This window comes from Streptomyces sp. DSM 42067 (assembly GCF_055792885.1).
Genome location: NZ_CM147706.1, coordinates 671,340 through 727,404 on the forward strand (window position 1 = coordinate 671,340; position 56,065 = coordinate 727,404).

General features: G+C 70.7%; 51 protein-coding genes (1 of these 51 running past the window's edge). 25 read left to right on the forward strand and 26 right to left on the reverse strand.

Annotated elements, in window-relative coordinates; all coding sequences use genetic code 11:
- Positions 1-9: 9 nt before the first annotated feature.
- A complete protein-coding gene (locus tag ACSMXV_RS03400) occupies positions 10-417 on the reverse strand; it encodes a hypothetical protein (RefSeq protein ID WP_181862846.1) in 408 nt (135 codons plus the stop codon).
- Positions 418-647: 230 nt separating this feature from the next.
- Between ACSMXV_RS03400 and ACSMXV_RS03405 the strand changes: the two genes are divergently transcribed.
- Both ACSMXV_RS03405 and ACSMXV_RS03410 read left to right on the forward strand, forming a co-directional pair.
- Positions 648-1,463, forward strand: a complete 816-nt coding sequence (locus ACSMXV_RS03405) for a PP2C family protein-serine/threonine phosphatase (RefSeq protein ID WP_473176206.1) — start codon at positions 648-650, stop codon at positions 1,461-1,463.
- Between the two features lie 4 nt (positions 1,464-1,467).
- On the forward strand, positions 1,468-2,478 hold the full coding sequence (locus ACSMXV_RS03410) for an MASE1 domain-containing protein (RefSeq protein ID WP_473176207.1): 1,011 nt from the start codon (positions 1,468-1,470) through the stop codon (positions 2,476-2,478).
- A gap of 39 nt (positions 2,479-2,517) precedes the next feature.
- Here ACSMXV_RS03410 and ACSMXV_RS03415 read toward each other — a convergent pair whose 3' ends face one another.
- Positions 2,518-3,159, reverse strand: a complete 642-nt coding sequence (locus ACSMXV_RS03415; protein ID WP_473176208.1) for an HAD family acid phosphatase — start codon at positions 3,157-3,159, stop codon at positions 2,518-2,520.
- A gap of 252 nt (positions 3,160-3,411) precedes the next feature.
- Complete coding sequence (locus ACSMXV_RS03420) at positions 3,412-3,855, reverse strand: cupin domain-containing protein (RefSeq protein ID WP_473176209.1); 444 nt, start codon at positions 3,853-3,855, stop codon at positions 3,412-3,414.
- A 275-nt stretch (positions 3,856-4,130) separates the two neighbouring features.
- Here ACSMXV_RS03420 and ACSMXV_RS03425 point away from each other — a divergent pair, with 275 nt between their 5' ends.
- The 7 genes from ACSMXV_RS03425 to ACSMXV_RS03455 all read left to right on the forward strand — a co-directional run bounded on the left by ACSMXV_RS03425 (position 4,131) and on the right by ACSMXV_RS03455 (position 13,196).
- On the forward strand, positions 4,131-5,351 hold the full coding sequence (locus tag ACSMXV_RS03425) for a D-alanyl-D-alanine carboxypeptidase family protein (protein WP_473176210.1): 1,221 nt from the start codon (positions 4,131-4,133) through the stop codon (positions 5,349-5,351).
- Between the two features lie 120 nt (positions 5,352-5,471).
- Positions 5,472-6,803 (forward strand): substrate-binding domain-containing protein, encoded by a 1,332-nt coding sequence (locus ACSMXV_RS03430; RefSeq protein ID WP_473176211.1) that lies wholly within the window; start codon positions 5,472-5,474, stop codon positions 6,801-6,803.
- A 92-nt stretch (positions 6,804-6,895) separates the two neighbouring features.
- Positions 6,896-8,230, forward strand: coding sequence for an ABC transporter substrate-binding protein (locus ACSMXV_RS03435; protein ID WP_473176212.1), 1,335 nt, complete (start codon positions 6,896-6,898; stop codon positions 8,228-8,230).
- Positions 8,231-8,303: 73 nt separating this feature from the next.
- Positions 8,304-9,293, forward strand: a complete 990-nt coding sequence (locus tag ACSMXV_RS03440; RefSeq protein ID WP_473176213.1) for a carbohydrate ABC transporter permease — start codon at positions 8,304-8,306, stop codon at positions 9,291-9,293.
- Entirely contained in the window at positions 9,290-10,153 is an 864-nt protein-coding gene (locus ACSMXV_RS03445; protein WP_473176214.1) for a carbohydrate ABC transporter permease, read from the forward strand. The genes ACSMXV_RS03440 and ACSMXV_RS03445 overlap by 4 nt, the downstream gene beginning before the upstream one ends.
- Before the next feature lie 116 nt (positions 10,154-10,269).
- A complete protein-coding gene (locus tag ACSMXV_RS03450) occupies positions 10,270-11,307 on the forward strand; it encodes a hydroxyacid dehydrogenase (protein WP_473176215.1) in 1,038 nt (345 codons plus the stop codon).
- On the forward strand, positions 11,304-13,196 hold the full coding sequence (locus tag ACSMXV_RS03455) for a DUF2264 domain-containing protein (protein ID WP_473176216.1): 1,893 nt from the start codon (positions 11,304-11,306) through the stop codon (positions 13,194-13,196). Before ACSMXV_RS03450 ends, ACSMXV_RS03455 begins: the two co-directional genes overlap by 4 nt.
- Before the next feature lie 318 nt (positions 13,197-13,514).
- Here ACSMXV_RS03455 and ACSMXV_RS03460 read toward each other — a convergent pair whose 3' ends face one another.
- Both ACSMXV_RS03460 and ACSMXV_RS03465 read right to left on the reverse strand, forming a co-directional pair.
- The gene (locus tag ACSMXV_RS03460) at positions 13,515-13,883 is read right to left on the reverse strand and encodes a hypothetical protein (RefSeq protein WP_473176217.1); all 369 of its coding nucleotides are present in this window, start codon (positions 13,881-13,883) and stop codon (positions 13,515-13,517) included.
- Positions 13,880-14,710 (reverse strand): L-histidine N(alpha)-methyltransferase, encoded by an 831-nt coding sequence (locus ACSMXV_RS03465; protein ID WP_473176218.1) that lies wholly within the window; start codon positions 14,708-14,710, stop codon positions 13,880-13,882. Before ACSMXV_RS03465 ends, ACSMXV_RS03460 begins: the two co-directional genes overlap by 4 nt.
- Before the next feature lie 136 nt (positions 14,711-14,846).
- On the opposite strand from ACSMXV_RS03465, the gene pdxR reads away from it, so the two are divergent.
- Positions 14,847-16,361 carry a MocR-like pyridoxine biosynthesis transcription factor PdxR gene (gene pdxR / locus ACSMXV_RS03470; protein WP_473176219.1) on the forward strand — a complete coding sequence of 505 codons (1,515 nt, stop codon included), beginning with the start codon at positions 14,847-14,849 and terminating at the stop codon, positions 16,359-16,361.
- A gap of 100 nt (positions 16,362-16,461) precedes the next feature.
- Here pdxR and ACSMXV_RS03475 read toward each other — a convergent pair whose 3' ends face one another.
- Positions 16,462-16,944 carry a nucleoside deaminase gene (locus ACSMXV_RS03475; protein WP_473176220.1) on the reverse strand — a complete coding sequence of 161 codons (483 nt, stop codon included), beginning with the start codon at positions 16,942-16,944 and terminating at the stop codon, positions 16,462-16,464.
- A gap of 187 nt (positions 16,945-17,131) precedes the next feature.
- Between ACSMXV_RS03475 and ACSMXV_RS03480 the strand changes: the two genes are divergently transcribed.
- The 3 genes from ACSMXV_RS03480 (at position 17,132) to ACSMXV_RS03490 (ending at position 18,165) form a co-directional block, all read left to right on the forward strand.
- Positions 17,132-17,287, forward strand: a complete 156-nt coding sequence (locus ACSMXV_RS03480) for a hypothetical protein (protein WP_473176221.1) — start codon at positions 17,132-17,134, stop codon at positions 17,285-17,287.
- Between the two features lie 222 nt (positions 17,288-17,509).
- Positions 17,510-17,779 carry a hypothetical protein gene (locus ACSMXV_RS03485; protein WP_181862832.1) on the forward strand — a complete coding sequence of 90 codons (270 nt, stop codon included), beginning with the start codon at positions 17,510-17,512 and terminating at the stop codon, positions 17,777-17,779.
- Positions 17,776-18,165 (forward strand): hypothetical protein, encoded by a 390-nt coding sequence (locus ACSMXV_RS03490; protein WP_473176222.1) that lies wholly within the window; start codon positions 17,776-17,778, stop codon positions 18,163-18,165. The genes ACSMXV_RS03485 and ACSMXV_RS03490 overlap by 4 nt, the downstream gene beginning before the upstream one ends.
- A gap of 45 nt (positions 18,166-18,210) precedes the next feature.
- Here ACSMXV_RS03490 and opcA read toward each other — a convergent pair whose 3' ends face one another.
- From opcA to ACSMXV_RS03510, 4 genes are all read right to left on the reverse strand, one after another.
- Positions 18,211-19,170: a glucose-6-phosphate dehydrogenase assembly protein OpcA gene (opcA, locus tag ACSMXV_RS03495; RefSeq protein ID WP_181656977.1), complete on the reverse strand. Its 960-nt coding sequence runs from the start codon at positions 19,168-19,170 to the stop codon at positions 18,211-18,213.
- Entirely contained in the window at positions 19,167-20,702 is a 1,536-nt protein-coding gene (gene zwf / locus ACSMXV_RS03500) for a glucose-6-phosphate dehydrogenase (protein WP_473176223.1), read from the reverse strand. Before zwf ends, opcA begins: the two co-directional genes overlap by 4 nt.
- Positions 20,703-21,273: 571 nt before the next feature.
- Entirely contained in the window at positions 21,274-21,915 is a 642-nt protein-coding gene (locus tag ACSMXV_RS03505) for a bifunctional 4-hydroxy-2-oxoglutarate aldolase/2-dehydro-3-deoxy-phosphogluconate aldolase (RefSeq protein WP_473179225.1), read from the reverse strand.
- Positions 21,916-22,054: 139 nt separating this feature from the next.
- Positions 22,055-22,456 (reverse strand): hypothetical protein, encoded by a 402-nt coding sequence (locus ACSMXV_RS03510; protein WP_473176224.1) that lies wholly within the window; start codon positions 22,454-22,456, stop codon positions 22,055-22,057.
- A gap of 324 nt (positions 22,457-22,780) precedes the next feature.
- Between ACSMXV_RS03510 and ACSMXV_RS03515 the strand changes: the two genes are divergently transcribed.
- The 3 genes from ACSMXV_RS03515 (at position 22,781) to ACSMXV_RS03525 (ending at position 25,468) form a co-directional block, all read left to right on the forward strand.
- Entirely contained in the window at positions 22,781-23,155 is a 375-nt protein-coding gene (locus ACSMXV_RS03515; protein WP_473176225.1) for a hypothetical protein, read from the forward strand.
- A 181-nt stretch (positions 23,156-23,336) separates the two neighbouring features.
- Positions 23,337-23,927, forward strand: a complete 591-nt coding sequence (locus tag ACSMXV_RS03520; RefSeq protein WP_473176226.1) for a carbonic anhydrase — start codon at positions 23,337-23,339, stop codon at positions 23,925-23,927.
- A gap of 8 nt (positions 23,928-23,935) precedes the next feature.
- Positions 23,936-25,468 (forward strand): SulP family inorganic anion transporter, encoded by a 1,533-nt coding sequence (locus tag ACSMXV_RS03525; RefSeq protein WP_473176227.1) that lies wholly within the window; start codon positions 23,936-23,938, stop codon positions 25,466-25,468.
- A 117-nt stretch (positions 25,469-25,585) separates the two neighbouring features.
- Here the strand turns inward: ACSMXV_RS03525 and ACSMXV_RS03530 are convergent, their stop codons facing one another.
- A complete protein-coding gene (locus tag ACSMXV_RS03530) occupies positions 25,586-27,004 on the reverse strand; it encodes a PepSY-associated TM helix domain-containing protein (protein ID WP_473176228.1) in 1,419 nt (472 codons plus the stop codon).
- 255 nt (positions 27,005-27,259) lie between these two features.
- Here ACSMXV_RS03530 and ACSMXV_RS03535 point away from each other — a divergent pair, with 255 nt between their 5' ends.
- A complete protein-coding gene (locus tag ACSMXV_RS03535; RefSeq protein WP_473176229.1) occupies positions 27,260-28,225 on the forward strand; it encodes an acetylxylan esterase in 966 nt (321 codons plus the stop codon).
- Positions 28,226-28,502: 277 nt separating this feature from the next.
- Positions 28,503-28,919: an SseB family protein gene (locus ACSMXV_RS03540; protein ID WP_473176230.1), complete on the forward strand. Its 417-nt coding sequence runs from the start codon at positions 28,503-28,505 to the stop codon at positions 28,917-28,919.
- A gap of 126 nt (positions 28,920-29,045) precedes the next feature.
- Here the strand turns inward: ACSMXV_RS03540 and ACSMXV_RS03545 are convergent, their stop codons facing one another.
- The 5 genes from ACSMXV_RS03545 to ACSMXV_RS03565 form a co-directional block, all read right to left on the reverse strand.
- Positions 29,046-30,260 carry a S1 family peptidase gene (locus ACSMXV_RS03545; RefSeq protein WP_473176231.1) on the reverse strand — a complete coding sequence of 405 codons (1,215 nt, stop codon included), beginning with the start codon at positions 30,258-30,260 and terminating at the stop codon, positions 29,046-29,048.
- Positions 30,261-30,417: 157 nt separating this feature from the next.
- On the reverse strand, positions 30,418-31,845 hold the full coding sequence (locus tag ACSMXV_RS03550; RefSeq protein ID WP_473176232.1) for an Nramp family divalent metal transporter: 1,428 nt from the start codon (positions 31,843-31,845) through the stop codon (positions 30,418-30,420).
- A 49-nt stretch (positions 31,846-31,894) separates the two neighbouring features.
- Positions 31,895-32,854 carry a phosphoglycerate dehydrogenase gene (locus ACSMXV_RS03555; protein WP_473176233.1) on the reverse strand — a complete coding sequence of 320 codons (960 nt, stop codon included), beginning with the start codon at positions 32,852-32,854 and terminating at the stop codon, positions 31,895-31,897.
- 286 nt (positions 32,855-33,140) lie between these two features.
- On the reverse strand, positions 33,141-33,920 hold the full coding sequence (locus tag ACSMXV_RS03560; protein WP_473176234.1) for an HpcH/HpaI aldolase family protein: 780 nt from the start codon (positions 33,918-33,920) through the stop codon (positions 33,141-33,143).
- Between the two features lie 62 nt (positions 33,921-33,982).
- Positions 33,983-34,963, reverse strand: a complete 981-nt coding sequence (locus ACSMXV_RS03565; RefSeq protein WP_473176235.1) for an aldo/keto reductase — start codon at positions 34,961-34,963, stop codon at positions 33,983-33,985.
- Between the two features lie 251 nt (positions 34,964-35,214).
- On the opposite strand from ACSMXV_RS03565, the gene pdxA reads away from it, so the two are divergent.
- Together pdxA and ACSMXV_RS03575 are read left to right on the forward strand one after the other, a co-directional pair.
- A complete protein-coding gene (gene pdxA / locus ACSMXV_RS03570) occupies positions 35,215-37,491 on the forward strand; it encodes a 4-hydroxythreonine-4-phosphate dehydrogenase PdxA (RefSeq protein ID WP_473176236.1) in 2,277 nt (758 codons plus the stop codon).
- 47 nt (positions 37,492-37,538) lie between these two features.
- Positions 37,539-38,324, forward strand: a complete 786-nt coding sequence (locus tag ACSMXV_RS03575) for a DeoR/GlpR family DNA-binding transcription regulator (RefSeq protein ID WP_473176237.1) — start codon at positions 37,539-37,541, stop codon at positions 38,322-38,324.
- 126 nt (positions 38,325-38,450) lie between these two features.
- On the opposite strand, the gene ACSMXV_RS03580 is transcribed toward ACSMXV_RS03575, so the two are convergent.
- Genes ACSMXV_RS03580 through ACSMXV_RS03595 form a run of 4 tightly spaced genes read right to left on the reverse strand, consistent with a single transcriptional unit; the run spans position 38,451 to position 42,924 of the window.
- Positions 38,451-39,653, reverse strand: a complete 1,203-nt coding sequence (locus tag ACSMXV_RS03580; RefSeq protein WP_473176238.1) for a Gfo/Idh/MocA family protein — start codon at positions 39,651-39,653, stop codon at positions 38,451-38,453.
- Between the two features lie 14 nt (positions 39,654-39,667).
- Positions 39,668-41,011: an ABC transporter substrate-binding protein gene (locus ACSMXV_RS03585; protein ID WP_473176239.1), complete on the reverse strand. Its 1,344-nt coding sequence runs from the start codon at positions 41,009-41,011 to the stop codon at positions 39,668-39,670.
- Positions 41,012-41,022: 11 nt separating this feature from the next.
- On the reverse strand, positions 41,023-41,952 hold the full coding sequence (locus ACSMXV_RS03590; RefSeq protein ID WP_473176240.1) for a carbohydrate ABC transporter permease: 930 nt from the start codon (positions 41,950-41,952) through the stop codon (positions 41,023-41,025).
- Between the two features lie 18 nt (positions 41,953-41,970).
- A complete protein-coding gene (locus ACSMXV_RS03595) occupies positions 41,971-42,924 on the reverse strand; it encodes a carbohydrate ABC transporter permease (RefSeq protein WP_473176241.1) in 954 nt (317 codons plus the stop codon).
- 164 nt (positions 42,925-43,088) lie between these two features.
- Here ACSMXV_RS03595 and ACSMXV_RS03600 point away from each other — a divergent pair, with 164 nt between their 5' ends.
- Together ACSMXV_RS03600 and rho are read left to right on the forward strand one after the other, a co-directional pair.
- On the forward strand, positions 43,089-44,246 hold the full coding sequence (locus tag ACSMXV_RS03600) for an ROK family protein (protein WP_473176242.1): 1,158 nt from the start codon (positions 43,089-43,091) through the stop codon (positions 44,244-44,246).
- Positions 44,247-44,955: 709 nt separating this feature from the next.
- The gene (rho, locus tag ACSMXV_RS03605; protein ID WP_473176243.1) at positions 44,956-46,137 is read left to right on the forward strand and encodes a transcription termination factor Rho; all 1,182 of its coding nucleotides are present in this window, start codon (positions 44,956-44,958) and stop codon (positions 46,135-46,137) included.
- A 33-nt stretch (positions 46,138-46,170) separates the two neighbouring features.
- On the opposite strand, the gene ACSMXV_RS03610 is transcribed toward rho, so the two are convergent.
- The 6 genes from ACSMXV_RS03610 to iolC form a co-directional block, all read right to left on the reverse strand.
- Positions 46,171-46,929 carry a GntR family transcriptional regulator gene (locus ACSMXV_RS03610; RefSeq protein WP_473176244.1) on the reverse strand — a complete coding sequence of 253 codons (759 nt, stop codon included), beginning with the start codon at positions 46,927-46,929 and terminating at the stop codon, positions 46,171-46,173.
- A 119-nt stretch (positions 46,930-47,048) separates the two neighbouring features.
- Positions 47,049-48,542 (reverse strand): CoA-acylating methylmalonate-semialdehyde dehydrogenase, encoded by a 1,494-nt coding sequence (locus ACSMXV_RS03615; protein WP_473176245.1) that lies wholly within the window; start codon positions 48,540-48,542, stop codon positions 47,049-47,051.
- Positions 48,543-48,765: 223 nt separating this feature from the next.
- A complete protein-coding gene (gene iolD, locus ACSMXV_RS03620) occupies positions 48,766-50,652 on the reverse strand; it encodes a 3D-(3,5/4)-trihydroxycyclohexane-1,2-dione acylhydrolase (decyclizing) (protein ID WP_473176246.1) in 1,887 nt (628 codons plus the stop codon).
- Positions 50,653-50,659: 7 nt separating this feature from the next.
- Positions 50,660-51,595 (reverse strand): 5-deoxy-glucuronate isomerase, encoded by a 936-nt coding sequence (gene iolB / locus ACSMXV_RS03625; RefSeq protein WP_473176247.1) that lies wholly within the window; start codon positions 51,593-51,595, stop codon positions 50,660-50,662.
- Between the two features lie 93 nt (positions 51,596-51,688).
- Positions 51,689-52,567, reverse strand: coding sequence for a Cgl0159 family (beta/alpha)8-fold protein (locus ACSMXV_RS03630; protein WP_473176248.1), 879 nt, complete (start codon positions 52,565-52,567; stop codon positions 51,689-51,691).
- A gap of 30 nt (positions 52,568-52,597) precedes the next feature.
- Entirely contained in the window at positions 52,598-53,554 is a 957-nt protein-coding gene (iolC, locus tag ACSMXV_RS03635; RefSeq protein ID WP_473176249.1) for a 5-dehydro-2-deoxygluconokinase, read from the reverse strand.
- 294 nt (positions 53,555-53,848) lie between these two features.
- Between iolC and ACSMXV_RS03640 the strand changes: the two genes are divergently transcribed.
- The 3 genes in view from ACSMXV_RS03640 to ACSMXV_RS03650 are tightly spaced (at most 9 nt apart) and all read left to right on the forward strand, a layout consistent with a single transcriptional unit that may run on beyond the window.
- The gene (locus tag ACSMXV_RS03640; RefSeq protein ID WP_473176250.1) at positions 53,849-54,868 is read left to right on the forward strand and encodes a sugar ABC transporter substrate-binding protein; all 1,020 of its coding nucleotides are present in this window, start codon (positions 53,849-53,851) and stop codon (positions 54,866-54,868) included.
- Between the two features lie 5 nt (positions 54,869-54,873).
- On the forward strand, positions 54,874-55,947 hold the full coding sequence (locus ACSMXV_RS03645; protein WP_473176251.1) for an ABC transporter permease: 1,074 nt from the start codon (positions 54,874-54,876) through the stop codon (positions 55,945-55,947).
- Between the two features lie 9 nt (positions 55,948-55,956).
- On the forward strand, positions 55,957-56,065 hold the 5' portion of the coding sequence (locus tag ACSMXV_RS03650; protein WP_473176252.1) for an ATP-binding cassette domain-containing protein. 821 nt of this gene lie beyond the right edge of the window; the window shows 109 of its 930 coding nt (coding positions 1-109); the start codon lies at positions 55,957-55,959; the stop codon falls past the right edge of the window.

Genomic DNA, 56,065 nt, shown 5'->3' on the forward strand with positions numbered 1-56,065 from the left:
TGCGGCCGGCTACTTCGTCGTCAGCCGCAGTTGGATCTCGGTCTCCTGGTCACCGGAGACCTTGCCGACCACCTCTACGGCGAACACGGCGCCCAGGGTGTCGCGCATACGGTCGACCGCGTGGTAGCCGCCCTGGATGTTCGCGACGACGGGACCGCTCAGCTCCGCGGGTTCGGCCACGGCGCCCAGCTTTCCGGCGGCCCCTGGCTCACACACGTCGAACGTCGCGTTCCAGACGGTCGGGCGGGTGGCGTGGGCCTCGTGCGGCACCTCATTGGGCCGGCGGTCGCATCCGAAGGATGTGCGCAGGGCGGAGAAGACGGTGTGAGCGTCCTGCGCCGAGCATTCGCTGAGCTCCACCGTGACCTCTGGTTCATGTGCCTGGACCTCTGGCTCATGCGCTTGAGTGCTGTTCACTCTCGGTTCGCTCCTCTCCTCACAGGGCGCTGTGCCCCTCTACAGCCTCACCCTTCGGTGCCGCGGCGGCGACCTGGACGAGGGGCATGGCACCGGGGTACCCCTCATGCCTGCCGTCGGAACGCGCGCCGTCTCACCGCATGGTCACCAGAATCAACCAGTAAAAGACTCCCGCAACAGCGGTAACGTGATATATGGCGCAACTCCGACAAACACCGGAGTGTTATGCCATGCCCAGACGCCGTACTGGTCCGCCCACCAGCGCCGAAGAGCGATTGCGCACGCTCGGTGAGCTCACCGGCCAGATACTCGAGCGCATCAAGTTGCAGCAGGCCCGCGTGGAGCTGGCCGCCGCACTTCAGCGCCAATGCCTCCCCACAGAGATACCGCACCTGCCCGGCCTGCGGGTCGCGGGACGGTACGCACCCGCCAGGGACGGTCTGGACATCGGCGGCGACTGGTACGACGTCTTCCGTATGCCGGACGGCTCGGTGGGGGCCGCTATCGGCGACGTACAGGGCCACGATGTCGAGGCCGCGGCCTACATGGGGCAGGTACGCACCTGCCTGCGCGCCGTCGCGGTGGCCACCACCGACCCGGCCGAGGTGCTGCGCCGCACGAACGACCTGCTGGTCTCCATGGGCTCCGAGCTCTTCGTGACCTGCTTGTTCCTGCGCTTCGAGCCGGCGACCGGCGAGCTGACGGCTTCCCGCGCCGGACACATTCCCGCGGTCTGGGCGACGGCCGACGGCCACTGCGAGGTCGTCATGGCCGACGGCGGTCTGCCCCTGGGCATCGCGTCCGACGAGAAGTACCCGTCGACCCACCGCCTGCTGACGGGCAAGGGAGCCTTCGTCCTGCTCACGGACGGCGTGGTGGAAGGCCCGAGCTACGAGATCGAGGACGGCCTCGACCGGGTGGCCGAACTGGTCCGTGCCGCGTGCGGAGCAGACCCCGACACCCTGGCCACCGAAGTGATCAAAGTGGCGGACCTCACCGGCCACAGCGACGACGCCGCCGTGCTCGTACTCACCTACGACAGGTAGCGCCATGACCGCCATGGCGAGCAGCAACGAACGGCTCCGGCACTACGCCGCGCTGGGCCTGCGGATCGCTGCCGTCGCGGCGGTCTACTACGCGGCCGCCAGGATCGGGCTGATGCAGCAGCTGGTCCGTGGGCAGATCACACCGTTCTGGCCGCCGACCGGTATCGCCCTGGTGGGCCTCCTGCTCTGGGGCATACGGATCTGGCCGGGAATCGCAATCGGCGCGTTCCTGGTGAACGTGTCGCTCGGTCCTTCGATTCTTCCGGTGGCCGCGATCGCGGTCGGCAACACACTGGCCCCGGTCTGCGCGTATCTGCTGCTCAGACGGGCCGGCTTCCGCATCGAGATGGACCGGCTGCGGGACGCGCTCGCCCTGGTCTTCCTGGGCGCGCTGGGAGGAATGCTGATCAGTGCGACCCTCGGAACGGGGGTACTGGTGCTCTCCGGCGCCCTGGCGGCCGACGAGTTCTGGCCTGCCTGGTCGGTGTGGTGGACGGGCGATGCGATGGGCGTGCTGGTCATCGCACCGCTCCTGCTGGCCATCCGCACCTACCGGTGGCCACGTGGTGTTCCCGTCCACCGCTGGGCCGAGGCAGTGGCCCTGCTGGCCGGCACCGCCGTCGTCGCCGCGGTGGCCACCCGCAGCACCCTCGGCCTGCTCTTCCTCGTGTTCCCCTGCCTGATCTGGGCGGCGTTCCGCTTCCAGCTGGTCGGCGCCGCTCCCTGCGTACTGATCGTTTCGGTCATCGCGATCGATGCGGGCACGCAAGGGGTCGGCCCGTTCTCCGGGCACGACCTCCTCGCCAAAATGGTCATCCTGCAGGCCCTCAACGGGTCCGTCGCCCTGACAGCCCTGTTGCTCGCGGTCACCATCACCGAGCGGGACCACACCCGCCGGGAGATCGAGCAGGTCTGCCGACGGCTGACCGAGGCGCTGGCGCGGCTGACCCCGGTCGAGAAGGGCGAGGCGTGGCCGCCCACCCGGTCGCGGACGGAGCGCGGCCGGGACGCGTAACCCGTTGCGAGCTGCTCATGCCCGCGGAACCGAGGCGCCTCAGGACAACTGCCCGTCGTAGTCGGGCAGTTTGAAGGTCCGCTCGGCGTGGCCGCCAACGAGGTCGGACTCGCGGTTGCCGACGTTGGCGATGATCGTGTAGCCCTGCGCCTCGATCTCTCCCCGCTTGCTGGTCTTGTAGGCACTGACCTCGTCGAACAGGTCGGGAAGGTCGCGTACGTAAATGCCGGAGACGGGATAGCCCACGGCCTTCAGATTGGCGTCCGTGAGGCTCTTGATGATGCCCGGCCGTGCGGTGACGAAGAAGACGGCGACACCCCGGGCCTTCGCGTACCGGGCCAGCTCCAGGGACGGCTTGACGGCCGGGGTGGGCAGCTCGTACCAGGGGTGGAAGTCCGTCTCCAGCGTCGTGTTGTCGACGTCGAAGACGATGGCGAGCTTCTGCCCGGCGGCGTTCGCGGTGCGCTGCTGGACATAGGGCAGCGCCTGGTCGATCACTGCCCGCACGTCGTTCTGCCAGGTGGCGTAATCGACCTCTGCCTGCAGTGCCGAGGCGGCGGTCGTCGTCGCTGCCGGGGCAGCGGCGGCCGCCGGCACGGTGGCGGCGGCGTTCACCCCCAGGCCCAGCGCCGCAACGACCGAAACCGCGCCGATCCGCTGACGCACACCGCGTCCTGTCATGGTCCGCTGCTCCTTGAAGTGGGGGGTCGGCGAGCGCGACCACTTCGCCCTCGCACGTCGCTGTCATGCTCACGATCGCGAGTGGACGCGAGGCTACCGGCAGGTAACCGACCGGTAGAAGACTCTCGACGAACAACTTCTTGGAGTGGGGGCAGCGGAGTTGGCCTTGAGAGGGCTGGGGCGGCCGGCCAACAGCGGTCGGAGGTCCGGAGATTGGAGAAACCACTCCGGTCAGCGAGAGCAAGCCTCGGCTCAGTCCAGCAGGCGGAAGTCCGCATAGTCGAAGCCGGGCGCGACGACGCAGCTCACCAGCACCGGCTCGTCCCCTGCCGGACGCGCCGACTGCCAGACGCCGCCCGGCACCAGGACCTGCGGGCGCTCCCCCTGCTCAATGCCCGGCCCCGCCCGGACCGTCTCGGGCTCGCTCCCCGGCTCGGTACCGTCCCCACCGAGGAACAGATCCAGCGGCCCGCCGCGGTGCCACAGCCACAACTCGTCCGAGCGGACTGTGTGCCAGCGGGATTCCTCGCCCGGACAGAGCAGGAAGTAGATGGCCGTGGCGGCCGGCCTGGGGCCCGGATAGCCGTCGGGCCGGAACATGTGACGGGCGATCCACGTCTCGGTGAACCATCCGCCTTCCGGGTGCGGCTCCAGGTTCAACTGCTCTGCCAGGGCCGGGCGTTCTCTCTTGGTCACCGGCACAGTCTGCTACGCGGGGCTCTCCGCGCGCCGCAGACGGACCATCATCCCCCCCGGCGGGGTCAGAGGCGAGGCGTTCTGCGGTCCTCCTGCCGATTCGGTACGGCTACCGCGCACAGCTTCCCTCGGGCGCACCCTCCGGCCGGGCTGTGGCGGCCACCCGCCGGCCGCGGCCGGGCAAGGCCGCAACCCCCACCCCGTCCCCCTCCCGGACGCAGCCACCCGGATCAAGCCGATCTGCGAACTTCGCCCCATCTTCCTACGGTGGCTGAATGGCAGTCAGACACTTGCTGCGCTCCTACGTCATCCGCGCCGTGGCCCTGGCCACCGGCGCGCTCGTCCTCCTGCCCGCGCCGGCGGCGGCGCTGTCCGCGGCCGAGCCCGCGCCTCCCCGACCCCGGCCCGCTCCCCCGCGTTCCCTGCTGGACGGACCGGGGACGAAGGTACGGGCCACCCGCAGCACACCGGACCTGCCCGAGGATCTGTCCGCCCTGTCCTGGCTCGTGGCCGATGCGGACACGGGTGAGGTGATCGCCGCTCGCAACGCCCATCGCCGACTGCCGCCCGCCAGCACGCTGAAGACGCTGTTCGCCGTCACCGTCCTCCCACATCTCGACCCGCGCCGACGCCACACGGCCACCGACGAGGAACTCGCCGACGTCGGCGACGGCAGCAGCCTTGTCGGCGTCTCGCCCGGACTGACGTACAGGGTGGCGGACCTGTGGCGAGGAGTGTTCCTGATGTCGGGCAACGACGCCGTGCATGTGCTGGCGGCCATGAACGGCGGGCTGGAGACGACCGTCCGGCAGATGCAGGACAAGGCGCGCGCCCTCGGCGCCCGGGACACCCGCGTGGTGACCCCCGACGGCTATGACGAGCCGGGGCAGGTGTCCTCCGCGTACGACCTTGCCGTCTTCGGGAGGGCAGGGCTGCGGGATCCGGATTTCGTCCGGTACTGCTCGACCGCCGAAGCCGACTTCCCCGGTGACGGGTACTCGTACCCGATCATGAACACCAACCGGCTGCTCACCGGTGCCGACGGTGTGGGCCGGTATCCCGGACTGATCGGCGTCAAGAACGGATACACCAGCAACGCCGGATACACCCTGATCGCGGCGGCCCGCCACGAGGGGCGCACCCTGCTGGTGACGGTCATGAACCCCCAGTCGGACGACGGGCAGGCGGTGTACGAGGAGGCCAGGGAGCTGCTGGACTGGGGGTTCGACGCGGTGGGCGGCGGCGTCAGGCCCGTCGGATCACTGCTGCCTCCGTCGGCGGCGCGCCCGGCCGCCGCCGAGCCGACCGATCAGGCCACGCAGCACCAGAGGGCCGAGAAGCCTGGGGGCGGCCGCCCCGGGGAGACGGCCTGGCCCGTCTTGGCGATCGCCGGCACCGGCTCGGCCGTCCTGGTATCGGGAGCGCTGGCGACCGGTGTCCTCGTGATGGTCCGGCGCCGGAACAAGCAGCAGGCCGGAGGCGGGGAGCCTGCATGACCGGCACACCCACGATGGCCGGCCGCGTCCGTGTGTGGACAACGAGGGGCAACCGATCGTTATGCTGCGCCCCAAAGCGTTCAAACGCACAATGCGCACGGACTCGGCGAGGGGGCCGTCATGCGGGAGCCGGTCGAACTGAGGCGTCAACGGATCCTGGCGGTTGTCCAATCGCGCGGCGCGGTCCGCGTCACCGATCTCGCGGCTGAGCTGAACGTCTCGGTGGTCACGGTCCGCCGGGACGTCGAGGAGCTCGCGCGGGCCGGCAAACTGCGCCGCGGACACGGGGTGGCCCGATCGGCCGTGCCCGTCGAGGAGAGCGCGGCGCCCGACGAACCGCCCGCGGACGGTGACACGGTCGCCCTGGTCGTACCGGAGCGCCATTCGTATCTCTTCGAGACGCTGCACGGCGCGCGGCCGGTCCTCGAGGAGGCCGGGCTGCGTATCGCCCTGCACATCGCGCCGCAGGTGCCCGGGGCGGAACGCCCTCTGGTGGAGCGCGCGCTGGCGGGCGGCGCGCGCGGGCTGCTGATCGCTCCTCGGTGGCGCAGCGCCGCCGCCGAGGAGGCGGACTACGGCTGGCTGTCGGAGCTGGGCGTGCCGACGGTGCTGATGGAGCGGCGGCCGCGGCCCGGCAGTGCGCTCCACGCGCTGGACTCGGTGTGCTCGGACCACTGGTACGGGATCCATCTCGCCGTGGACCACCTCGTCTCGCTCGGTCACCGGCGGATCGTGCTCGCCGCGCGGAACGACAGCCCGACGGCGCGCGCCATCCGCGCGGCCTTCGCCGACATCGCCGCCCGGCGACCGGAGATCGAGGACTGGGCGATCACCCTGAGTTCCCCGGATGCCGTGCCCGAGCTGGGTGGCCCGGGCCCTTACGCGGCCCTCGGGCCGGCGAACTCGTCCAGCAGCAGCATGACTTCGGCCGGCGGGGGCGCGGGTTCGTCCAGCGGCACCGGCGCGTCGGCCGACGGGGCACATACGCAGGGCGCCCCCGCACCGGACGGCGGCCGCACGGTCCCTGCCCACGGCTCCGGCACATCCCCCGGCGAGGCCACCGCTTCCGCAGCCGACAACACGCACGTAGATCTCGCCGGCTTGCTGCGCGAGCGCGGCGCGACCGCCGCCCTGCTGCACGGCGACGTCGACGCTCTGATGCTCGTTCAGCACCTCATGGACAGCGGCGTGAAGGTTCCGCAGGACTGCTCCGTTGTCGCGTACGACGACGTGGTTGCCGCCCTCGGCAGTACGCCGTTGACGGCCGTGGCCCCGCCGAAGGCGGCGATCGGGCGTGCGGCCGCCGAGTTGCTGCTGTACCGGCTGACGCGGCCGCACACGGCGGGACCCGAGCCGGCGCGCAGGATCGAGCTGCTGCCCGAGCTCAAGGTGCGCGGCTCCGCACTGCCGATTCCCGTTACTGCCGATTCCCGTTCTGGACTGAGCGTTTGACCGTTTCAACGATCTTCTGATCGATCTATTGACCCGGACCGTTCATGCGATCAGTATTCCCGTGTCTCGAAGAGGAGCCGCGGGAGGCACTCATGTCCGGTCGACAGAGCCGTCGATCCGTGCTCGCCGCGATCACCGCCCTGCCGCTGACCGGTGCCGTAGGCGCCTGCAGCGCAAGCGACGGAAGCGGTCGATCGCGCAGCACCAGCAGGACCACACGCATCACCTTCTGGTCAGCCCTGCGTGGCAGCCAGGAGGTCGTGGACGCGTTCAACCGTACGCACGACCGCATCCAGGTCGATTTCCAGCAGATCCCCTCGGGCGGCCAGGGCGGCTACGCCAAGCTCAGCAACGCCGCCCGTGCGGGCAACGCCCCGGACGTCGCCACCATCGAGTACCCGCAGGTGCCCGGCTTCGCCATCGACGGCGTCGCCCGGGACATCACCTCGCTGGTCAGCGACCGGCTGCGCGCCAAGCTGCTGCCCCAGGCACTGGGCCTGACGACATTTCAGGGGCGTCAGTACAGCGTCCCGCTGGACGTCGAGCCGATGGTCATGCACTACCGCACCGATCTCTTCGACGAGTACGGCCTCGAGGTCCCCCGCACCTGGGACGAGTTCGCGGAGACGGCGCGCGCGGTGCGGCGCAAGGCGGGCGACCGGCGGCTCGTGCTCTTCCCCACGGACGGTGCGATGCAGTTCGCGGCCTACTCCTGGCAGGCGGGCGCCCAGTGGTTCGACACCCGCGACGGTGCCTGGAACGTCTCGCTCGCCGACGACCCGACCCGGCGCGTCGCGGCGTACTGGCAGCGGCTGGTCGACGACGACATGGTCTTCATGAACGCGGTCGAGAGCCGGCAGAGCGACGCCCAGATCGGGGAAGGGCTGGTGCTGACCCGGCTCAGCGGCGCCTGGGAGGCAGGTGCGCAGATGAACGCCCGCCCGGCCCAGAAGGGCCAGTGGAAGATCGCACCACTCCCCCAGTGGGACCCGGACAGGCCGGTCGTCGGCACTCACGGCGGCTCCACCTTCGCCGTCACCAAGGACAGCAAGCACCCCGAGGCCGCCATGGAGTTCATCGAGTGGCAGGTCTCCCACCCCGACGCGCTCCGTGCCCGTCTGTCCAGCGGCACCAGCAGCCAGTATCCGGCCGCGCCGGATCTCGTCGCCGTCGGCCGGAAGGCCTTCGACCGCTCGTACTACGGCGGTCAGGACATCTACACCCTCTTCGAGGAGCAGGCGGCCGCGATCCGCGACGGCTGGGTCTGGGGCCCTCGGATGACGGCGACCCAGCGGGTCATGCAGGACGGCTTCGCCAGGGCGAGCGGCGGCCAGGGTTCGCTCATCGGCTCCGTACGTGCGGCCCAGGACGGCACCATGCCCGACCTGAAGGCGCTGGGGCTGTCCACCACCGAGCACAGCACGTGAGCCCGGTGAATCCCATGAGCACCGGAGCCCCTCTCCTCTCCCTGCGCCCGCTCGAAAGGCAGGTGACATCCCCATGACCACCACAGCCCCGTCCCACGCCACGGCCGCTTCCCGCGGCGCCGCCCGCTCCGGACGCGCGGTCGCGCATGGCTCCCGCAAGGCCGCCCGCTGCCGTCAACTCGCCGCGGTCGGCGTCCTGATGACGCCGTTCTTCCTCCTCCTGCTGACGGTCTTCCTGATCCCCGTCGGGACCGCCGTATGGCTGAGTTTCTTCAGCGACGACCAGCCTGGGCTCGGCTTCGGCCCCGAGCGCACCGTCTTCGTCGGGCTCCGCAGCTACGCCGCCGTGCTGACCGACCCGACCTTCCTGTCGGGGCTCGGCACGGTCGCCCTGTACTGCCTGATCTACATCCCGCTGATGGTGATCGGCGCCCTCGCGCTGGCCCTGCTGCTCGACTCCGGTGCGGTCCGTCTGAGGTCCTGGGCGCAGCTCGGACTGTTCCTGCCGCACGCCGTGCCGGGGATCATCGCCGCCCTCATCTGGCTGTATCTCTACACCCCCGGCATCAGCCCGGTGATCGAACTGCTGGGCAAGGCCGACATCACGATCGACTTCCTCGGCGTGCACACCGTGCTGCCGTCCATCGTGAACATCGCGCTGTGGAGCAACCTCGGCTACAACATGGTGATCTTCTACGCCGCGTTGCAGGCCGTCCCCCGCGAGGTCATCGAGGCATCGGTGGTCGACGGCGCCGGGCCGGTCCGTACGGCGCTGCTGGTGAAGACGCCGCTGGTGCGCTCGTCGATCGTGATGGTCGCGATGTTCACCCTCATCTGGGCGCTGCAGCTGTTCACCGAGCCGATGCTGCTGAGCCAGTCCTCACCGATGATCAACTCACGGTTCTCGCCGAGCATGTACATCTACGATGCCGCGTTCACCCGCAACAACTACAGCCTGGCCGCGGCCGCCTCCGTCGTACTGCTGATCTGCACGATCGCCCTCTCCTACGGGGTCACCCGCTGGACCAACCGCACCAACTCGACCGGGGAGGACGCCCGATGAGCGCATCCCACACCACCGCGCTGCGTCCCGGCCTGCTGGGCCGCTCCACCGTCAACGTCGTGGTCGCCCTCTCCGTCCTCTACACGCTCCTGCCGGTCCTCTGGCTGGTGCTGGCAGCCGCCAAGAACCGGGACGCGCTCTTCGGCAGCGACCTGCTGTCGCTCGGCGACTTCTCCTTCGTGCAGAATCTGCGCGACCTGTTCGCCATGGACGGCGGTCTGTACGGACGCTGGTACGTCAACAGCCTGCTGTACGCCGTCGTCGGCGCCGCGGTCGGCGCGCTGGTGAGTGTGGCCTGCGGCTACGCCTTCGACAAGTACCGCTTCCGGCACAAGGAGAAGCTGTTCGGGCTGGTCCTCGCCGCGGTGATGGTGCCGCAGACCGTGCTGGCGCTCCCGCTCTATCTGATGGCCTCGGGCGCCGGCCTGGTGAACACCTTCTGGGCGGTCTTCATCCCCGTTCTGTTCAACCCGTTCGGCGTCTACCTCGGGCGGATCTTCAGCCAGGGCTACGTACCGGACGAGGTCCTGGAGGCCGCGCGCGTCGACGGCGCGGGCGAACTGACGACCTACCTGCGGGTCTCACTGCGGATGCTGGGGCCCGGACTGGTCACCGTCTTCCTCTGCCAGCTCACCGCCATCTGGAACAACTTCTTCCTGCCGATGGTGATGCTCTCCGACCAGGAGCTCTATCCGGTGAGCCTGGGCCTCTACCAGTGGAACAGCTCGGCCACCGTCTCGCCCGAGTACTACCCGGTCGTCATCATGGGCTCGCTGCTCGCGATCGTGCCGCTGATCCTCGCCTTCGCCCTGCTGCAGCGGTTCTGGCGGTCGGGGCTCACGGCGGGGTCCGTCAAATAGCCGCACTGGGACCGTGGTTCCACATGCGCCGACCGTCCACAGCACTCCCGCGGTTCCAGGAGACGGCAGTTCCAAGAGACACAGCACTTCCAGGGGAACGGAGTTCCAGGAGACAGATGCCCAACGCAGCAGCCAGCACCCATGCCCGGTCTCGTCCGCGTGCCGCCCTCGCCATGTCGCGGGACGCCGCGGCGGCCGTCCTCGATCCGCCGTCCCTGGCCGCGCTCGGCGAGGTGTGCGACCTCGCTCCGCTGCCCGTACTCGACGACTTCACCACCGAGCGCGCCCGTACCGTCCTCGCGGACGTCGAGCTCCTCGTCACCGGCTGGGGCTGCCCGCGCCTCGACAAGGCCGTACTCGATGCCGCGCCCCGGCTGCGTGCCGTCGTACACACCGCCGGTTCGGTCCGACCGCACATCACCGATGCCTGCTGGGAGCGCGGCATCGAGGTGTCGTCGGCGGCCTCTGCCAACGCTCTCCCGGTGGCCGAGTACACGGTCGCGATGATCCTGCTGGCCGGAAAGCGCGTTCTGGAGCGGGCCCGCGACTTCCGCTCGAACCGGCGGCGCGACAACTGGCTGCACACGCCCGCCAGCGTGGGCAACTACCAGCGCACCGTCGGCATCCTCTCCGCCTCGCTCGTCGGCCGCCGCGTGATCGACCTGCTCCGCCCGTACGATCTGCGGATCCTGCTGCACGACCCGTACGTCCCCGACGACGAGGTGACCGCACTGGGTGCCCGCCCGGTCGGACTGGACGAACTCTTCGCCCAGTCCGACATCCTGAGCGTCCACACCCCGCTGCTGCCCTCCACCCGAGGGCTCGTCAGCCGCGAACTGCTCACGGCCATGCGCCCGGACAGCATGCTCATCAACACCGCGCGCGGCGCCGTCGTGGACCAGGACGCGCTCACGGATCTCCTGCTGGAGGGCAGGATCCGTGCTGTTCTTGACGTCACGGATCCCGAGGTGCTGCCGCCCGGCCATCCGCTGTGGGACTGCGACAACGCCCTCCTCACCCCGCATCTCGCCGGCTCCCAGGGCAACGAGTGGCGGCGGCTCGCCGAGCTGGCCGTCGGCGAGGCGGGCCGCTGGGCCGCGGGCGACGGCTTCGCCCATCCCGTACGACGCGAAAGGCTGGCATTCCTGGCATGAGCTCGCCGCTGCAACTCCCCGAAGACGACCGTGAACTGAGCCCGTACACCGGCTACACCCGGGCCCACTGGGAAGCCGCGGCCGACGGACTGCTGCGCGCCGCATGGCGGTGGGCCACGCCCGGCGGCGCCCTGCTCGACCTGCCGGGGAGGCCGTCACGGTCGGGTGTGCGGTCGGACGGCCTGGAGGGCTACGCCCGCACGTTCCTCGCCGCCGCGTTCCGCGTGGCAGGCGCGGACGGCAAGGACCCGCACGGGTGGCTCGACCGGTACGCGGACGGCATCGCCGCGGGAACGCGCACCCCCGGCCGTGACGACGCCGAGTCCTGGCCGCTCATCCTCGACCACGATGTGCAGGGCCAGCCGATGGTCGAGTCCGCTTCCGTGGCCCTCGGGCTGCGGCTCACCCGGCCGTGGCTGTGGGACCGGCTGGAGCCGGACGTGCAGGACCGGGCCGAGGAGTGGCTGCGCGGCGCGATCCGCCATGTCCCCGCGCCGAACAACTGGTACCTGTTCCCCTTCACCGTGGCCGGTTTCCTGGAGTCGGTCGGGCGCGGCGACGCGGAGACGGCCCGCGCCCACGAGCGGGCCCTGGACCTGATGGAGAGCTGGTACCGCGGCAACGGCTGGTACGCCGACGGCGACGGCCGCGCCTTCGACCACTACAACGGCTGGGCTCTGCACCTCTATCCCGTGCTCCACGCGCACCTGGCGCAGGACACGGATATGTCGGTGCTCTACGGTGCCCGGCTGCGCGAGCACTTGGAGGGTTTCGGGCTGTTCTTCGGCGCCGACGGCGCCCCGCTCCACTACGGACGCTCGCTGTCGTACCGCTTCGCCGCGGGTGCGGCGGTGGGCCTGGGCGCGGTCACGGGCCATACCCCGCTCACACCGGGGGCGTCGCGGCGGCTGCTGAGCGGATCTCTGCGCTACTTCCTCGACCGCGGGGCGGTCGACGAGGACGGCCTGCTCACGCTGGGCTGGCACGGCCCGCACGAGGCGACGCTGCAGACCTATTCGGGCCCCTCGTCGCCGTATTGGGCGTCGAAGGCCTTCGTGTCGCTGCTCGCCCCCGCGGACCATCCGCTGTGGACGGCGACCGAAGAGAGCGCTCCCAGCGAGGACGCCGACCGCGTACTGGCGCTTCCGGCTCCCGGCCTGCTCGTGCAGAGCACCCGCGCGGACGGGATCGTGCGACTGCACAACCACGGCAGCGACCATGTCCGCCCGCACGAGGGTGAGTCGGCTGCCGCGGACGATCCGCACTACGGCCGCCAGGCGTACTCGACACGGACCGGGCCCACGGCGACCGCCAACGTCCACGACAACCACCTCTCCGTGGAGGTCGCCGGGGTCCGCAGCGTGCGCCGCCGCATCCGGCCGCTGGGCGCGGGGCACGGCGACGGCTGGGGCTGGGCGGCCTCCTGGCACCTTCCGGTGTTCGTCTCGGGCCCGCCTATGGTGCCGGGGTTGCGGGTGGAGAGCGTCACGGTGGTGCGGGGACGGTACGAATTGCGGGTGCACCGCGTGATCGGCGCCCCTGCCGGAGCCCACGTCACGCAGACGGGTTGGGCGACCGGGCCCGAGGAGCCCCTCGTGTCCGCGCTCCACCCGCTGTACGGCTGGACCGACCACGACGAGGTCCGCGCGCCGCAGGGCACGGCCTTCACCCGCTGGGCGCACGTTCCGCGCCTCACGGCCGGTGCGGACGGTACGGGGCTGTACGCCGCCCTGGCCACGCTCTCGGCGGAGCCCGATCCGGCGCCGTTGTCCGCCGCCGTGACCGTGGTGGTGGTCGAGTCGGACCGGATCGAGGTGCGGTGGGCGGAGGACGGGTCCCTCACCCGGGTCGGCTTCGATCCGCTGGAGGTCGACCAGAGGGAGGCCTAGTTTTCGGGAGGCCTGGCCTTCGGGTGGCATGGCGGCGCAGCGGCGCGGCAGGCGGGGCGTGGGTCCGGGCAACTCGCCTTGCCCGGGCATGGTTGGGCATACGTGCTACCCGGAGCCGGCGCGGGTTGAGGGGTCGGCGCTGTCGTCGCTCGCGGCTCCCGAGCTGCGGTCGGCTGCGGCCCCGGGGCTGCGGTCGGCTCCGTACCCCGGGCCGCGGTCGGCTCCGAACCCCGGGCCGCGGTCGGCTCCGCCCCCGAGGGCCGCGGTCGGATCCGTACCCCGGGCTGCGGTCGGCTCCGAACCCCGGGCTGCGGTCAGCTACGTCCCCCGGGCCACGGTCGGCTCGTGCCCCGGGGCTGCCGTCGGATGCGACCCGCCGTCGGCCGCAGCCCCCGAGCCGCCGTCGGCTCCGACAGCCGAGGTGCGGTCAGCTCCGACCCCCGAGGCGCCGACGGCCCCAGCCCCCAAGCCGCCGTCAGCCGCAGTCCCCAAGCCGCCGTCGGCCGCGGCCCTGGAGCTGCGATCGGCCGCGGCCCGGAGTTCGTCGCGGACCCGTACGGCGTCCCGGTCCTCGCCGTCCGCGCTGCCGTACAAGCGGGGCCGCGGGTGGGGCCGGCGGCGGTGGCTGGGCTCCAGACCGCAGACGAGGAGCGCCAGCAGGGCCAGGGCGATGAGTGCGGCGGTCATGACGGCCGCCCCGCTCCCGGGTTCACGGCGACGGCCTTGAAGAACGTGTAGAGGAACGTACCCCCGTCGGCCGCGGTCCGGTGCAGGTCGGCGATGCCGCGGTCCCAGTCGGCCCGGTTGGTGAGGCCCGCGGCGAGTGCCTCGTCACGGACGGATTCGACCATCGCGATGAAGGTGTTCCGGGTGAAGCCGTCGACCAGCGTGGGCCAGGTCTCATCGGCGTACATCGTCCGCGGGCCGACGACCACGTCCGTGTAGCCGGCGCCGGTCAGCAGCGGCTGGAGCTGCCGGCCCAGCAGCGCGTTACCGCCTGCGGCGGACTGCAGGCGCACCTGGTGGCCGATCACCGCGTGGGCGTAGGAGCTGTCGGGGTGGAAGAGGGCGGAGCCGTGGTCGCCCTCGATCACGGTGACGGTGCCGCCCGGGCGCAGTACGCGCCGGAGCCCGGCCAGTGCCCGCGCCGGGTCCGGCAGGTGTTCCAGGACGAAGCACACGAAGACGTGGTCGAACTCCGCGTCGGCGAACGGCAGGTCGTGCAGGTCCGCGCGCACCCAGTCCACCCGCGCCCACGGGGCCCGGGCCGCCACGCGAGCGCGCGCCTGTGCGAGCGAGGCGTCGGAGACGTCCACCGCGACGAAGTGCGCGCCTGGGCTGCCCGTCGCCAGGTGCACCGTCTGGGCGCCCGTGCCGCAGCCGACCTCGAGCACCCGGCTGCCCGCCGGATAGGTGGTGCCGGCATGCAGCAACTGCGCCAGCGTGTCCGCCTGGTCGCCCAGGCGGCGCGTCTCGTGCGCCGAGTAACCGTGCACGTAACCGACTGTGGTCATCGTCTGCCCCCGCTTTTCCTCATCGCGGCCGCCGGCAGGCCGTCGCGTTCCCGGCCGTCGCGTGCCCGGCCGTCCAACAGCCCCGGAGTGCTGCGCCGTTGTGTTCATGCCTTCACCCTGCTGCCACAATGGCTCTGTGGACAGGTCCAAAGATGACGCTCCCAACAGGTCCAAAACGCCGGGGTCCGACTTCCTGCAGCTGAACATCGACGACGCTCCGGCGGGCGGGCGCGCCGAGTGGCTGGCCGGGCAGTTGCGGCGCGCCATCGCGGACGGCCGTCTGCCGCTCGGCAGCAGGCTGCCGGCGACCCGGGTTCTGGCCGGTGATCTGCGGGTCTCTCGAGGAGTGGTCACCGAGGCGTACCAGAGGCTGATCGAGGACGGGCACGTCGCCGGTCACGGCCGCAACGGAACGATCGTGGTGGCCGCCCCCGTTGGGACGACGGTCGCCCCGCCGGCCCCGGCCCCCGCAGCTCCCCCGGCACCGGGCACCCCGTTCGCCGCCGCGCCCGGCCCCGACGTGTTCGAGACACTGCGCGCGATGCCCGCCAGGATCGACCTGTCACCCGGTGTCCCGGACCTCACCGCGTTCCCGCGGGCGGCGTGGCTGCGCGCCGAACGCACCGTCCTGAGGGAACTGTCGGCGTCGGACTTCGGATACGGCGACCCTCGCGGCACACCGGCGCTGCGACTCGCCGTCGCCAACTGGCTCGCCCGTAACCGCGGCATCAAGGCCGACCCCGGTGACGTGCTGATCGTCGCCGGCACGGCCCAGGCGTTCGGGCTTGTCGCGCGGGTGCTCGGTCGCGACGGCATCGAGGCCGTGGCGGTGGAGGATCCGGGCTCCCTCGGCGCCCGCCAGCAGCTGGGCAGCGAGGGGCTGCGCACTCCACCGGTACGGGTGGACTCCGCGGGCGTCCGCGTCGACGAACTCCGCGCCACGGGCGTACGCGCCGTTCTGCTGACCCCGGCCCACCAGTTCCCGACCGGGGTGGTGCTCACCGGCGAACGGCGGCGCGAACTGATGGACTGGGCGCGGGCGGGCGGCCTCGTCCTCGAGGACGACTACGACTCCGAGCACCGCTACGACCGTCCTCCGGTCGCCGCACTGCAGCCCATGCTCCCCGAGCACGTCTGCTACGCCGGCAGCGTTTCCAAACTCCTCGCGCCGGCCCTGCGTACGGGATGGGTGGTCGCGCCGGCCCGGTACCGGGAGGCCCTCGTGAGCGCCAAGCGCTTCACGGACCTCGGCAATGCCGCACTGCCGCAGCTGGTCCTGGCGCGGCTGATGGAGTCGGGCGAGCTGGAGAGCCATCTCCGCCTGCTGCGCAAGCGCCACCGCCGGCGCCGCGACGCGATGATCGAGGCGATCGGGAGGCACCTTCCGCGGGCGGTGGTGCACGGCGCCGCGGCGGGCCTGCACCTGACGGTCACGTTCGACGCCGAGTTCGACGACACCGATCTGGCGACGGCGTCGCTCGCGCGGGGCGTGAAGGTGCAACCGCTCTCATGGCACACGCAACTCCCCCATCGACCCGGACTCGTCCTCGGGTATGCCGCCACCACGACGACCCTCATCGGCGAGGGTGTGGCGGCCATCGGAGACGGCCTGCGCAGCGTGGCCCGATCCGGTCCTCGTATGCAGGCATGACCGGCCGGTCACCGGGCACCCGATGACGAGCCCCCGCCGCGTTCCCCCGTCGCGGTGGGGCCTTCCTCCGTCCCGGCCGGCAACCCATCGGCAGACGCCCTCACGAGGTGCCGTGGAAGCGGCGCTGCAGTGCCCGTACCTCCTCCGCGAGGTCCGGAACCGGGCCTTCCACCATCACGCCAGGGGCGATGTCCTGGATCGGCAGCGGCCGCACAGGAGGTGCGGGGACCCCCAATTCGGCGAGCCACGAAACGAGCTGCTCGGACGAACTGACGTACACGATGCGGCCCAGCCCCACCCAGGCATGCGCGGCGGCGCACATCGGGCAGTGCTCTCCGGAGGTGTAGACGGTGGCGGCCGCCCGTTCCTCCGGGGTCATGTGCGTCGCCGCCCAACGAGCGAGCTCGAACTCGGGATGCCGCGTGCGGTCGCCCGACGCCACCCGGTTGTGGTCCTCGCCGAGCACGGTCCCGTCCCCGCCGACCAGCACGGAACCGAAGGGTTCGTCACCCTCCTCCAGCGCCTCGGCCGCCAGCTCCACACAGCGGCGCAGGTGCCGCAACTCGCCATCCGTCACCATCACGGCCTCCCCTGGATGTGATCGTCAGAGCATCGTGGATCCCGGCCGCAACCGGGCGCGGGGCCTCGGCCGCGGCAGGTGCGCGACGGCAGCTGTCCGTTGCTCTGCCTGGGAGTCGCAGCACCAGGATGCGCAACACCAGGAAAGGCAGGGAGTGGCTGCGTCGCGCCCCCTGGCCGATCATCGCATCATGAGCAATCGAGCCCCACTTGACGCCAAGAGCACGAAGGACACACAGGGCGAGCAGAGCGCAAAAAGCAGAGTGACACCCCTCCGCTCGCTCAACGGGCGGCTCCACACACCCCTGGGCGACAGCCGCCGCTCCCCGCAGCCCGCGGCGGAGTAGACCCGGGCTGTCGGCGACAGCGGAACGGTGGGCGGGCACGCGGACCCGGGGGCGGCGTGCCATGCGTCCCCGAGCTCCATGGGCGCCTGGGCGTGGGTGAGGGGCGGCGCCCATGGGCCGGGCCTCGTACTCCTGAGGACTTCCCTTCGGAGCGGTGTTTCAGGCGCAAAGGTTGAGGCGCGAACTCTCCCACAAGTGGTATGGCGTCGGTATGGTGTCGATATGGCGAAGAAGAAGGTGACCATCACCATCGACAGCGACCGCCTCGCCGCGATCGAGGAAATCGCCGGCAAGGGGCAGGTCTCGGGCTGGATCGACGAGGCCGTGAAGGCGAAGCTCGAGCAGGCCGAGCGTGCTCAGCGTGCCATCGACTGGTTCGCCGGGCGCGCCCGCACCGAGCATCCCGGCCAGTGGGACACGGCCCTGGAGGCCGTGCGTGAGGCCGATGCCCGCCGCGGCTACCCTGCCGCCCAGGGGCAGAGCGCCGCGTGAGCACGGGATACGTTCTCGACCACACCGCGGTCAGCGCCCTCGCGCACGGCAGCATCTACATGGCCGCGCGCGTCCACCACTCCGCGGAGATCGCCCAGCCGCTGTATGTGCCGGCCGGATCCTTCGCCCAGGGACTTGCCGAGAGCGCTCTCGGCGAGGTCGCCCAGATGCTGCAGGACGCTCTCGCCTCGCCCTGCTTCATCTTCCGTCCCCTCGACGAGCCGTCCTGCTGGGCCGTCGCCCAGATCGCCCGCGAACGCGCCACGGACCTGCCGACCGCCCACGCCGCCCACCTCGCTCTCGGCCTCGGCCTGCCCGTACTGACCCGGACCCCCGCCGCGTACAAGCAGATAGACGCCCGGATCGACACCGAGAACATCGAGTAGTGCGGGCGGAAGCGAGCACCGTGACCAGCGCCGCCGCCCCGCCGGTCATGTGACGTCGGCTGTCGCTGCTGTCTCGTTCGACGAGCCGAGCACGGTCACCGTCGTGTGCAGCGCGGCGCAGTACGCCTCGTCGGGGTCGAGCCGGCGCAGCTCCTCCGCGATCAGTTCGGCGGTGGTACGCACCTTCAGTGCCAGGACGCGGCTCGGCTGACCGGGGATGGACAGCCGGGCCACGGGACCTGCCGGCCGGTCGATGTGGATCTCACCGTCGGCGGTCCTCAGCCGTACCGCGGTGATGACGGGGCCGTCGGTGACGACCTTCTCGACCGGTACGCCGAGCCGGTTCGCGAACCAGCGGGCCAGCAGTTCGGCGCTCGGGTTCTCCGCCTCGCTCTCCACCACGGCGGAGGTGATCTCCGATCGCGACTGGTCGAGGGCTGCGGCGAGCATGGAGCGCCACGGTGTGAGCCTGGTCCATGCCAGGTCGGTGTCCCCGGGCGAGTAGCCCGCGGCGCGCGCCTCCAGTTCCTGGAGCGGCCGCTCGACGGCGTATGCGTCTGTGATGCGCCGCTGCGCGAGCGCGCCGAGCGGATCCTTGGCGGGCACGGCCGGGGCGTCGACGGGCCACCACACGACCACGGGCGCGTCGGGCAGCAGCAGGGGCAGCACCACCGAGTCCGCGCGGTCGGTCAGCTCGCCGTGCAGGCGCAGCACGACAGTCTCGCCGGCGCCCGCGTCTGTGCCGACCCGCACGTCGGCGTCCAGGCGCGTGCCGTGGCGGTCGCGTGGGGAGCGGACGTGGCGCTTGATGACGACGAGGGTGCGCGAGGGGTGCTCGCGGGACGCGTCGGTGGCAGCCTTCAGAGCGTCGTAGGCGTTCTCCTCGTCCGTGACGATGACGAGGGTGAGCACCATGCCCACGGCCGGCGTGCCGATGGCGCGGCGGGCCTCGATGAGCGCCTTGTTGATCTTGCTTGCGTTGGTGTTCGTGAGGTCGGTCTTCATGGCCGGCGCCAGCTCCGTCCGTCTCGTGCGAGCATCTCGTCCGCTTCCTCGGGTCCCCATGTGCCCGCCGGATACTGTGCCGGTGTGCCGTGCCTGCGCCAGTACTCCTCGATCGGGTCGAGGATCCTCCACGACTCCTCGACCTCCTCCGTACGCGGGAAGAGGTTGGCGTCGCCGAGCAGGACGTCGAGGATCAGCCGTTCGTAGGCCTCCGGGCTGGACTCCGTGAAGGACTCGCCGTATGCGAAGTCCATCGTCACGTCGCGGAGCTCCATCGAGGTGCCGGGCACCTTGGAGCCGAACCGCACGGTCACGCCCTCGTCCGGCTGCACGCGGATGACCAGCGCGTTCTGCCCGAGCTCCGCGGTGGCGGAGGAGTCGAAGGGCGAATGCGGGGCGCGCTGGAAGACGACGGCGATCTCGGTGACGCGGCGGCCGAGGCGCTTGCCGGTGCGGAGGTAGAACGGCACCCCGGCCCAGCGGCGGTTGTTGACCTCCAGCTTGATCGCCGCGTAGGTGTCGGTCTTCGACTGCTGGTCGATGCCGTCCTCCTGCAGATAGCCGATGACCTTCTCACCGCCCTGCCAGCCGGCTGAGTACTGGGCGCGCACGGTGGACGCGCCCAGGTCCTCCGGGAGATCCACGGCCTTGAAGACCTTCAGTTTCTCGGTGACCAGCGAGGGGGCGTCGAAGCCCGACGGCTCCTCCATCGCCGTCAGGGCGAGGAGCTGGAGCAGGTGGTTCTGGATGACGTCGCGGGCGGCACCGATGCCGTCGTAGTATCCGGCACGGCCGCCGATCCCGATGTCCTCGGCCATCGTGATCTGCACATGGTCGACGAAGGACCGGTTCCAGATCGGCTCGAACATCGTGTTGGCGAAGCGCACCGCCAGAATGTTCTGGACGGTCTCCTTGCCCAGGTAGTGGTCGATCCGGAACACCTCGTCGGGCGCGAACACCTCGTGCACGATCGCGTTGAGGTCCTTGGCGGAGGCCAGATCGTGCCCGAACGGCTTCTCGATCACCGCCCGGCGCCAGGATCCCGCGGGAGCGTCCGACAGCCCGTGCTGCTTCAGCTGCTCGACGACCGTGGGGAAGAACTTCGGCGGTACGGAGAGGTAGAAGGCGAAGTTGCCGCCCGTCCCCTGCGCCTTGTCCAGCTCCTCGATCGTGGCCCGCAGCCGTTCGAAGGCGGTGTCGTCGGCGAAATCGCCGGGAATGAAGCGCATCCCTTCGGCCAGTTGCTGCCACACCTCCTCACGGAAAGGGGTGCGAGAGTGCTGCTCGACCGCGTCGTGCACGACCTGGGCGAAGTCCTCGTCGGCCCAGTCGCGGCGGGCGAAGCCGACGAGAGAGAAGCCCGGGGGCAGCAGTCCCCGATTGGCCAGGTCGTAGATGGCGGGCATCAGCTTCTTCCGGGACAGATCGCCCGTGACACCGAAGATCACGAGGCCGGACGGCCCCGCGATGCGCGGGAGCCGCCGGTCCAGCGGATCGCGCAGAGGGTTCTCCCAGCCGCTGGTCTCTGACATGAGGTCAGGCCTCCTTCGGGCGAGATGTTCGAGTGCCCTGGCCGCCGCTGCCGTGGGCTCCTGCCGGTCGTGGTGGGGCGGGCTGCCGCGGCCCCCGGGTGCGTCGGCCGTCGAGGCAGGCGCTCCTGACTTCCAGGTTGCGCTCCGGCGGGAGATTCCGCGTCACGTTCACGCTGTTACCCTCGCCGATCGTCTCGGGGATCGCCTGCGGACCCACTCCGGAGGGGGTGCCAGCCGTCCAGCCGGCCGGGTCGACCGCGCGACTCGGGCCGGTCGGGCTGGTCTGCCGAGGCCACTCGCAGGGCCCAGGGCCCGCCACGGACTCCCCGTGGCCTCCGGCGCATGCGCAACGCATTCGCTGGTCAGGCGTTTCCGCGTGTCCCCACGAGGGGCCGGCCTGTCCTCCATGCGGGGCCCATCCTCTGCTCGATCTTGTGACCGGTCGGGCGGATCTCAGCTGCCTGGACTTCCGGACAGGCGAACCACGGACGACACAGGACTGTTCCCGGTGCCACGCGGCCTCACGCGCCCCCGATCAGCGGATCTGCCGTACCCCGGGACGGCCCCCGTGTCATGCCGTGCTCCCGGAGCGGCAGGCCGCCACATAGCGCCGGGCGCGATGGCGCAGTGCCCCGAGATCGCCGCCGTCGGGGGCGTCACCGACAAGGGGCCGGCCAACGCCCACGGCGACGGCTCCGGCGGTGAAGTACTCCTCTGCGGCACCGACGTCGACTCCGCCGGCCGGGACGAAGGGGACGTCGGGCAGCGGTTCGCGCAGGGCGGCGAGGTAGTGGGGACCGCCGAGAGATGCGGGGAACAGCTGCACGGCGCCGGCGCCCAGCCGGATCGCGTGGACGGTCTCCGTCGGGGTCAGCGCCCCCGCGAGTACCGGCACTCCGGCCAGCGCGGACGCCGCGACCGCCTCGGTGACGGCCGGGGTGACCACCCAGCCCGCACCGGCGTCCTGGGCACGGCGTACGTCGTCCGCCGTGAGCACGGCGCCCGCGCCGATCACGATGTCGGGGCCCAGGCGGGCAGCGGCACGTGCGATGACGTCCAGGGCGTCCGTGGTCTGGAGCGACACCTCGATGAGCGCCACACCCTCGTCGGCGAGGGCCAGCACGGTGTTGAGCGACGCCTCGGCGTCGCGGCCCCGCACGATCGCGACAAGACGTTCGACGACCAGGACCGAGCGGAAGCGGGCGGTGTCCATGACGCTCCGGGAGACGGCTGCGGGCGGGGCGGTGGTGCGCCAGGGCGGTTGTGGGGAGGCGGTGGTGGGCAGGGCGGTGGTGACCACGTCCGCGGTGCCGGACACCGGGCCGCGACCGGCCCGAGTGACTCCGTCACCGTCACACCGCGAATCTACGGCTCACCCAGCGGATGACCGCGTGCACCGTCTCGTCGTCCAGGGCCGCCAGCACATGGATGGCGGTGGTGTCGCCCGCCTCCGGCGGAACTCCGGCCGCGGTGAGTGCCGTGTGGAGGTCCACCACGCGCTGGTCCTGGGCCGGGAGACGCTGGTCCTTCGCTTCGAAACGCGGATCCTCGGCCCCGAGGTGCGGGGCGTCCAGGGCGTCGAGGCGCGGGGCCTCCGCCTCGAGTGGAGTGGCGTCCGCGCAGCCGCACGGATCGGGCGCGGCGAGCAGGTGGTCGCTCGCCGCGGCCTCGGCGGGCGTAGGGCGGGAATCGGCGTCGCCCGCGCATGCCGACAACGTCGTCGAGCGCGAATCGGCCAGCTGACCAAGAGACATGACGCCTCCAGAGAGGGAGCAGGGACTGCATCGGACTGTGCCGGGGAGGAGTGCCACAGTAGAGGGACCGGTTGCTCATTCGGCGCTCAAGCCACCCGATCGCCCCAATAGACTTTTCGTCTGATCAATCCCGACTTATCAGAATCGGCCCACCGCTCGCCCGCATCGCCCTCGCCGGGCCCTCACCGGAGGGAAACCTTTCGGTAACCATTCGGGCGCGATGCCGGGTTAAGGTACTAATCCTCCAAAGGAGTTACGGCACTCGCGCACGTCAACAAGGCCGTTGCGGCCGGTGCAGTTGCAGGCCCGACCAGGAGCTACCGCATGTTACGAGGTACGGCGTTGCGTGCCCTGTTCAGCGTGCTCGCCGGCGTCCTCTTCGCACTCCAGCTGTTCACGCCCTCCGCGCCGGCGGCCACGGGTCACAAAGCGCACGTCGCCTCCACCGAGGCCGAAGTCGCCAGTCCCGCCAACTGCGGTGACGCCCACCCCGTGGAGACCGACGCACGACCCGTGTACGCCCGCGACCGGCAGCGCGCCGAGGAGTTCTCGACGCAGAGCCCTCCGCACGGCGCAGAATCGCGTGACCCCGCCGCCTCGGCGGTGTCGGCATCCCGTGTCCCCGCCGGCCCCTCCCACCGTCTGCCAAGACCGGCGACGGACAGATCGCCCGCGGTGCTCCAGGTCTTCCGCTGCTGACCGGACCAGGTCAGGAGCGAGTCCGGGACGGTTCCCGCCCTCCATCTTCCGGCGCCGCCATTCCCCTCTCGCCCCGTGCGCCCATGTGCGCCGCGCGGGGTCGCTCCCTCCTGCCCGCCGCCAGTGACACTCCGTACTCGTACGACGACGCGCCCCCCGGGGCGCGCTGGAGGCATTCCCTATGCAGCCCCTCATCGATCACGCACGCTCCTTCCGGAAGCAGTCAGCTGCCCGCTCGGAGGAGTTCGCGCGCCTGGCGCAAGGCCAGTCGCCGCAGGCCCTGTTCATCACCTGCTCCGACTCCCGGGTCGTCCCGGCACTGATCACCGGGGCCCGCCCCGGCGAGCTCTTCGAGCTGCGCACCGCGGGCAACATCGTTCCCCCCTACGCGTCCGGGCACCCGACCGGCGAGGCCGCCACCATCGAGTACGCCGTGGAGGTGCTCGGCGTCGCGGACGTGGTCGTGTGCGGCCACTCGCACTGCGGTGCCGTCGGCGCGCTGGTGCGCGGCGACGACCTGACGTCCGTGCCCGCGGTGCGCGACTGGCTCACCCAGGCCGCGCCCCGCCCGGACGGCACCCAGGACGACCCGGCCGTGGCACAGGCCGTGCAGAACCACGTGCTGGCGCAGATCCTCCGGCTGCGGTCCTACCCCGGTATCGCCCGGCGACTGGAGGACGGCCGACTGCGGCTGCACGCCTGGTACTACGAAGTCCACACCGGAACCGTGCTCGCCCACGATCCGGACGCCGACACCTTCACGGCCCTGTGAGCGCGCCCATGGAAACCTCGCGCACGGACACCTCTCGTTCGACATCCGCCGACCGCTCCGCCGGCCGTCTGCGCGGCCGCCTTGCCGCGCCCCGCTCTGCCTGGCGGCAGGACTTCGCCGCCTCGCTCGTCGTGTTCCTCGTCGCGCTGCCGCTGTGCGTGGGCGTGGCCGTCGCCTCCGGCGTACCGGCCGAACTAGGCCTGGTCACGGGCATCGTGGGCGGTCTCGTCACCGGCTTGCTGCCCGGCAGCAGCCTGCAGGTCAGCGGCCCGGCCGCCGGGCTGACCGTCCTCGTCTACGAGGCGGTGCAGGCGTACGGGCTGCCCGTTCTCGGCGTCATCGTCCTCATCGCGGGACTGCTCCAGCTCCTCATGGGCGGGCTGCGGCTGGGCCGCTGGTTCCGGGCGATCTCCGTCTCGGTCGTCGAGGGCATGCTGGCGGGCATCGGCCTGGTCCTCATCGCCGGGCAGCTCTACTCGCTGGCGGACATCGAAGCCCCCTCGTCGGGCCTGGCCAAGATCGCCGGACTGCCGGGGATGCTCGCCGACGTGGCCGCATCGCCGCAGGCGCAGACCGCGCTGTGCCTCGGAGCCGGCACCATCGCGGTGCTGGTGCTGTGGAAGAAGCTGCCCAAGCCGGTGCAGGTCGTCCCGGCACAGCTGGCCGCCGTCGGACTGGCCACGCTCGCCTCGGCGCTGCTCGGCCTGCCCGTCGCCAAGGTCGAGGTGCAGGGGCTCGTCGAGTCCCTGCAGCCGCCCGGCCTCGGCGAGTTCGGGGAGCTCGCGAACATCGGCCTGATCGGCACGGTGCTCGCGTTCACCCTGATCGCCTCCGCTGAGAGCCTTTTCAGCGCCGCCGCCGTGGACCGGCTGCACGACGGTCCGCGGACCCAGTACGACAAGGAGCTGATGGCGCAGGGCGCGGGCAACACGGTGTGCGGGCTGCTCGGCGCGCTGCCGATGACGGCGGTCATCGTGCGCAGCGCGGCCAACGTCCAGGCGGGCGCGCGGACCAAGGCGTCGCGGGTGCTGCACGGCGTATGGCTGCTGCTGTTCGCCGCCCTGCTGCCGGCCGCGCTCGGCGTCATCCCTGTCGCGGCGCTCGCCGGCATCCTCGTCCACGCGGGCTTCAAGCTGATTCCGGCCCGCGAACTCGTGGGCCTATGGCGCGAACACCGCGGCGAGGCACTGATCCTTGTCGCCACTGCCGTGTCGATCGTCGCGGTCAGCATGTTCGAGGGCGTGCTCATCGGTCTCGCCCTGGCGGTTGTCAAGACGGCCTGGGAGGCCTCTCACGTACGGCTCGAGGTCGTCGACAAGGGCGCCGGGCCCATCCAGGCCTACCTGACAGGCAACGCCACGTTCCTACGGCTGCCGAAGATCCTGGACACGCTGGAGTCGCTGCCGCAGGACCGCCCGGTGGAGCTGCACCTGACCGGGCTGCACCACCTCGACCACGCCTGCCGCACGGCCCTGGAGAACTGGGCCGAACGGCACAGCGGGGCCGACACGGAGCCGGTGAAGGTCACGTCACCGAGCTGACACACGTCTCGGGCCACCGGGCCGGGCGGTACGCAACTGCGCGTACTGTCCGGCCCGTTGGGGTGTCCGCGTGCGGCCCGCCCCTACGGCCCGTACCGGCCGCGCCACGGCCGGCCGCTACGCGTACGTCCGCTTCCCCCGCCGGTACGCGATCTCGCCCAGCATGATGTCCACGGCTAGGAAGCCCACCAAGGGGATACCGAGCAGCGGGACGAAGTAACCGAGCACGGCCACGCCCGCCAGCAGGGGTACCACGACGTAGGCCGGAACGTGCTGCCACGCCCCGCGCGGCACGGGGCGGCCGAAGGCGGAGCCGCGGCCGCGCTGCCACCACATGCGGTAGCCGTACACGATCAGCGTGATCAGCGCGACGGCCAGCGCGACCAGCAGCATCTGGTTGACGAGCCCGAACAGGACGCCCGTGTGCGCGTCGATCCCCCACCGGGTGAGCTTGGCCAGCACGGGATAGTCGGCGAACCGCAGGACATCCGTGACCTCGCCGGTGGCCGGGTCGAGGGCGACGGAGTCCTGTTTCTCCGGCCAGCTCCGCTGGATCTGCTTCACGACGTACGCGGACGAGGCGTCGGCTGGCGGGACGATCTCCACCGGGTTCGACAGGCCTTCCGCCCGGGCGGCCTTCAGGACGGCGTCGAGTCCGACACCGTGCTCGCCGGTCCCGCTCCCCGCCTCGTGCTCGGCGTGCTCACCACCGGCGGCGGTCGCCGTCACGGACGGGGTGGACTGTCCCAGCTGCTCGCGCAGATCGCTGATGGTCTCGCCCGCGTACGCCGACCAGGTCAGCCCTGTGGCGGAGACGAAGAACAACCCGGCGGCCGCCCACACCCCGACCGTGCCATGAAGGGTCAGTGCCCGCCGGCGCCCGGTCGTACCCCGGAGTCTGCGCTGCGCCCTGCGCCGTCCGAACCACAGCACCAGCCCGCCACCCGTGATCACCCACAGCCAGCTCGCCGCGAACTCGCTGTAGAGGCGGCCCGGTTCGCCCAGGTGCAGATCGCGGTGGAGCTCGTCGATCCAGGTACGCAACGGCAGGGCCCCGGTGGAGCCGTACTGCTCCAGTGCCCCTCGGACTTCGCCCGTATACGGGTTCACGAAGACGGCCAGCGTGTGGTCGGGGTCCACGCCCGGAACGCCTGACAGCAGCACGCGGGTGGTCGCCCCGTCTTCCGGAGAGGGCCGCACCGCACTGACCGAGCCCTCGGGGTGCGCCTTGCGCGCCGCGGCCACCTGCTCGGACACGGGCAGTTCACTGCGGCCGACGGGGACCCGCAGCTGGTCCGCGTACACGATCTTCTCGGCCTGGTACGAGCAGGCGTACAGGAATCCCGTGGTGGCTGCGACGAGCAGGAACGGCGCGACGAGCAGGCCCGCGTAGAAGTGCAGTCGCAGCACCAGCGGGCGCAGCGCGGCCCATCCCGACCGGATTCCGGAGGGCGCGGCCTCCGGCAGTTCCTGCAACGGCGGCTGCCCGTCGCCGGCGACGGAAGCGGGGGCTGGTGGCGGCGGTTGAGCGGACATCGTGGCGGCGGCCTCCTGGAGCGAGGGGGGTGGGCGGTCGGTTGTGAGCCGTACCGCACCAGCAGTCGTGCCGGACCGGGCGCGAGTTCCCGGAGGAATGTGTGACCTGCGTCGCACCGACGCCGGGTCGCCGGCCGCTTTGTCGCGGCCCGTGGAGGTCTCTGCGGAGAAAGCGCTTTCGCACCTCTTCTCCAGCCGGGCCACGGCTCGTACGGTGTGATCATTCCGCTCCCCGAGTAGCAAAGGCGGCCCCGCATGGCCCTGTTCGACCTGCCCCTCGACGAGCTGCGCAGCTATCGCACCGCGTCGGTCGAACCCGACGACTTCGACGCCTTCTGGGCGAAGACGCTGGAGGAGGCCCGCGTCCACGGCCTGGACGCCCGCTTCGAGCCCGTCGAGACCGGTCTCAAGAACGTCGAGGTGTTCGATGTGACGTTCGCCGGGTTCGGCGGGCATCCCGTCAAGGGCTGGCTGACGCTGCCCGCCGGGACGACGGAGGCCCTGCCTGCGGTCGTCGAGTTCATCGGCTACGGCGGCGGCCGCGGGCTGCCCCACACGCATCTGCTGTGGGCGTCGGCCGGCTTCGCGCACTTCGTGATGGACACCCGCGGGCAGGGCAGCGGCTGGTCCGCCGGCGACACCCCGGACCCCGTGGGCAGCGGCCCCGCGCACCCCGGCTTCATGACCCGCGGCATCGAGGACCCCGAGAGCTTCTACTACCGGCGGGTGTTCACCGACGCCGTACGGGCGGTCGAGGCCGCGCGCTCCCATCCGCTCGTCGACGCCTCCCGCACCGCGGCCGTGGGTGCCAGCCAGGGTGGCGGCATCACGCTTGCCGTCGGCGGACTGGTACCGGACCTCGCCGCGATCGCTCCGGACGTGCCGTTCCTGTGCGACTTCCCGCGCGCGACGACGATCACCGACCGCGATCCGTACCGGGAAGTGGGCAGGTACCTCAAGGTCCACCGCGGCCGCACCGGGCAGGTGATGCGTACGCTCGCCTACTTCGACGGCGCCCACTTCGCCGCGCGGGGCAGCGCTCCGGCCCTCTTCTCGGTCGCCCTGGAGGACCAGACCTGCCCGCCGTCCACCGTGTACGCGGCCTTCAACGCGTGGGCCCACTCCGACAAGGAGATAGCGGTGTACGACTTCAACGACCATGAAGGGGGCGGCCCGTTCCACCAGGCGGAGCAGCTGCGGTGGCTGCCGGCGCGACTGTGAGGCACCGGCGCACGCACCGGGCGAAGGCCCGTACCAAGCTGTGTGCGGGAGTTCGCCCGGGCTTCGGCACCGGCTCCGCGGGGCTGCGGGTGGTTCTCTCGCCTTGGAGACCGGGACCAGTGGCACACCACCGGTGGCCACCAGGAGCCGGCGGGATCGCTGTTCCTGGAGACGTAGGAGTCAGGCATGGCCCGCAGGAGGCTGGGTAAGCGATCGTGGCCCATGCCCGGGCGGGCACCGCGACGCGCTGTGTTCGCCGCAACGATGAGGACAGAACGTGACTGACTTCCCTTCCCCGAACCCGGAGCAGGCTCAGCAGGCCCTCAAGGTGCTGGTCAACAACACCGGTGACGAGTCGCAGATACGGACCGCCGTGGACACGCTGGCCGGTACCGAGGTCCTCGTACCGGTGCCCGCTCCCGTCGGCGACGAGCCGCAGGGGGGCGACGACGGGATGACCCTGACCTTGCCGGTCGTCGAGCAGTCCGACGGCGCCCAGGTCGTGCCCGTCTTCACCTCGGAGCCGCGGATGACCAGGACGCTGCCGGACATCCCGGCGTACCGCCGCGTGCCGTTGGGCGTGATCGCCGCGCGTTGGCCGACGGACGAGCTGTCGCTGGTCGTGGACGCCGGAGATCCGGATGCGTTGGCACTGAACGCCGAGTCGGTGCGTACGCTGCTTGCCCGGCACTGAGGGTACGGCGCACCGTACGTCGTGGCTTGCGCCCACTTTCCCTATTGCCGGTCGGTCCAAGGGCAACAGTAAGGGGTAGGGCCCCAGCGCCCAGCGCTGAGGGCCCTGCCCCGAGTCGGCACCGTGTCAGCCAATACCGCCGAAACCGTCGGCAGTGCCCTCCCCTTCGACGGACCCGCCGTCACCCCCGTCCTCGGCACCGCCACCCTCAACAGCACCCCCGCCGCCCCCGGCCCCGGCACCGATCTGCGCGCCGACCGCCGCCAGCGCCGTCGTCACCGGCTGGAAGAACGTCTCGCCGCCGAGGGTGCAGTCGCCACTCCCACCAGACGTCAGGCCGATGGCACTGCCGTCCTCGGTGAACAATGCCCCACCGCTGTCGCCGGGTTCGGCGCAGACGTCGGTCTGTATGAGCCCGGTGACGGTGCCCTCCGGGTAGTTGACGGTGGCGTCGAGGCCGGTGACCGTGCCGTCCCGCAGGCCGGTGGTGCTGCCCATGCGGAACACCTGCTGCCCGACGGCGGCTTCGGCCGCCTGCTGGATCTCGACGAGCTGCCCGTTCCCCACGTCTACGGCGCTCGCCGCCTGGGTCGCCGGATCGTCGTACGTGACAAGCGCGAAATCCCCGTCTCCGGGGAACGTCGCGGCCTGGACGGTGCCGATCGGGGCGCCGTCCTGCGCGTCGGACCACTGCTCCGCGGCGACGCCGCAATGGCCCGCGGTGAGGAAGCCGGGGCTGCCGTCCTCGGTCGTGACGTTGAACCCGAGGGAACAGCGCGCGCCGCCACCGAAGATGGCGTCGCCGCCCTCGACGAAGGTCTTGAACGCGCCGGCCGACTTCTGGATCCGGGCCACGCCCTCGCCCAAGGACCGCACCGTCGACTCGAGGGTGTCCCACCTCTCGCCGGTCACCGTCCGGTCCGCCGTTACCAGGATCTGGTTGGTCCTGGGGTCGACGGCCCAGGCGGTGCCCGGAATGGTGGCCTGCTGTTTCAGCGTCTGCGCGCCCGACTTCAGCGTGCCGAGGCTGTTCTGGACGGTCCGTACGGCCGCCCCGGCCTTCTGGGCCTGCACGATGACGTTGTTGTCGTTGCCGACGACGTTCACGATGATCTGCTGCTGGTCGGCGTCGTAGTACGCCCCGCCGAAGGCCGAGCCGAGCCGGGAGGCCAGCTGGGAGGCGAGCTCCGACGCTGCCGCAGGGCTCAGCGCCTTGGGAGCGGGCTCCGGGTCCGTCTGTGAGGCGTTGGCCTGGGGCAGCAGGATGGCCGCTGCCGCCAGGGCACCGGCTCCACCGACGGCCAGAACAACCTTTCGCTTGGGCACTCGCTTGTGACTCAACTCGCGACCTCCTGGGGGTGGCGGGGTCCTTGGATGACGGCCCGCTCTCCGGCCTGCGCTCCGGCGAACAAGTCCGGCCCTAGGTACGGATGGTGCGGGAGTTGCGTTCACCCGCCCCTGGCCAAGGCCCCGCGTCCCCTGAGGCGCTGGACCTGGCTCAGGACCCCGCGATGCTGATGCCCAGCGTGTCCAGCACGCCGTACACGCCCAGGAAGGCGATCGCCGCGCTGCTGAGGACCAGGGCGACGGTCAGCCACGGGTTGGCCCGGAAGCGCTTCTCGACGCCCGTTGCGCGCAGTCGCCAGACCGCGATGACGACTGCGAGCAGGAACACGCCACCGCCGATGCCGCCGATCTGCACCATCAGGACCGGGGACTGGACGTAGAGGTAGAAAGCCGCCCAGACGAACGGAAGACAGACGGTGAGGATGCGGATGGTGCGCATGCGGGTGCGCACGTTGTTCCAGTCGATGACGCCCAGCAGGCCGAGCGTGTTGGTCCACAGCCGCGGCACGCTGCCGGTGGAGCCGATGAGGGTGGAGTAGAGCACGGCGATGGCACCGAAGAGGAAGAGGTACTCGGCCCACGGGCCCATGGTGTCCGTGTAGATGCGCGACAGGGTGGTGATCATGTCGTTGCCCTCGGGCACCAGATTCTGCGGGTGCAGCACGGACGCGCCGATCACATAGAAGGAGAGCGTGCACAGCGTGCAGATCACCCAGCCCGCGGCGACGTCGAGGCGCATCACCTTCAGCCAGCCCTCGGCGCGCCGGGCCCGCTCCTCCGTGCCGTCGTCGATGCCGGTCCAGCGGGCGTAGCCCTTCTCGATGCACCAGTACGTGTACGTGGTCATCTCGTCGGCGCCCACTCCGGTGATGCCGAACATGGCTAGCGCGATGCCCACCGTGCCGGCCGGGATGAGGAAGCTCAGCCCCTCGCCCAGGTCGCCCGCCTCGTAGCCGAACTCGGTCAGCGGCAGCCCCAGCGCGAGGCCGACGGTGGCGAGTGTGAAGACGACGACCGAGGCGACGGCCGCGCGTTCGACGACCCCGTACTTCCCGGTGCGCAGGAGGATGACTGCGCTCGCCGTGACGAGCACCGTCCACACCGCCAGCGAGGGGAAGCTGAGCGCCTCGCCCGTGATGGGCCACAGGATGGAGCAGGCGGCGGCCGTGCCTCCGATGATGCCGCCGCGCTGGAACATCTTGGCGAAGTCCATGCCGATCCAGAGCCAGTTGATCCAGCTCACACGTCCGATGCGCGGACCGACGTCGCGGTAACCGTCCAGCGCCGGGCGCCCGTTGAGGATGGTCCAGCGGGCGAGTTCCATCTGGACCCACACCTTGACGCCGGTGCTGACGATGACCAGCCACAGCAGGGCGAATCCGGCCTGGGCGCCGAGTGAGGTCGTGACGATGAGTTCGCCGGAGCCGACCACGGCGGCCGACAGGATGAACCCGGGCCCCAGGTAGCGCAGTCGGCCCGTGAAAGTGCGGGGCGGTTCGAGGACGTCCTCGGCCCGCAGTGCGTACGGGTCGAGGGGTTCGGCTGGAGCGGCGGTGCTCGGGGTTGTCGTCTCGGTCATGAGGAGCCTTCTCTCGGCCGGCTTCGTTGCCGGTCTCGGGGGACGGGAGTCAGGCGACGTGGTGGTGTGGGAACTCGCCGGCGAGGACGCGTACGACGTCCTCGGCGACCATCACGCCCATGGCACGGTTGGCCTCCTGGCTGCAGGCGGCCATGTGCGAGGTGAGCAGGGTGTTGGGGGCGCTGCGCAACGGGCTCTCGCCCAGGGGTTCGTGGGCGAAGGCGTCGAGCGCGGCCGCACCGATGTGACCGTCGTGCAGCGCGTCGGCGAGAGCGCTCTCGTCGACGAGGCCGCCGCGGGCGGCGTTGACGAGGATGGCGCCCGGTTTCATGGAGCGCAGGCGGGAGCCGTCGAGGAGCGGGGGCGAGCCCGGGTCGGCGGGCAGGTGCAGGCTGACGACGTCCGCGCGGGCGAGGCAGTCGTCGAGGGTTCCGCCTTCGACGACGTACTCGGCGAACTGCTCCTCGTCCAGGTAGGGGTCGTGGGCGAGGACGTGCATGCCGAAGGCCGTGGCGTATCCGGCGAGGAGCCGCCCGATGCGCCCGAAGCCGATGACCGCGAGTGTGCGACCGGCGAGTTCGGGGCCGAAGAGCTTCGGCCAGCCGCCGTCGGCGACCAGCCGATGGGAGGCCGTGATGCGGCGGGCGGCATCCAGGATGAGCCCGAAGGTGAACTCGGCGACGGCGCGTGAGTTGCTGCCCGGTGCGTAGACGACCCGGATGCCGCGGGCGCGCGCCGCATCGACGTCGATCGTGTCGACTCCGACGCCGTGCTTGGCGATGACCTTCAGACGGTCGGCGGCGGCGATGACGTCGGCCGTGATCGGGTCCATGCCGACGATCAGGGCGTCCGCTTCCGGTATGAGCTTGAGGAGTTCGTCGCCGGCCGGCGCCGCGTTCTCGTACGGGCGGGTGGGCCCCGCACCGGCTTCCTCGAGGATCGCCCAGGGTTCGCTCGAGAAGCGCGCGAAGGTCGGAGTGGTGATCAGGGTGGTCGTACGGGATGTCATGCGGCGGGCTCCTCGGGGCCGGGCGGATGTGCCGGATGGCCTGGCGGCGGTTGGTGTGGGGCGATGTGGATGGCGCCGTGCGGTGTCCGGGGTGAGGTCACCAGGCCGCTGCGCGGTGCGCCGGAGTGGTCCGCCGAGTGCGACGCCGGGAAGCACCGCCGGGCTTGCGGCATGGTTCTGCACGGCGGGGCCGGAAGCGTGGAGCCGCTGGGGCGTAAGGCGCGAGGGCCGCCCGCACGTCACGGAGCGCCTGCGCCGCCCTTCACGGCGTCTCCCGCGCCTCACGTCATGGTGTCCTCCGCGCCGCGCGGGCCGCGGCGAGGTGCTGGTTGGCGGTCTGCTCCAGGTGCACCAGGTCGGAGGCGACGGTGGCGAAGGTGAAGCCCTCGGCGAGGCGCTTGGCGGCGCTGTCGCCGTCAGGGTTGTGGATGCCCGCGGCGATTCCTGCGGCGGCGGCGGCCTCCCGCACCGTGACGAGTGCGGCTTCGAACTCGTCGGCCACGGCGGGGTCGGTGGAGGTGGCGCCGCCGATGGCTATCCGCAGGTCGGAGGGGCCGACGTACACGCCGTCGAGGCCGGGCGTCGCGCAGATCTCGGCGACGTTGGCGAGCCCCTCCGCCGTTTCGATCATGGCGAGTACGACGGTGGCGTCACGTGTGTCGGCCGGGCGCGGGCCGATGCGCAGGGCGGAGCGCATGGGCCCGTACGAGCGGCGGCCGAGGGGCGGATAGCGCACCGCTGCCACGGCGTCGGCGGCCTGTTCGGCGGTGTCGATCAAGGGCACGATCACGCCGGTCGCTCCGGCGTCGAGGGCGCGGCCGATGGGCGCGGGGTCATTGGCCTCGACGCGGACGAGTCCCACGGCGGTGGATCCCCTGGCGTCGATCGCGAGGAGGTTGTTGAGCATGCCGGAGTACCCGAACAGGCCGTGCTGGGCGTCCAGGGCGACGTAGTCGTAACCGAGGCGGGCGATGCGCTCGGTGGCGACAGGTGCGTCCATCAGGCACCAGTAGCCGAGGAGTTGCTCGCGGGACCGCAGGGCGGCGGTGAACTCTGCCGGTGTCATGAGGGTGTTCCTCCGAATGTGCAGGCCCGACGTGCAGGCCGATGTGTCAGGCCGAAATGGGGTCAGCGGTTGTAGGCGGGCATCGGGCCACGCAGCGCGTCGCCGACGGCATCGCATGCGGCGGTCACGTCGGCGGGCAGCGGACCGGCCTGGGCGGCGGCGATGTTGGCGCGCAGATGCTCAGTGCGGGAGCCGCCGAGCAGCAGGGCGTCGGTGCTGTCGCGGTCGAGCAGCCAGCGCAGGGCGAGTTCGGTGAGCGGGATGCCCGTGCCGTCCGCGATCCGGGTCAGTTCCGCCACGGCGTCGAAGAGGCGCGCGTCCCAGTAGCGCTGCTTGTACATTTCGGCCACCCTAGAGTCGCCGAAGCGCCCGGTGGCCGGGGCCTGTTCGAAGCGGTGGCGGCCGGTGAGCAGACCGCCGCCGAGCGGGTTGTAGACCATGGTGCGCAGTCCGCTGACGGCGGCGTACTCGACGTACTCCTCCTCGATCCGGCGGGCGAGGAGGTTGTGCATCTGCTGTGCGACGACGGGCCGCGGAGCGCCCACCTCGTCGGCCACGCGCACGAGGTCGGCGATCTGCCAGGCCGCGTAGTTGGAGACGCCCAGCGCGAGGACCTTGCCCTCCGCCACGAACTCGGCGACGGTGGCCAGGGTTTCGCCCAGGTGCGTGGACCGGTCGGGCTGGTGCAGATAGAAGAGGTCGACGCGGTCGGTGCCGAGCCGCTTGAGGCTGCCGTCGAGGGCGGCGCGCAGTCCGGCGGCGGACAGCGGGGCGTGGTCGCCCTGGTCGGGGTGCGGAATGCCGGCCTTGGTGGCCAGCACGATCCGGTCGCGGTGGGCTGGGAGCAGATCGGCGAGGATGCGTTCGCTCTCTCCGCCCGCGTAGCCGTTGGCGGTGTCCACGCCGGTGATGCCCGCCTCCAGCGCCGCGTCGAGCATGGCCGCGGCCCCGGCCCGGTCCACGGTGTCGCCGAACGTCATGGTGCCGAGCACGAGACGGGACAGGGACACGGGAACGTTCGGCAGATCGATGCCGATGGTCACTTGGTGGTTCCTTCCGGTGAGGCGGTGAGCGAGGCTCGGGCAGCGAGCGAAGCGGGATGCTTCGGCCTTCTCGGGTTCAGGGAGGCGACCGGCTCGGGCGGCGCCCGGTCGAGGACGGCGCTCACAGGATGTCGCGCCGGAAACCGTTCCACGGTTGCGCGTTTCACGCAAGGGGTCTCGCGCAGATCACGCAGTCCATGTCATCATCGAGCGCCGAGGCCGCCCGTCCGGGCCGCCCCAGGGAGGTAGCCGTGTCCTGCAAGCCCCGAGACGTACGGGTGTGCCGGCGTGTCCTCGCCCTTGCGGACGACCTGTCCGGAGCGGCGGAGACAGCAGCGGCGCTGCGCGTGCGCAGCCGTATCGTGCTGGGCCCCACGCCGGTCGCCCTGCCCGCGGTGGGCGAGGCCGTCGTGGTGGATCTCGACTCACGGCAGCTTCCCGCGGCGGACGCCGCCCGTCTCGTGCGCGAGGCGCTGGCGGCCGTGCCCGCCGAGGGCACCCTGGTGCTGAAGAAGGCGGACTCACTGCTGCGGGGCAATGTCGCGGCGGAGGCGGCCGCCTACGCGGACGGTGCCGAGGGTGTCGTCATCGCCCCGGCCCTGCCGTCCGCCGGCAGGACGGTCCGCGGCGGGGTCGTCCATCTGGACGAAGTCCCGCTGCACGCGACGGACGCATGGCGTGCGGAGGGTACGGCGCCTCCGCCGTCGATCGGAGCGTTGCTCGACGGCCTGCGGACGGTCGTCGTGCCCCTCGACGACGTCCGGGGCGGCGCGCTCGCCACCGTCCTGCGCGACGCCCTTGCCGCGGGGTGCGTTCCGGTGTGCGACGCCGAGACGGACGGCGATCTGGACCTGATCGCCGAGGCGGCTCTGGCCTCCGGTCCGGGTGTGCGCCTCATGGGTTCGGGAGGCCTGGCCGCGGCGCTCGGCCGCATCCTGGACGCCCCCGGCGCTGGGCCGGCCGCACCCGCGCCCGTAGGCGGCCGTCCGCTCCTGGTCGTCGTCGGCACCGCCGAACCCTCCGCCGTTGCGCAGATCGCGCAACTCACCGAGCGCGGAGCCCGGCACATCCGGCTCCCGCTCGACATGCTCGAAGCCCCGGCTGCATCCGTCCCGTCCAGCCTCTTCGAGGCCGCTTCGGACACCGTCACCGTCCTGAGCATCGACAACACCCAGGGCATCAGGGCGGGTTCGGCACGGAACCTGGTGGCCGGACTGGCCCGCGCGACCGCCGTCCATGCGAACGGCCGCACGGGCGCGGCCCCCTCCGACCTCGTCCTGACCGGCGGCGAAACCGCACGCCGCGTACTCGACGCCCTCCGCGTCCCTCATCTGACACCCATCGGAGAGATCCACCACGGCGCCGTCCACTCGCTCACACCCGACGGACGCCATGTCGTCACCCGTCCCGGCAGCTTCGGCGACACCGGCTCACTGCTCCGGATCGCTGCCGCACTTCGACCGAACCTCCCACACCTCGTATCGCAAGGAGACCCCGTGGTGAACGCCACCCCGCCCGCCGGCAGCCGCCGTTCGCTCCCGCTCGTCGCGGTGACCATGGGCGACGGCGCGGGCATCGGCCCGGAGGTGATCGTGCCGGCGCTGCTGCACCCCGACACCGTCGCCCGCTGCCGCCCCGTCGTCGTCGGCGACGCCGAACGGCTGCGCCAGGCGGCGGCGATCCTGGGCATGGACTGCGAGATCGTGCCGGTGACGGCACCGGACGACGCCGAGTTCACGCCCGGCCGCGTCAACGTCATCGACCTGGGGCTGCTGCCCGCCGACCTGCCGTGGGGCGAGCTCTCCGCGGTGGCCGGCGAGGCCGCCTACCAGTACGTACGGGCCGCCGCGGAGCTCGCGCTCAGCGGAGCCGTGCACGGCATCTGCACCGCGCCGCTCAACAAGGAGGCGCTGCACGCCGCCGGGCACCTCTACCCCGGCCATACCGAGCTACTCGCCCATCTCACCGGAGTCGACGAGGTGTCGATGATGCTGTCGACGCCCAAGGTGAAGGTCATCCACGTCACCACCCACATCGGGCTGATCGACGCCGTGCGCCGCATCGAGCCCGGGCTCGTGGAGCGCACGGTGCGCCGCGGCCACGAGGCGATGGTGCGCGCGGGCGTGGCCGACCCGGTCATCGGGGTCTGCGGAATCAACCCGCACGCCGGCGAGAACGGCCTCTTCGGCTACGGCGAGGAGGAGGAGAAGATCGTCCCGGCCCTGGAGGTGCTGCGCGCCGACGGCATCGACGCACGCGGACCGCTCCCGGCGGACACCGCCTTCTTCCTCGCCGGCCGCGGCGACTACGACCTGATCGTCGCCATGTACCACGACCAGGGCCACGGCCCGGTCAAGGTGCTGGGCATCGAGGCCGGTGTCAATCTCACCGTCGGGCTGCCCGTCATCCGTACCTCCGTCGACCACGGCACGGCGTTCGACATCGCAGGCAAGGGAATTGCCGAGGCCGGTAGCATGGTCGAGGCCCTGCGCCAGGCGGCCGAGATGTCGTCCGTGCCGGTCAGCTGAGACGACACCGCTGCAGCCGCTCGCCCCTACGAAGGACTCCACGACCGATGTCCGCGAACGGATCACAGGCCCGGCGCGACCGAATCCTGCACCTGGCCACCACGACCGGCCTCACGAGTGTCGAGGAGCTGTCCCGGCTCTTCGGCGTCACGGCCTCCACCATCCGCCGTGATCTGGCGAAGCTGACCGCCGACGGCCGGCTCGCCCGTACCTACGGCGGCGCCATGGCGCTGACCGCCCACCCCGAGGCGTCGCTGAGGCAGCGCACCGGCGAGGCCTTCGAGGCCAAGCGGGCCATCGCACGCCGGGCGGCGGCCGAGGTGCGGGCGGGCGAGACCGTGCTCCTGGACGCGGGGTCCACCGTCGGGGCCCTCGCGCATGAGCTGCGCTCGGCGAAGGAGCTCACGGTCGCGACGACCGGTCTCACCGCTCTCCAGGAGCTCTCCGACGTCGAAACCGTTCATGTCGAATGCCTCGGCGGTACGCTGCGGCCGCTCAGCCAGGGCTTTGTCGGCCCGCTGACCGAGGCCGCACTGGAGCGCATGACGTTCGACCGGGTGTTCCTCGGCACCGACGGCATCTCGCCCGAACACGGCATCTGCGAGGCGGACCTTCGGCAGACCCGCCTCAAGGAGCTGATGGCCCGCCGGGCCGAGCATGTGTACGTCCTCGCCCATGCGGCGAAGCTCGGCCGCCGCCCGTTCCACGCCTGGGCGACGCTCCCGGAAGGCTGGACGCTCGTGACCGACGCCGGCGCGGACCCGGTGATCGTGGAGGCGCTGCGCCAGCGCGGCGTCGAGGTGGTCCTGGTCGAGGTGCCGGCGGCCGACTGACCCGGCTGACCGACCGCGCGAGCGGACCGACTGTGGGCTGACCACGCGGACTCACAGATGAAACGGGCCGGTTGTCCCCGGGGGAGCGAGGAACAACCGGCCCGTCGTAACAACAGCGCGCGCCGCCTACACCGCGGGTGCGTCCCCGAAGTCCGGTATCTCGAGGCGGTCACCGCCCTGCAGTGCAGACTGGTGGGCGATGATCCCCGGCAGCGTGTAGCGGGCCGCGACCCAGGCGTTCACGGGCGGCAGTGTCCGGGCGTTGACCGCGGTGACGAAGTCGTCGACCAGGAAGTGGTGGCTCCCCTCGTGGCCGTTCTTCATGTGGTCGAACTCCCTGGGCAGCCGCGCCCGGTCGTGCACGGGCGCCGAGCCCGAGGTGAAGGCGTCCCGCAGGGCCGGGGCGATGTGCTGGAGCGACGGGTCGTCCGGCGACATCGTCGGCTTGGGCTGGAGGTGTTCGGTGACGTCCGTGATCCCCTTCTTGTCCTGCCAGAGGCTGTACGTGGCGAGCTGCTCGAAGCTGCCGTCCGTGCCGAAGAAGCGGAACCGCGATTCGCGGATGTGGGACGGGTAGCCGACCCGGCGGAACTCGTTCGTGCGGAACGTTCCGCCGCCCGCGACCTCGAACAGGGCGGTGGCATTGGAGAAGTCGTTGCCGAACTGGCTGACCTCCTTGTCGAAGACGCCGTCTCCGCGCTCGTCCGGCACACCGATCGCCGACACGCTCACCGCATGCGTCTGCCAGGCGCCGAGCACCCCGCCCACGGAGTGCGTGGGGTAGAGGAGCGGCGGATAGCTGGCGGTGGCCTTCCAGTTCTCGCCGCCGCTGTACTGGTACGCCTCGTAGAAGCCCAGGTCCATGTCGTGGACGTAGTCGCCCTCGGCGTAGAAGAGCCGGCCGAAGGCGCCCTCCGCGATCTGGTCGCGGGCGTACACGGTGGCCGGGTTGTAGTGGCTGGTCTCGCCCATCATGTACGTCAGGCCGGTCTCGCGTACGGCATCGATGATCTCCGCGATCTCGTCCTGAGTGATCGCCATCGGCACCGCGGAGTAGACGTGCTTGCCGGCCCGCAGCGCCTGGATGACGAGGGGTCCGTGCGTCCAGCGCTGGGTGAAGATCGCGACCGCGTCAATGGCCTTGGACTCCAGCATTGCCGTGTACGACGGGCAGGTCCCCGCCAGCCCCTCGTCGGTGAAGAGTTGCTCGGCGCGCTCGGGGAGCAGATCCGTGACGAAGACGTCGCCGACGCCCGGATGCGCCTGGAACAGCTTGGCGAACTGGCCGGCGAACTGCCCGGCGCCGACGATGCCGAGGGAGAACGTCATGTGGTGGATGTCCTTCACTGGTTGAGGATGAAGTTGATCTGGTCGTTGGTCTCGTCGAGGCTGCTCACCGGCTTGCCGTTGCCGAAGACGTCCTCCATGGTGGGCTGCATGAGCGCGGTCACGTCCGCCGCGTAGTTGGTGATCGGGTAGGAGAAGGTCCGGAAGTCCTTCTTGTCGGCCACGGGTTCGGTGAAGGCCGTGACGTCGATGCCCTTCTTCTTGTACGCGGCGATGGCGGCCTCGGTGCCGCCCGGCGTGGCGGGGAAGACGACGCCGGCCTTGCCGACGACGGTCTGGCACTTGTCGGAAGCCAGGTAGGCCACCCACTTCCGGGCGCCCTCCTTGTTCTTGGCGCCCTTGGTGATGGAGTCGGCGAGGCCGTTCATCATGGTGGCGCGCTTGCCTGTCGGGCCGACGGGGGTGAGGGCCGTCTTGATGTCCATGCCCTTGAAGCCGTTGTAGGTGGAGATCATCCAGGCCCCGTCGAAGGCGCTGGCGGCCTTGCCGGCGGCGACCTGGGTGTTGGCCTGGTTGGACTGGACGTTGTAGTCGGAAAGGGGGGCCATGTAGCCCTTCTTCGCCAGGCCGAAGTACCAGTCGATGACGGTCTGGAAGGTCTTGCTGTCGTACTGGTACTTCGTGCCCCAGCGCGCCTTGTCCGTGTAGCTCCACCCGGCGGAGGCGGTGAAGTGGCTCCACTGCGTCTGGCCGTCGCCGTAGCCGCCGCCGTTGTTGGCCAGCCCGTACACCTTGACGTTGTTCTTGTCGAAGCCCGGCTCGTCGCCGCGCTTGCCGTTCTGGTCGACGGTGAGGTGGGCGATCGCCTTCTCGAAGGTTCCGCCGTCCTTGGGGTTCCAGGAAAGGTTGCCCAGCTGCTCAGCGGTGAGACCGGCGTCCTTCGCCAACTTCTCGTTGTAGAAGAGTGCGACGGTGTCCCAGTCTTTGGGGGTGCCGTAGCGGTGGCCGTCCTGGCCGATCCAGTTGGCGGCCAGTCCCGGCTGGTAGTCGGATTCCTTGATGTCCAGGTCGTCGAGTGGCTCCAGCACCTGGAGATCGGCGAACTGGCCGAACTTCTGGATGTGGTCGGTGAACACGTCCGGCTGGGTGCCCGCGATGAACCCGGCGGTGAGCTTGGTCCAGTAGTCGCTCCAGCCCAACTGGGTGATCTTTACCTTGAGCCCGGGGTTCTCCTTCTCGAACCCCTTGGCGCAGGCCTGGTAGGCGGGCAGCTGGTTGGCGTCCCACAACCAGTACGTCACCGTGTTCGCGGACGCTCCCGTGGAGTCGCCCTTCGCGCAGCCGGTCGCAAGGGACAGGGCCAGCGCTCCGGCAAGCGCGGTCAGCGTACGAAGTCGCATCTTCACGTCCCTCACTTGATTCCGGTGAAGCCGATGGAGCTGACGATGCGGCGAGCGAAGCAGGCGAAGAGCACCAGCATCGGGAGCGCGGCGATCAGCGTCGCCGCCATGAGCCCGGACCAGTCGACGCCGGTCGCCGGGGTCTGCGCCCGGAAGACCGCCAGCGCCACGGTCAGCACGCGCGAGCTGTCGCTGTAGGAGACCATCAGCGGCCAGAAGTAGTCGTTCCAGGAGGTGATGTATGTCAGTACGGACAGCGTGATGATCGGCGTGGACGCCATCGGCAGGATCACCCGGAAGAAGATCTTGACCTTTCCGGCCCCGTCGAGCAGCGCCGCCTCCTCGACCTCCCGGGGGATGTTCATGAAGAACTGCCGCAGGAAGAACACCGCGAACGGCGTCATGAAGAGGCTTGGCAGTGCGATCCCCAAGAGCGTGTCCACCAGGTGGAGCTGCTTGATGAGCACGAAGTTCGGCAGCAGCGTGAAGATGGTCGGCACCATCAGCCCGGCCAGGAACAGCCCGAACACCGTGTCCCTGCCGCGCCAGCGCAGCCGCGCGAAGGCGTACGCGGCCATCGCGGAGAAGAAGATCTGACAGCCGGTGATCAGCGTCGAGACGAGCACCGAGTTGAGCAGATAGCGCCAGAAGTCGAGCCCGCCGCCTGCGCCGCCCTGCGCTACCGCCTCCTCGGCCGACTGCAGACCGAGGGCCCGCTCGAAGCCGCTGGTGGTGAGATCGGCCGGCAACGGGTTGGTGGGATCGGCGCCCAGACCCGCGTTGGTGGAGAGCGCGGTGCGCAGGATCCAGTAGAAGGGCAGCAGGGTGATGAGGACGATCAGACCCATCCCGGTCCAGGCCGCGGCCCGCCCGAAGGAGAACCTGCGACGCTCCGGTCGTATCCCGGGCGCCCCGGTCGTAGTGGTTGTCACGGCAGCCATGTCGGTGTCTCCCTTCCGTCAGCCGAGGTCGCTCTGGCCGGCCCGGGTGAGCCGGTACTGAAGGACGGTGATCGCGCTCAGCACGACCAGCAGGGCGACGGACATCGCCGAGGCGTAGCCGAACTGGAAGCGGCCGAAGGCGGAGCCGTAGATGTAGTACTGGAGCACGTTGGTCGCGTTCGCCGGACCGCCTGCCGTGGTCACCGCCACGGTGTCGAACACCTGGAACGAACCGATCACGGTCATGATCAGCACCACGGCCAGCACCGGCCGCAGCAGCGGCATGGTGATCCGCCAGAACATCCGCCACTCGCTCGCGCCGTCGACCCTGGCCGCCTCGTACACGTCGTTCGGGATCGCCTGGAGACCGGCGAAGAGGAGCAGAGCGGTGTAGCCGACGTGCCGCCAGACGTTGATCAGGGCGATGGTGGGGATCGCCCAGGTCTCGTCGGCGAGGAAGGGGATGCGGTCGAAGCCGATGGCGGTGATGATCTCGTTGCCGATGCCGAGCTGGGTGTCGAGGATCCACAGCCAGACGAGGCCGGCGACGACGTTCGACATGAGGTAGGGGGTGAGGACGATGCCGCGCAGCAGGGACGACTGGGTCAGCCGCTGCAGTAGTACGGCGATGGCCAGGGCGGAGACCGTCTGCACACCGATGTTGATGACCACGTACTCGACCGTGACGCCCAACGAGCTCCAGAAGATGGGGTCGTTGACCATGCGTATGTAGTTGTCGAGGCCCACCCACTCGGCCGGGGTGAGCAGATTGAACCGGGTGAAGCTGAGCCAGATGCCCCGGATCGTGGGCCAGCACAGGAAGACCAGGAAGCCCAGCATCGCGGGTGCGATGAAGACGGCTGCGAGGGCGCCGTCACCGCGTGCGCGGGCCTTGGCCCCCTTGGTCGGCACCACGTGTTCGGCGCCGGTCAGAGGTAGGCGGGATGGTGGACTGCTGGAGGCGACGGTCATCGGGGGGCTCCCTCATCGGCGGCTCGTCCTCAGGCCATTTACTTTTGCGGCGGAAGAATTATCGCGTCAAGGGTCGTGCAGACATCTTCTGAAAGGACTAGACGCGACATAGAGTGGGGGTGTTACTTCTAGAGCGAAAGAAATCTTGGGGGAGTCTGACCTTCATGACCACACGTGTCGCCAGCTGGCTGCCGCTCAGCGCAGGGGAACGCGCGGTGGCGCTCGAGGTGCTCGTGCACGGCCCACTGTCCCGCACCGAGATCGCCCGGCGGCTCAGCCTCTCGGCGGGCAGCCTCACCAGGCTGACCAAACCGCTGATCGAGTCGGGCCTCCTCGTCGAGGTTCCCGAGAGTGCCGCGCTCGCCGAGGTCCGGCAGGGGCGCCCCTCGCAGCCCCTCGACATCGTCGCCGAGTCCCGCTCCTTCGTCGGCTTCAAGATCACCGAGGACATGGTGTACGGCGTCGTCACCACACTCAGGAGCGAGATCGTCACCCGGTACGACCGCCCGCTCACCACGCACGACCCGGGCGAGGTCGCCGATCAGCTGGGCGAGATGACTGCCGAGCTCGCCGACTCCCACCCCGGGCTCGCCGGCATCGGCATCGGCGTGGGCGGCCTCGTCCAGGACCGTGCCGTGGTCGGGGAGTCACCCTTCCTGTCGTGGCGGGACGTCCATTTGGCCGAACTCGTCGAGGAGCGCACCGGGCTGCCAGTGGTCGTCGAGAACGATGTCGCCGCCCTCGTCGAGGCCGAGACCTGGTTCGGTGCCGGCCGCGGCCTCGACCGTTTCGTCGTCCTCACCATCGGCGCCGGCATCGGCTACGGGCTCGTCCTCGGCGGCAAGCGGGTGCCCTGCGCCGAGGAGGACCGCGGCTTCGGCCGCCACTGGATCGTCAACCCCAACGGTCCGCTCACCCCTGACGGGGAACGCGGCAGCGCCGTCTCGCTGCTGACCATCCCCAGCATCCGCTACCAGATCCGGGCCGCCACCGGACGCGACCTGACGTACGAGGAGATCCTCGCCGCCGCCGGAGAGGAGCCCATGCCCGCCCGTGTCATCGACGAGGCGGCTCGCGCGCTGGGCACACTGGTGGCCCAGATCGCCAACTTCGCCATGCCGCAGAAGATCCTGCTCGCCGGAGAGGGCGTTGGCCTGATGGACGTGGCCGGAGAGCGGGTGAGGGAGACTATCCGCGCCCACCGCCACCCGCTCGCCGACCCGGTGCCCCTGGAGACGAAGGTGTCGGACTTCCACGACTGGGCGCGGGGGGCCGCGGTGCTGGCGATTCAGGTGCTGGTGCTGGGGTCGTACGACGGGTGACACGGGAAGGCGTAGTCGCGGACGGGCTCCCAGTGCCGGATTGCGCCTGCGGCGGCGGCGCGGGCCTGCGGCGGGCGCGATCGTGCGCGCGCTGCGGTCCTGGCGCCGCACGAGCCAACGGGCGCGGCGCGCATGGCGCGCACCTCCGCGGCCCGGGCATGAGTGCCCGTTCCAGTTGCCCCGCGACCGCTCACGCACCACATCCACGCGCGCCACAACACGCGTCCAGCTCGACGCGCTCATCGAGGCCGGCGACTCCCGGTATCGGCACGGTCCAGGCCAGGGCCACGGGCACGTCCGGGTCGCGCAGTGGACGCAGGCCCTGGCCGGGGGCTGCCGGCCGCGAAGTTTCGGCGCCAGGTGTAGCCGCCGCCCGGCCCCGATCCGGAGTGGTATAGTGCAATCGGTACTTGTGTTCGCCCATGTTGTGGCGCCGATGCCGTCTCTCTGAATCTCCGCTGCTGCGCCCGTCATTCCTGACCGGCGATCCAGCTTCTGCACATCACTGCGTCTGCACCGGCTTCGAGCTTTCCCAAGGGTCGTACGGGCCAGAGCGCCCGCCCGCGCACAGGTTGTCGACCGTACGCGAGTTGGCCGTACACGCGTGAGTTCCCCGCTGTACAGGCGTGAGTTCACCGCCCTCTCGCAGCCAGTCCTCCCCCTTCTCGCCATTCCCTGTCGATCTGTCCGTGTCCGCGAAAGGACTCACATGACCAGCACTCTCGAACAAACCCCTCCCCAAGCCCCCACGAGCGCCCCCGAGGCCTCCGGCGCCCCCGTCCGAATCGCCGGTGTCCTCGACATCGCCCACAACGGGCACGGTTTTCTGCGGGGCAAGGGCTGCCTGCCGGCCCCCGGCGACGCACAGGTGTCCTCCTCCCTGATCCGTCGGATGGGCCTTCGCAAGGGCGATGTCGTCGAAGGCGACGTCGCCGAGGGCGGCGGCCGCGGCCGCCAACGCTCACTCGGCTCCGTCGAGCGGGTCAACGGCCGCCCGCCCGAAGCCCTGCGCGCCCGGCCGCACTTCCGTGACCTCACCCCGCTGCACCCGCGAGAGCGGCTCCGCCTCGAAAGCGCCGCCGGGAGCCTGACAGGCCGGATCGTCGACCTCATCGCGCCCATCGGCAAGGGACAACGCGGCCTCATCGTGGCACCCCCGAAGACCGGCAAGACGGTACTGCTCCAACAACTCGCCGCCGCCATCGCCGAGAACCACCCCGAGTGCCATCTCATGGTGGTACTGCTCGACGAACGCCCCGAAGAAGTCACCGACATGCGCCGTTCGGTACGGGGCGAGGTGCTCGCCTCGACGTTCGACCGGTCCCCGAAGGAGCACATCGCCCTCGCCGAAATGGTGGTGGAGCGCGCCAAGCGCCTTGTCGAACAGGGGCAGGACGTCGTCATCCTGCTGGACTCCCTCACCCGTCTGTGCCGGGCCCACAACAACGCATCGGCGGGAGGCGGCCGCACGCTCAGCGGCGGCGTCGACGCTGCGGCACTCCACGGGCCCAAGCGCCTCTTCGGAGCGGCACGCATGGCCGAGGAGGGCGGCTCCCTGACCATCCTCGCCACGGCCCTCGTGGAGACCGGCTCCCGCGCCGACGACTACTTCTTCGAGGAGCTCAAGAGCACCGGCAACATGGAGCTCCGGCTGGACCGCGCAATCGCGGACAAGCGCATCTACCCGGCCGTCGACATCGCACCTTCGGGAACCCGACGTGAGGAACTCCTGCTCCCGACAGGCGAGTTGACAGCTGTACAAGGACTACGGCGCGCCCTGCAGACCCGCGATGGTCAGGCGGCACTGGAGACGCTGATGGACAGGATCCGGCACACCCCGGACAACGCCGCCTTCATCCGCCAGGTCCACCACACCGTCCCGGGCGCCTGAACAGACAAGAGGCGGGACCTGGTTCCCTGCCCGTCAGGACCGGACCAGCAGCTGGAACTCGAACGCGTAGCGCGAGGCGCGGTAGATGTGGGTGCCGTACTCGACGATACGGCCTGTGGAGTCGTAAGCCGTGCGCTGCATCGTGAGCAGGGCGGCCCCCTCGGTCTCCTCGAGACGCTCGGCCTCCTCGACGGTGGCGCAACGCGCGCCTATGGACTGCCGGGCACTGTGCAGGGTGATTCCGGCCGAACGCATCATGCGGTAGAGACCGGTCGCCTCCAGCTTGGCGGTGTCGAGCTGCAGCAGGCCTGCCGGGAGGAAGTTGCAGAGGAACGCCATGGGCTGGCCATGGGTCAAACGCAGCCGTTCGAGGACGATGACGTCGCTCCCCTCGGCGATGCCGAGGGCCGCCGCGACCTCGGCGGACGCCGGCTGCACCTCGTTGCGCAGTACGCGCGTGGCGGGGCTCTGCCCCGCGGCTTCCAGGTCGTCGTAGAGGCTGCTCAGCTCCAGGGGTCGCTTGACCTGGCTGTGCACCACCTGGGTGCCGACACCCCGGCGGCGTACGAGCAGTCCCTTGTCGACCAGGGACTGGATGGCCTGCCGGACCGTGGGCCGGGAGAGGCCGAGCCTGCCGGCGAGTTCGATCTCGTTGCCCAGCAGGCTGCCGGGGGCCAGCGCGCCGTGCTCGATCGCCGACTCCAGCTGCTGGGCGAGCTGGTAGTAGAGCGGCACCGGGCTTGCGCGGTCCAGTGCGAAATCGAGGGAGGAGGAGGGCGCGGAAGTGGTCACGAGGGGAGGTTATCCGTCCGTCGGAGCGACAGGAAGCCCTGTCAGGCGATTTGTCCGGACAATATGCATCCGTCGGGGTGCCGGGGCGGCTGTGTGCGCCGCCCGGCACCGCCACGGCCTCAGGAGTGGCTGGGGAAGCCGAGGTTGATGCCGCCGTCGGAGGGGTCCGGCCAGCGGGTGGTGATCACCTTGCCCTGGGTGTAGAAGGCGATGCCGTCGTTGCCGTAGATGTGGTGGTCGCCGAAGAGCGAGTCCTTCCAGCCGCCGAAGGAGTGGTAGCCGACCGGCACCGGGATGGGGACGTTGACACCGACCATGCCGGCCTGGACCTCGAGCTGGAAGCGGCGGGCGGCGCCGCCGTCCCGCGTGAAGATCGCGGTGCCGTTGCCCCAGCGGGAGCTGTTGATCAGCTTGATCGCGTCGTCGTAGGTCTCGGCCCGTACGACGCACAGGACCGGACCGAAGATCTCGTCCCGGTACGCGTCCGCGGTGACCGGCACCCTGTCCAGGAGTGAGACGCCGAGGAAGAACCCGTCCTCGTGGTCCTCTACGCGCAAGCCGGTGCCGTCGACGACGACCTCGGCACCCTGCTCGGCCGCGGACGTGACGTACGAGGCCACCTTGTCGCGGTGCTCGCGGGTGATCAGCGGGCCCATCTCGCTCGACGGATCCGTGCCGGGGCCGATCGTCAGCGCCTTCGCGCGCTCGGCGATCTTCCCGACGAGCTCGTCGCCGGTGTCGCCTACCGCGACCACGACCGACACGGCCATGCAGCGCTCACCGGCCGAGCCGTAGGCGGCGTTGATGGCCTGGTCGGCGGCGAAGTCGAGGTCGGCGTCCGGCAGCACCAGCATGTGGTTCTTGGCGCCGCCAAGCGCCTGGACGCGCTTGCCGTGTTCGACGGCCTTGAGCTGGATGTACTTCGCGATCGGCGTCGAGCCGACGAACGAGACGGCAGCGACGTCCGGGTGCTCGAGGAGCCGGTCCACGGCCACCTTGTCGCCCTGGACGATGTTGAGCACACCGTCCGGCAGCCCGGCCTGGGAGGCCAGCTCCGCCAGCAGATACGAGGCCGAGGGGTCCTTCTCGCTCGGCTTGAGGACGAAGGTGTTGCCGCAGGCGATCGCGATGGGGAACATCCACATCGGCACCATCGCCGGGAAGTTGAACGGCGTGATGCCCGCCACCACGCCCAGCGGCTGGCGGATGGAGGCGACGTCGACCCGGGTGGAGACCTGGGTCGACAGCTCGCCCTTCAGCTTCTCCGGGATGGCGCAGGCCAGCTCCACTATCTCCATGCCGCGCGCGACCTCGCCGAGCGCGTCCGAGTGCACCTTGCCGTGCTCGGCGGTGATCAGCGCGGCGATCTCGTCGCGGTGCGCATCCAGGAGCTCGCGGTACTTGAAGAGGAAGGCGGTGCGCTTGGCGAGGGAGGCCGTGCCCCAGCTCTCGAACGCGGCCTTGGCGTTGGCGACGGCGGCGTCCACCTCGTCGACCGTGGCGAAGGCGATCTGCTTCTCCTGGGCGCCGGTGGCCGGGTTGAACACCGGGCCGAAGCGGCCGGACGTGCCCTCGACGGGCTTCCCGCCGATCCAGTGGTTGATGGTCTTCATGTTCTTGCGGGGCCTTTCGTGGGGCGGGAGGGTCGGGGGTCCGAGGGCGGCCAGGCCTTGTGGTGCCGGGTCCGATGGCGCAGGTCGGGCGAAGTCAGCTGCGGTTCGGCAGCGCCCCGAAGGGGCGCGGGGCTGTATCGATATGCGGCTCCGCCGCGTGGGCGCGACCAGCCACACCGGTGCCGCAGACGACCGACGGCACATCGCGGCACTACCTGCGGAGCTAAAGGTGGCGGCGGATGTCGGCTGCGTGCTGGTCGTAGGTCTTGCGGGCTTCGACGGCCGCCTCGCGGGATGCGACCTCGGCGACCGGCACGTCCCACCACGCCTCGGCGCCGGGTGCGTTGGGATTGCTGGTGTCGGTCTCGACGTAGACGCAGGTCGGCCGGTCCGATCCGCGGGCCGCGGTCAGAGCCTCGCGCAGCTCGCCCACCGTCTTGGCGCGGATGACGTCCATGCCGAGGCTGGCTGCGTTGGCGGCCAGGTCGACGGGCAGCGGATCGCCGGTGAAGGTGCCGTCGGCGGCCCGGTAGCGGTAGGCGGTGGCGAAGCGCTCGCCGCCGGTTGCCTCGGACAGCCCGCCGATGGAGGCGTAGCCGTGGTTCTGGATGAGGACCAAGTTGACCGGCAGGCCCTCCTGCACGGCGGTCACGATCTCGGTGGGCATCATCAGGTACGTGCCGTCGCCGACCAGCGACCAGACGGGGGTGTCCGGCGCGGCGAGCTGGACGCCGATGCCGCCGGGGATCTCGTAGCCCATGCAGGAGTAGCCGTACTCCAGGTGGTACTGGCGGGGTGAGCGGGCGCGCCACAGTTTGTGGAGGTCGCCCGGGAGCGAGCCGGCGGCGTTGATGACCACGTCGTCGTCGCCGACCACGGAGTCGAGGACGCCGAGCACCTGCGTCTGGTTCGGTACGGCGGTGTCGTCGTCGGCCCGGTAGGCGGCGTCCACGACACGCTCCCAGCGCTCCTTGCCGGCGGCGTACTCGGCCTCGTACGACGCGTGCACGCGGTACCCGGCCAGCGCGTCGGAGAGCGCTTCCAGCGCGGCGCGGGCGTCGGCGACGACGGTCGTCGCGGCCAGCTTGTGGGCGTCGAAGGGCGTGATGTTGAGGTTGAGGAAGCGAACCCCCGGCTCGGCGAAGAGCGTGTTCGAGGCGGTGGTGAAGTCCGTGTACCGGGTGCCGACGCCGATGACCAGGTCGGCGGTGCGGGCGATGTCGTCGCAGACCGCGGTGCCGGTGTGGCCGATGCCGCCGAGGTCGCCGGGGTGGTCGTGGCGCAGCGATCCCTTGCCGGCCTGGGTGGAGGCGACGGGAATGCCGGTGGCGTCCACCAGTGCCTTCAGGGCGCCCTCGGCCTCGCTGTGGTGCACTCCGCCGCCCGCGATGATCAGTGGCCGCCGCGCGCCCCGTACGAGTTCGGCCGCGGCGGCGATCTCCGCGGGGTCGGCGGCGGGGCGGCGGACGTGCCAGACGCGGTCGGCGAAGAACTCCTCCGGCCAGTCCCAGGCCTCGGCCTGGACGTCCTGCGGCAGGGCGAGCGTGACGGCGCCCGTCTCGGCGGGGTCGGCGAGCACCCGCATGGCGTTCAGCGCGGACGGGATCAGCGCCTCGGGCCGGTTGATCCGGTCGAAGTAGCGGGAGACCGGCCGCAGCGCGTCGTTGACCGAGATGTCCGCCGACACGGGGTGCTCGAGCTGCTGGAGCAGCGGGTCCGCGGTGCGCGTGGCGAAGTAGTCGCCGGGCAGCAGCAGGACGGGCAGGCGGTTGACGGTGGCGAGGGCGGCACCCGTGACCAGGTTGGTGGCGCCGGGGCCGATGGAGGTCGTGACGGCCTGCGCGGAGAGCCGGTTCAGCTGACGGGCGTAGCCGACGGCGGCGTGCACCATGGACTGCTCGTTGCGGCCCTGGTGGAACGGCATGGCCTCCTCGCCGGCCTCGAGCAGCGCCTGGCCGAGCCCGGCGACGTTGCCGTGGCCGAAGATCCCCCAGGTGCCGGCGATCAGCCGGCGCCGGACGCCGTCGCGCTCGGTGTACTGCGCGGACAGGAACCGCACCAGCGCCTGGGCGACGGTCAGGCGACACACTGGCTGGCTCGGGTGGCTCATCGGGACCTCACTGGCTCTCGGAACGAACGGGGGACGGGGCGGAGTACAGGGGCAGGCGCGGGTCGACGGGCTGGTCCTCCCAACTGCCTCGGATCCAGGCGTGGTCCGGGTGGTCGCAGATCAGCCAGTCGCGCTCGGCGCCGGGGCCCGCCATGACGTTGAGGTAGTACATGTCGTGGCCGGGCATGGCCATGGAGGGCCCGTGCCAGCCGTCCGGGATGAGGACGACGTCGCCGCCGCGCACCTCGGCCAGTACGTCGGTGCCCTGGCCGCGGCCGGACGGGGAGACGCGCTGGTAGCCGAGGCCGGGGGTGCCGTCGTGGTCGGCGATCTCGAAGTAGTAGATCTCCTCGAGTTCGGACTCCTCGCCCGGGCGGTGCTCGTCGTGCTTGTGCGGCGGGAAGGAAGACCAGTTGCCGCCTGGCGTGATCACCTCTACGGCGATCAGCTTGTCGCACTCGAAACCGTATCCATCATCGCCTCCGGCGGGGGCCGCAGCACCGAAGTTGTTGACCTGGCGGCTGCAGTTGCCGGTTCCGCGCAGTTCGACGGGCACGGCGGAGGCCGGGCCGTAGCGGGCGGGCAGACGGCGGGTGCAGCGGGCGCCGGTCAGGGCGAACCGCCCGCCCGCGCCGGATGCAAGGGTCGCGTGGCTGTCGCGCGGTACGTACACGAAGTCGGTGACGCCGCTGAACACGCTCTCGCGACCGTGCAGTTCAAAGCTCTCGCCCTCGCAGACCACGGTGCAGCCGCCGACGAGCGGGAGCACGATCCACTCGCTGTCCTCGGTGGCGAAGGTGTGCGAGCCGCCAGGGGGCAGTTCGAGGATGCGCAGGCTGGAGTAGCCCCAGCCGGCCGTCTCGGGGCTGATGTCCACGGTGTACGGGCCGCCCGTGGCCTTCCCCGTGGGCAGGTGGTACTGCCGGTGCTGCGCGGCGGTCATGATGTGGCTCCTCCGGGTGCGTTCACTACGGCTATGCGTTCACGACGGGCGATCGGTTCACAACAGGCGATGGATTCTCCACCGGCGATCGCTTCACAGCAGGCCAACGGCGGTGTCCACCGCGGACTCCACACTGCCTTCGGCCGGGTAGAGCAGCGACCGGCCGACGACCAGCCCCTGGACGGTGGGCTGCCGCAGCGCCTTGCGCCACTTCTCGTACGCGCCCTCCTGGTCCCTGCCCACTTCGCCGCCGAGAAGCACGACGGGCAACGTCGAGGTCTCCAGCACCTGGGCCATCTCGTCGGCGTTCTCGGTGACGGGCAGTTTCAGCCATGTGTAGGCGGAGGTGCCCGCCAGGCCCGAGGCGATGGCGATGGACCGGGTGACGGCCTCGGCGCTCAGATCGTTGCGTACCGCTCCGTCGACGCGGCGCGAGATGAACGGCTCCACGAAGACGGGCAGCCGAAGCGCGGCCATGTCGTCTATGGCGCGGGCGGTGGACTGCAGGGTGGTGAGGGAGCCCGGGTCGTCGTAGTCGATGCGCAGCAGGAGCTTCCCCGCGTCGAAGCGGAACCGCTGGATGTCCTGGGGGCGGTGTCCGGTGAAGCGGTCGTCCATCTCGAACGAGGCCCCGGCCAGACCGCCGCGGTTCAGCGAGCCCATGACGATCTTGTTGTCCAGGACGCCCAGGAGCAGCAGGTCCTCAAGGATGTCGGCGGTCGCGAGGACGCCGTCGACGCCGGGCCGGGACAGCGCGATGCAGAGCCGTTCCAGCAGGTCGGCCCGGTTTGCCATGGCCAGGCGCCGGTCGCCGACACCGAGCGCGCCGCGCGCCGGATGGTCGGCGGCCACGATCATGAGGCGGCCGCTCTCCCCGATCAGGGGGCGGCGGGTGCGATGGGCTGCCGCTTCGGCGATCGCCTCCGGCTGCCGGGCCCGCATCGTGACGATGTCGGGGATGCTGATGGCCAAGGGATGCTCCCTTTCTTCAGTCGGTGGAGGTCAGCCGCGCGCGATGAGTTGCTCGACCTCGGCGGAGGTCGGCATCGCGGAGGAGCAGGCGAGGCGGGAGGCGACGATGGCGCCTGCGGCGTTGGCGTGGCGCATCACCTTCTCCAGCTCCCAGCCGGCGAGCAGACCGTGGCACAGGGAACCGCCGAAGGCGTCGCCCGCGCCGAGGCCGTTGACGACCTCGACGGGCACGGGTGGGACCTCCGCCGTCGTGCCGTCGCGGTGCACGGCGAGCACGCCCTTGGGGCCCTGCTTGACGACGGCGAGTTCCACGCCGGCGTCCAGCAATGCCTGGGCGCACGCACGCGGTTCGCGTACGCCGGTGGCGACCTCGCACTCGTCGAGGTTGCCGACGGCAACGGTGACGTGGCGCAGCGCCTCGGCGTAGTGGGGTCGGGCCTCGTCGGGATTGCGCCAGAACATCGGGCGCCAGTCGAGGTCGAAGACGGTGATACCGGACTTGGCGCGGGCCTCGAGCGCGGCAAGGGTGGCGGAGCGGCTGGGCTCCTCGCTCAGTCCGGTGCCGGTGATCCAGAAGATTCGGGCGGCGCGGATGGCGTCGAGGTCGAGCTCTTCGGTCCTGATCTCCAGGTCGGGGGCCTTGGGCTGCCGGTAGAAGTACAGCGGGAAGTCGTCCGGCGGGAAGATCTCGCAGAAGGTGACCGGCGTCGGGTATGCGTCGACCGGGGTGACCCAGCGGTCGTCGACGCCGAACTCCTTGAGCGCCTGGTGGACGTATGTGCCGAAGGGGTCCCGGCCGGTGCGGCTGATCACCGCGGTGGAGCGGCCCCGGCGCGCGGCGGCCACCGCCACGTTGGTCGCCGAACCGCCGAGGAATTTTCCGAAGGTCTCAACCTCTGGTAGGGGAACACCCGTCTGCAAGGGGTAGATATCAACGCCGATGCGGCCCATGGTGATCAGATCAAACGGCTCGAACGATTCAGCCATGCGCGACGCTCCTAGGAGGGGGGTACAGGTGTCCGGGGCAACCCGGCACTGCCAGGGCATAGCCCGTGGCGTCTCATAGGTGTAGGTCTCACAGCGAGCAGGTGTCAATAGTTTGTTCTGACATTCGAACCTGAACGTGAAATGATGTCTTAACAAAGTATTGACAGTGGGGCGCACCACGGGCTTGTATCCCATCCCAGCGAAACAGCCGCGTCATCGGTACGAACGACCCGGGCCTCCCAGCCCAGGCCGCTACCCCCCAACCCCCTCTGTCACACAGTGAGGTGCCGGAAGATGGACCGCACGTCCCGCCGCCGTCCCCGTAGATACGCCGCAATCGCCGCCGCAACCGCGGCTGCAGCGCTCCTCGCCGCAGGGTGCTCCAGCAGCTCCGGCGGCAAGCAGGCCGAGGAGGACAGCGGGACCGCCTCGGCAGGCAAGGCCAGCACTCCCCGTATGACGGTCGCGCTGGTCACCCACCAGGCCCCCGGCGACACGTTCTGGGACATCGTCCGCAAGGGCGCCGAGGCCGCCGCCGCCAAGGACAACGTCAAGCTGATCTACTCCGGTGACCCGAACGCCGGCACCCAGGCCAACCTGGTCCAGAACGCGATCGACCAGAAGGTCGACGGCATCGCGGTCACCCTCGCCAAGCCGGACGCCATGAAGGACGTCGTGGCCAAGGCGACGAAGGCGGGCATACCCGTGGTCGGCCTCAACTCCGGCGTGGACGACTGGAAGTCCCTGGGCCTGATGGAGTACTTCGGCCAGGACGAGGGCGTCGCCGGTGAGGCACTCGGCAACAAGCTCAACGAGACGGGGGCGAAGAACGCCGTCTGTGTGATCCAGGAGCAGGGCCACGTCGGCCTTGAGGCGCGCTGCGCGGGTGTGAAGAAGACCTTCAAGGGCAAGACGGAGAACCTCTACGTCAACGGCACCGACATGCCGTCCGTGAAGTCGACGATCACGGCCAAGCTCAAGCAGGACAGCTCCATCGACCAGGTCGTCACGCTCGGTGCTCCGTTCGCGCTGACGGCGGTGCAGTCGGTTTCCGACGCGGGCAGCGAGGCCAAGGTCGCCACCTTCGACCTCAACAAGCAGCTGACCAGTGCCATCAAGGACGGCGACATCGAGTTCGCCGTGGACCAGCAGCCCTATCTGCAGGGTTACCTGGCGGTCGACTCGCTGTGGCTCTACAAGAACAACGGCAACTACATGGGCGGCGGCGAGGCCCCAGTGCTGACCGGTCCGGCGTTCGTCGACAAGAGCAACGTCGACACCGTCGCCGAGTTCGCCGCGAAGGGCACCCGGTGATGACGATGACCCAAGCAACGGCACCGGCGACGAGTCCCTCGTCGCCGGCCTCGCCGGCCGCCCCCAAGGACGGCCGCACCGCCCAGCGGTCCCTGGGGCGCAGGCTGCTGGCCCGCCCCGAGGTCGGCGCGCTGATCGCCGCCGTCGGCGTCTACCTCTTCTTCTTCGCCGCCGCCCCCTCCTTCCGCGAGACGAGCGCCCTGTCCACCGTGCTCTACCAGGCGTCGGTGATGGGCATCATGGCGCTGCCGGTGGCCCTGCTGATGATCGGCGGCGAGTTCGACCTGTCGGCCGGTGTCGCGGTCACCACCTCCGCACTCACCGCGGCCATCCTCAGCTTCCAGCTGTCGCTGAACGTGTGGACCGGCGTGATCGTCGCGCTGGTCTTCTCCCTCGCCGTCGGCGCGTTCAACGGCTTCCTGCTGATCAAGACCGGGCTGCCCAGCTTCCTGGTGACACTGGGCTCCTTCCTGATCCTGCAGGGCGCCAACCTGGCCGTCACCAAGATCTTCACCGGCAACGTCGCCAGCGACTCCATCAGCGACATGGACGGCTTCGACCAGGCCAAGAACATCTTCGCGTCCGAGTTCAGCATCGGCGGCGTCAACTTCAAGATCACCATCGTCTACTGGCTTGTCTTCGCCGCCATCGCGACCTGGCTGCTGCTGCGCACCAAGTTCGGCAACTGGATCTTCGCGGTCGGCGGCAACAAGGACAGCGCCCGCGCGGTCGGCGTCCCCGTCGACCTCACCAAGATCGCCCTGTTCATGGGCGTCGGCGCCGGCGCCTGGTTCGTCGGCATGCACCTGCTGTTCTCGTTCAACACCGTGCAGTCCGGCGAGGGCGTCGGCAACGAGTTCTTGTACATCATCGCCGCGGTCATCGGCGGCTGTCTGCTCACCGGCGGCTACGGCTCCGCCATCGGCCCCGTCATCGGCGCCTTCATCTTCGGCATGGTCTCCCAGGGCATCGTCTACGCCAACTGGAACCCCGACTGGTTCAAGGCCTTCCTCGGCGTGATGCTCCTCGTCGCCGCCCTCGTCAATCTGTGGGTCCGCCGCCAGGCGACCCGGAGGTGATCCGATCCCATGACAACCACCAACGGAGCCACACCCACCGGCGCCGTCCTCAAGGACAGCGCCCCGCAGGACGACACGCCCGTCGTCGAACTGCGCGGCGCCGGCAAGTCCTACGGCA

Bases quoted from the DNA above. Each gene is read 5' to 3' on its own strand.
- ACSMXV_RS03405 (WP_473176206.1), top strand. From the start codon at position 648: ATGCCCAGACGCCGTACTGGTCCGCCCACCAGCGCCGAAGAGCGATTG.
- ACSMXV_RS03410 (WP_473176207.1), top strand. From the start codon at position 1,468: ATGACCGCCATGGCGAGCAGCAACGAACGGCTCCGGCACTACGCCGCG.
- ACSMXV_RS03415 (WP_473176208.1), bottom strand. From the start codon at position 3,159: ATGACAGGACGCGGTGTGCGTCAGCGGATCGGCGCGGTTTCGGTCGTT.
- ACSMXV_RS03425 (WP_473176210.1), top strand. From the start codon at position 4,131: ATGGCAGTCAGACACTTGCTGCGCTCCTACGTCATCCGCGCCGTGGCC.
- ACSMXV_RS03430 (WP_473176211.1), top strand. From the start codon at position 5,472: ATGCGGGAGCCGGTCGAACTGAGGCGTCAACGGATCCTGGCGGTTGTC.
- ACSMXV_RS03435 (WP_473176212.1), top strand. From the start codon at position 6,896: ATGTCCGGTCGACAGAGCCGTCGATCCGTGCTCGCCGCGATCACCGCC.
- ACSMXV_RS03440 (WP_473176213.1), top strand. From the start codon at position 8,304: ATGACCACCACAGCCCCGTCCCACGCCACGGCCGCTTCCCGCGGCGCC.
- ACSMXV_RS03445 (WP_473176214.1), top strand. From the start codon at position 9,290: ATGAGCGCATCCCACACCACCGCGCTGCGTCCCGGCCTGCTGGGCCGC.
- ACSMXV_RS03450 (WP_473176215.1), top strand. From the start codon at position 10,270: ATGCCCAACGCAGCAGCCAGCACCCATGCCCGGTCTCGTCCGCGTGCC.
- ACSMXV_RS03455 (WP_473176216.1), top strand. From the start codon at position 11,304: ATGAGCTCGCCGCTGCAACTCCCCGAAGACGACCGTGAACTGAGCCCG.
- ACSMXV_RS03460 (WP_473176217.1), bottom strand. From the start codon at position 13,883: ATGACCGCCGCACTCATCGCCCTGGCCCTGCTGGCGCTCCTCGTCTGC.
- ACSMXV_RS03465 (WP_473176218.1), bottom strand. From the start codon at position 14,710: ATGACCACAGTCGGTTACGTGCACGGTTACTCGGCGCACGAGACGCGC.
- ACSMXV_RS03480 (WP_473176221.1), top strand. From the start codon at position 17,132: ATGAGCAATCGAGCCCCACTTGACGCCAAGAGCACGAAGGACACACAG.
- ACSMXV_RS03485 (WP_181862832.1), top strand. From the start codon at position 17,510: ATGGCGAAGAAGAAGGTGACCATCACCATCGACAGCGACCGCCTCGCC.
- opcA (WP_181656977.1), bottom strand. From the start codon at position 19,170: ATGAAGACCGACCTCACGAACACCAACGCAAGCAAGATCAACAAGGCG.
- zwf (WP_473176223.1), bottom strand. From the start codon at position 20,702: ATGTCAGAGACCAGCGGCTGGGAGAACCCTCTGCGCGATCCGCTGGAC.
- ACSMXV_RS03505 (WP_473179225.1), bottom strand. From the start codon at position 21,915: ATGGACACCGCCCGCTTCCGCTCGGTCCTGGTCGTCGAACGTCTTGTC.
- ACSMXV_RS03510 (WP_473176224.1), bottom strand. From the start codon at position 22,456: ATGTCTCTTGGTCAGCTGGCCGATTCGCGCTCGACGACGTTGTCGGCA.
- ACSMXV_RS03515 (WP_473176225.1), top strand. From the start codon at position 22,781: ATGTTACGAGGTACGGCGTTGCGTGCCCTGTTCAGCGTGCTCGCCGGC.
- ACSMXV_RS03520 (WP_473176226.1), top strand. From the start codon at position 23,337: ATGCAGCCCCTCATCGATCACGCACGCTCCTTCCGGAAGCAGTCAGCT.
- ACSMXV_RS03525 (WP_473176227.1), top strand. From the start codon at position 23,936: ATGGAAACCTCGCGCACGGACACCTCTCGTTCGACATCCGCCGACCGC.
- ACSMXV_RS03530 (WP_473176228.1), bottom strand. From the start codon at position 27,004: ATGTCCGCTCAACCGCCGCCACCAGCCCCCGCTTCCGTCGCCGGCGAC.
- ACSMXV_RS03535 (WP_473176229.1), top strand. From the start codon at position 27,260: ATGGCCCTGTTCGACCTGCCCCTCGACGAGCTGCGCAGCTATCGCACC.
- ACSMXV_RS03550 (WP_473176232.1), bottom strand. From the start codon at position 31,845: ATGACCGAGACGACAACCCCGAGCACCGCCGCTCCAGCCGAACCCCTC.
- ACSMXV_RS03555 (WP_473176233.1), bottom strand. From the start codon at position 32,854: ATGACATCCCGTACGACCACCCTGATCACCACTCCGACCTTCGCGCGC.
- ACSMXV_RS03560 (WP_473176234.1), bottom strand. From the start codon at position 33,920: ATGACACCGGCAGAGTTCACCGCCGCCCTGCGGTCCCGCGAGCAACTC.
- ACSMXV_RS03575 (WP_473176237.1), top strand. From the start codon at position 37,539: ATGTCCGCGAACGGATCACAGGCCCGGCGCGACCGAATCCTGCACCTG.
- ACSMXV_RS03580 (WP_473176238.1), bottom strand. From the start codon at position 39,653: ATGACGTTCTCCCTCGGCATCGTCGGCGCCGGGCAGTTCGCCGGCCAG.
- ACSMXV_RS03585 (WP_473176239.1), bottom strand. From the start codon at position 41,011: ATGCGACTTCGTACGCTGACCGCGCTTGCCGGAGCGCTGGCCCTGTCC.
- ACSMXV_RS03590 (WP_473176240.1), bottom strand. From the start codon at position 41,952: ATGGCTGCCGTGACAACCACTACGACCGGGGCGCCCGGGATACGACCG.
- ACSMXV_RS03595 (WP_473176241.1), bottom strand. From the start codon at position 42,924: ATGACCGTCGCCTCCAGCAGTCCACCATCCCGCCTACCTCTGACCGGC.
- ACSMXV_RS03600 (WP_473176242.1), top strand. From the start codon at position 43,089: ATGACCACACGTGTCGCCAGCTGGCTGCCGCTCAGCGCAGGGGAACGC.
- rho (WP_473176243.1), top strand. From the start codon at position 44,956: ATGACCAGCACTCTCGAACAAACCCCTCCCCAAGCCCCCACGAGCGCC.
- ACSMXV_RS03615 (WP_473176245.1), bottom strand. From the start codon at position 48,542: ATGAAGACCATCAACCACTGGATCGGCGGGAAGCCCGTCGAGGGCACG.
- iolD (WP_473176246.1), bottom strand. From the start codon at position 50,652: ATGAGCCACCCGAGCCAGCCAGTGTGTCGCCTGACCGTCGCCCAGGCG.
- iolB (WP_473176247.1), bottom strand. From the start codon at position 51,595: ATGACCGCCGCGCAGCACCGGCAGTACCACCTGCCCACGGGGAAGGCC.
- iolC (WP_473176249.1), bottom strand. From the start codon at position 53,554: ATGGCTGAATCGTTCGAGCCGTTTGATCTGATCACCATGGGCCGCATC.
- ACSMXV_RS03640 (WP_473176250.1), top strand. From the start codon at position 53,849: ATGGACCGCACGTCCCGCCGCCGTCCCCGTAGATACGCCGCAATCGCC.
- ACSMXV_RS03645 (WP_473176251.1), top strand. From the start codon at position 54,874: ATGACCCAAGCAACGGCACCGGCGACGAGTCCCTCGTCGCCGGCCTCG.